The organism is Paenibacillus sp. MMS18-CY102, assembly GCF_009789195.1.
GTDB lineage: Bacteria > Bacillota > Bacilli > Paenibacillales > Paenibacillaceae > Paenibacillus_T.
Window position 1 is genome coordinate 57,672 of record NZ_WSTC01000019.1, and the last position, 54,339, is coordinate 112,010.

Sequence of the window (54,339 nt, forward strand, 5' to 3'; positions counted from 1 at the left end):
TCCTCGGGGTGAATCGCATACAAGCAGGCTGGCTTAGCTGCTGCAAAGCGTAGGGTGACTCCTTCATCCGAATCCGACAACTAACCTCGTAGGCGAGACACACAAGGAGGTACTTATATTTTGAATTTCCGTATGGCTATGCCAATGAAAAAATGGGCGCGAACGGCGGTTGCTGCAATAGCTGGCATCACGATCGCGTGGTCGGCAGCGTCTGCTGACGCTGCGACAACGCACATCGCATCCAAGACGACAACGTTCTGGACGTTGTCCCAGTATTACAGCTTGACTGTTCAACAGATTGCTAATGCAAATCCTAAGGTAGATGCAAACAACATTGCAGTCGGCTCAAGGCTCGCCATTCCTACGCCGGACACGGCGAAGGACAATACGGCGGCGATGAAGATGGCATCTGCGAATGACCAACAGCTGATCGCTGGCGGCAAAGCGTATGACGTGGCCAAAACGGTACAAGCTACCGCTACTGCATATACGGCAGCTGCCTCGGAGAATGGCAAATGGGGTGCGCTCGATTACTTCGGCAATTCCCTTAAAGTCGGGACAGTTGCGGTTGACCCTAACCATATCGCTCTGGGCACCAAGCTCTATATCGTCGGTTACGACTATGACGGCTTGCCTGTCGGCGGAATGCTCGCAAGCGCATCGGATATGGGCAGCAGCATCAAGGGCAACCGTATCGATATTTTCGTGCCAGGCACTACGGTGCAAGCGAAAAGTTTTGGCATGCAATATGTCAAAGTCTATGTCCTAAAATCGTAAAAGAACCGGATGAATCGCCCTCTGCCGCGTAACAGCATGCAGAGAGCGTTCATCCGGTTTTTTTCTTAAGGCAGGCTATTATTAATAGCGCTTTCGGCTGGCGGACGTCCCGAGCAGCTCAGGAACGGTAACAAGGTCGTAGCCTTTGGAGCGGAGCAGCTTTATGATTCGCGGAAGGGCTTCAACGGAGCCAGATAGGTCCTGCGTTGGACCGCCGCCTGCATGTTGAAGAATGATCGAACCAGGCTGCAGCGTACGCCTTATGTTTACCATAACCATTGCGCTGCTTAAGCTCCGCCAATCGACAGAATCAACATCCCAATTCACAATAACAAAGCCGTTTCGCTGCGCCCATTGTAGCTGTCTGGGACGGATTTCGCCGTAAGGCGGACGTACGTAGCGCGGGCTGTATCCGACTAGCGCTTGGAGCACATCATCGGTTCGTGTGATTTGCCGGTTAAGCCGCTCCTGTGACAGTTGGGAGAAGACGGCATGCGTGTAGGAATGGTTGCCGATCGCATGGCCTTCACGATCCATCCGTTTCACAAGTGCAGGATAGCGCGCTGCTAGCGAGCCGACGACGAAAAACGTCCCCTGAACGCGATATTTGGCAAGTACATCAAGTACTTTGCCTGTATAGCGGGGATCAGGAACGTCGTCAAAGGTTAAAGCGGCCTTGCGTGTGCTCCTAGGGCCATGCGTAATGAACACGCCGGGATATCGCCTCTCTAGCGCGACCCAGCTGATAACAGGAGCACGGCGTTTCCTCGTACGCCTCGCTTGTGCAGATGCTTGCTCTGATTCGGCTTCGCCGTTGGATAGCAGCGGCCATTGATCCAACTGCGTGCGTGGCTGGCTCGCATGGACAGGCTCACCCTGGAGGGGCTTGGCTATAGCCGGGTTAATGCCAGGCAGCACTAACATCATCGTCAACCCTATGAGTGTTATTCGAGCCATTCGAGGGATTAGCTTGCGCATCGTGTAGGAATTCCCCCTTCGTGGGAACGCGCACACGGATCATAATCAAGGTGCAGTCGCATTCCGTCACCCTTGGTGTTCCCATGAAGGGGGAGGTTCATTCGTGCAGCGTTCCGGTAGGGGGGATTCCTCGCATGCGAGCGCGAAACGCTTCAGCCGTACAGCCGACGGTTTCTTTGAACATTCTGCTGAAATGGGCGGGATGGACGAAACCTGCCGCATGCGCTACCTCAGAGACTGGGCGGGACGCATCGAGCTGCAGCAGCAGCTTGGCTTGATTAATGCGGCGGTTGTACACATATTTGAAAATGGTCGTGCCCGTCACGTCTTTAAATAGTTGCGACAAATAAGGCTTGGTTAAATGCAGCGCGTCGGCGATTTGTTTCAATGTCATTGCTGCTGTGAAGTGTTCTTCGACGAAAGTGATGGCACGCTGAACATGTCGCTCCCGTTCGGAAGCGGGCTCCAACTGCCGCCGCTGCGGCTTGTCGAACCATTCATTAATGGCATAGAGCAGTTCAGCGAACCGAAGGGCGGTCCGCTGGGCGGCGAAGGGCGATCCGCCTTGCTGCACCGCATGCATATCCGAGAGCAGTTTCTCGGCATCTGCCCGTTCTGCGCCGTCCAGCGAAAGCCGGGCATTGCCGAATCGCTCGAAGGGCTCGAGCAGCTTAGCCGTATCATTAGGCAACTGCCGCTGCAGAACGGACGGCTCAAAGTGAATGATTGAGCGTACATAAGGCACTTCAGGCGAAGGGTTCGGGCAATGCAGAGTCATGCCATGCAACAGCAAAATATCGCCGGGGGCAAGCGTCCATAGGCGGTCGCCGACGATATAGGTACATTGTCCGCCATGAAAGAAGTACAGCTCATAGAAAGGATGGGAGTGAAACTGCGCGCCCTCGTAATGCCCGGTGTTGCGATAGGTGAAATCTAAGCCGTTAAGCAAAGCGCTCGACCGGCTCTGACACTTGGATTTGCAGCGCATCGCGCTGGGCAATTAAGCATAGCTCCGCTGCTTTGAACGCATGCTCCTGCGTCATCGCATGTTCGGTTCCATCTAGGCAATCACGGATCAGCTCGCCGAAGAACGGGAAGCCGATCTGGCCGCGAACATCGAATTGGTATTCGCCCTCATGGTTGACGAGAATGACATGGTCGCCTTCCCCTCCGCGGGCAACATCCGTATATTTGCGCAGCTCGATATAGCCGTCTGTGCCGAGAATGACTGTGCGCCCATCGCCCCAAGTGCCAAGGCCGTCTGGCGTAAGCCAGTCGACGCGGAAGTAGCAGGTTGAGCCATTGTCGCCGACAAGCGTCGCATCACCGAAATCTTCAAATTCCGGAAACGCGCTGTTGCGGAAATTGCCCACTTTGCTTGCCGTCACGATTGCATCCCGGCATCCGGCGTAGTAGAGGAATTGCTCGATCTGGTGGCTGCCGATATCGCACAGGATGCCGCCATAGTTGGCTATGCGGTAGAACCAATCCGGCCGGTTGCTGCCATGGCGATGCGGGCCTGTGCCTAGCACTTGAACGACACGGCCAATTGCACCGTCTTGGATGAGGCGCCCAGCATGAACAGCGCTTTCGACATGAAGCCGCTCGCTGTAATACACCATATATTTGCGCCCTGTGCGGCTTGCCGCTTCCTTCGCTGCGGCAAGCTGATCAAGCGTCGTAAACGGCGTCTTATCGGTAAAATAATGCTTGCCATGCTCCATGGCCGTGATGCCGAGCGCGGCGCGTTCAGAAGGCACGGCTGCTGCCGTGATGAGTTGGATGTCTGGATCCAACAAAATTTGCTCCGGCGACGAAGCGGCTTGCGCCTGCGGGAAGACGGCGAGAAACGCTTCGACCTTCGCTGGATCAGGGTCGTACACCCATTTGAGCGTTGCGCCAGCTTCAATTAGCCCGTTGCACTGTCCATAAATATGGCCGTGGTCAAGCGCCATCGCTGCAATTTGGAATTCGCCAGGCGCGCATACGAGGGCTGGCTTCGCTGATTTGGGCGCATAGTTCATGCCGTCTTTATTGCCAAACGTTGCATGTTGTCCATCGTTAGCCATTGTTTGTTCGCGCCTCCTCTTAATGTGTGCCTTTCAAGTCGACGGGAGCAGCGGATGCCTGCTCGGTTACGCCTGGCTTGAAAGAGGAGCTAGCTGCCCGTTTGCGCAATTCGGCCTCGTAGTGGGCTTCGTCGAACGGCAGCTCAACCCAATCGTTGCGCCAAGTGGAAAGATGCATCGCATTGGAAATTAACAGCCCATTAATGCCTTCCTCGCCTGGTGCGACCAGCGGCGTGCCGTTATTGATAGCATCTGCAAAATTTTGAATGATGCCGTTATGCTGCGGGTTCTCCCCCTCGATTGGCACATCGGTCTTCGTATAGGCTGGCTGGCCGAACGGCTCGGTATTCCGCAGGTTGAAGGCTGGTTCCGGTTCCTCTAGACGCCAGAAGGTGAGGGTGTCGTTCTCGATGACAACCTTGCCTTTATCCCCGGACACTTCAAAACGGTTCGTGCCCGCCGCTTCTCCGGTCGTCGTAATGAACACGCCCGTGCCGCCGTTCGGATACTCCACATAGGCCGTTACTTGATCCTCAGTTTCGATGTTCCGACGGCTTCCGAATCCACAGAAAGCACGCATGCGAGCTGGCATCATGCCGATCGTCCATTGCCATAGGTCCAATTGGTGCGGGCATTGGTTGATGAGGACGCCGCCGCCTTCCCCTGCCCAAGTAGCGCGCCATGAAGCGGAATCATAATAAGCCTGCGAACGGTACCAGTCTGTAATAATCCAGTTCGTTCGGCGCACCTCGCCAAGCTCTCCTGCGGCGATCATATCGCGGAGTTTCAAATAGACTGGGTTTGTCCGCTGGTTGTACATCATGCTGAATACGAGATTGGATTGTACAGCGGCTTCATTCACTTCACGCACTTTTGCAGTGAAGACGCCTGCTGGCTTCTCGACGAGCACATGCTTGCCGGCTTCAAGCGCCCGCAGCGCTTGTTCGGGATGGTCATAATGGGGCGTAGCCACGATAACGGCATCGACTAGGCCGGAGGACAGCATTTCTTCAGAGGTGTCAAAGAAAGGGACGTTCGGCAGCGCTTCGTGTGCCCAGTCGCGTTTGCTTGCCATGCCGTCGCATACCGCCCCCAGCGTAGCCCCTTGAATATGCCCCGCTAACAATTCCTTTGCATGCGCAGCGCCCATGTTGCCAACGCCAATGACGCCAATTCGAACATTGCTCATTTTACGCTTCCTCCCACCATGTTTTCATTTGGTTTACAAACAAACGCAGCATTGCGGCGCTATCGTATGTTTTGCTAAAATCTTCGACGCCGAACGCGCCTGTATAGCCAACGGCTTTCAGGTCCGCCAGCACTTGCTTCCAAGGGACGATGCCTTCGGAGATCGCTTTCCATTCACAGGACCAGCTAGCTTGGTAGAGCCCTTCTGTAAGCTGGGCGTTCGCTTCTTTGGGCTGCTGTTGCACCCAAGCTGCATTTTTGACATGGACATGTGCGAGATAAGGACCGAGAATTTCCATCCCCATCTTATAGTTCTCGAAACCTTCGTGCACGAGATTGCCGGGATCATACAGGATGCCAATTGCATCAGGATCGCAGCCGTCGACAAGCTGGCGGGCTAACGAAGCGCTTGGCGTTATCGTTTTATGATGGGTTTCTACCAGCCCTTTGACACCATATTTTTTCGCAAGTTTCTCGGCTTCCTTCACATAGGCGCGCGCTTCTTGCATAAGCTCGCCGAATGGGCGGGTGCCATCATAGCTGGGAACGCCGATGCGGATGGATGATGCGCCGAGCTCAGCAGCAATTGCCATGATCCGTTCAGTCTCTTCCAGGTCGCCACACTTTAAGTAGGGGACGACGGCTAACGACTTTAAACCATGTGCTTCCGTTGCTGTGCGAAGCTGGCGAAGCTCTTCGGCCGATATTGTTGGTTCCAGCGTGCAACGATTGTTGCCCCAGAATGATGGCGCTTCATGCTTCACTTCCTCTGCGACATGCGTGCAGCGCCATTCAATTGCATCAATGCCTGCATCGCGGGCTGTGGCAAGCAACTGCTCAGGCGACAAGTCCGGTGTAGCAACTGTGAATATGGAGAATATCATAGGTCATCTTCCTCTCTAATTGACTCGGATTATGGTGATTGTGTATGGAGAAGTAGCGTGATATTTTGAAAAATACGTTGGGTTGATTGTATCATAAAGCTTTGTGGCAATGGATGCGGTTTCATAACTACATTAACTACAGTTAAGTGGTGAACGTAAATCCTTGCTCACGATTAAGGTAATGTACGTAATGGCAGTCAATTAGCTTGAGGCTTAATCAATAGATGTGTTAAGATAAGTTCATGATATAGAACTATAGTTTTGTATATAGAACTTTTAGATTTGTATATAGAACTTTTAGATTTGGACGGGAGGGGCAGGGCATAGCAGAGACAGATAATTATCAAGTCCCGGCTGTCCGGCGAGCATATGATGTGCTTGATTTGCTTGCAGTTGAGCCTGGGCGCCATCGGCTGATTGAAATTGCTAAACGGCTGGAAGTGAATAAAAGCTCTATGTTTGCGCTGCTGCATACATTGGAATCGCTGCGGCTAGTAGAGAAAAACGGCGATGGCCGGTATGCATTAGGCTCGGCCATCGGAGCGCTTGGCAGCGCTTTTGTTCGGCAATATGATTACATAGCTGCTTTCCGCCGGGAGGCACACGCTGCTGCGGCTGCCTATGGCGCGACGTTTCAGTTAGCCCGATTAGAGGGGCGTGAAGTTGTATATCTCGCGATTGAAGAAGCATTGGCGCCGATAAGGCTCGCGGCTTCCCCAGGCATTAGGCTTCCCGCGCATGCCACTGCGCTTGGCAAGGTTCTGCTCGCTTCGCTTGATGGGGCCGCGCTCGATTTGTTGCTGCAAGAGGAACAGCTTGGCGCTTCATCGACGCCGTACACGATAACGTCCCGCGAGCGGTTACTGGAGCAATTGGAGACCGTGCGGGCCGAAGGCATAGCGGAGGATTCACAGGAGGCAGTGCTAGGCATTTGCTGTGCAGCTGCCCCTGTTCGGGATCCGAGCGGCCGGGTGGTTGCTGCGATCAGTTGCTCGATGAGCGTGTTTGAATGGGCGAACCGCCGCGAAGAAATTCGCCAGGCGGTCATTGCGACAGCTGCCCGCATATCGGGGTAAGAGGGCGATAGAGTGCAAGGCACAGGCAAGAGATATTCAAGAGACAGGCAGCCCCATTCGATTCAGGCCACGATGCCACAAGGAGGATTAGTTCTATGTTGTTCGAAGCAAAGGATAAAATCGTATTGATAGGCGATTCCATTACGGATTGTGGCCGAGCGCGCCCGATCGGCGAAGCTGGCAATGGCGACGCAGGGAACGGTTATGTGGAGCTAGCAGACGCATTCTTGCAATCAGCTTATCCTGAGTTGCAGCTGCGTTTGGTTAACGTAGGCACAAGCGGCAACACGGTACGTGACTTGAAGCACCGTTGGGAGACGGATGTTATCGAGCAACATCCCGATTGGTTGACGATTATGATCGGCACGAATGATGTGTGGAGGCAGTTTGACCGTCCGGCAATTCCAGAATGGCATGTCTACATTGATGAATACGAACGGACGCTTGAAGAGCTAGTGGAGCGGACGAAACCGCATGTGAAAGGGATCGTACTGATGACGCCGTTCTTCGTCGAAGCATGCCGTGAGGATCGGATGCGAACTGTAATGGATCAATATGGAGCTGTTGTACGTAGCGTTGCAGAGCGCCAAGGAACGTTGTTCGTGGATACGCAGGCTGCTTTCGATGGCGTGCTGGAGAAGGTATATTCGGCGCAGCTTACTTGGGACCGCGTTCATCCGAACAAAGCGGGGCATCTCGTACTTGCGCGGGCGCTGCTTGATGCAGTAGGGTATGACTACGCCAAACGAGCTTAACAATAGAAAGTAAAATAACGGGGTTGTCCCAAAAGCCGTGACGGCTGGGGGACAACCCTGTTATTTTGCGTGGCGGCGGTTGGAGAAGTGAGTGAGTGAAGTGAGTGAAGTGAGTGAGTGAGTGAGTGAGTGAGTGAGTGAGTGAGTGAGTGAGTGAGTGAGTGAGTGAAATGAGTGAAGTGAGTGCTACAGTGGTGTGCGTCGTAGTTAAGTTGGCGTTGGTTCATACAGCTACAGCCTGCTCATTGCAGTTTGTGCAATGGAATTAATGCGAGCGCGGGAGTGAAGGAGGTGGCATTGCATATTGTGCAATGGGAAAGGTGGTTTCAGTGTTTTGGGCACATCTAGTCTCTTCCGGATCGTATCTCATTGGATGAACTGCAATGGGAGCCTTCGGGTGAGGCAGTTCATGCTGTTATCATTGTATGAAGTGCAATGGAGGGGAATGAGATTAAACCTAATAAAAAAGCTGCCCTAAAGTCTAATGGTGATGACTTCTGGGGCAGCTTTTGCATTACATTTTGAACACTTGAACCGTTTTTTGCAGTTGCATAACGCTGTTCATCATCCGGTCAGCTTCGTCTACGACGGCTTGTACGGAACCGATCTGCTCGTTCATGGAAGCGGACATTTGCTCCGTGCCAGCTGCAGATTGCTGTGTAATGGCCGAGATGTTTTGAATAGCGGAGGAAATGCGCTGTGCGCTCTCGAGCATAACGTCGCTTTCTTCTGAGAAGCGGGCGATCTGTTCAGCAATAAACTCGATGCTTGTGACCATCTCGCCGAAGATGCGCTCGGATGCTTCGATCGTTTCAGCCTGTACGCTTACGGCTTGTTCATTAATAACAATGTTCTCAATCGCTTGCTTAATGCCACGCTCAATGCCGCGAACAAGGGTGAACACTTCTTTCGTCGAAGTCGATGACTCTTCCGCAAGCTTGCGCACCTCTTGGGCAACGACGGCGAAGCCTTTGCCATGCTCGCCTGCCCGAGCGGCCTCAATTGAAGCGTTCAACGATAGGAGATTTGTTTGCTCTGCGAGCTCTGAGATCGTATGCGTAATCTTCGTAATGCCAGCCGCATCGCGTGCGAGCTCACGTACCGTTTCCGATACTTTGGATGTCGCATCGGAGTTGCTGCGCATGCTCGTTTTTTGGTTGCCGACTGCTTGTACGCCTTGCTGCACGAGTTGAAGGGTAAGGGTGGAACGTTCGTTCATGCCTTTCACGGAGCTAGCATACGAGCCGACTTTATCTTCGATATCTTTGATGGAGTCCGTCATGTCTGCCACTTCGGACGAGATTTCATTCGCGCCGATTGCCAGTTCATTGGAGGAAGCAGCAACTTGTTCCATGGCGATTTTCATCGCTTGGTTTTTATCAAAAATGCCTCGGCTTGCTTCCGTTACGTGACGGGAAATTTTGGACGTTTCTGTGATGATGTCGCGCAGCTTGTCGATCATGCTGTTGAAGGAGTGGCCAAGTTCCCCGAGAGCAGCGGAGGAGGAGTCGACCTTCTGTGAGAAATCCCCTTTTGCAAGGCTTGAAGCTGCCATGCGAAGCTCATAGGTCGCTTCAGAGAGTGCTTTTTCGGTGAAATTAATGATTGGAAGAGCAAGAAGTGCGAGTACAACCGCGACGATAATCGCGATAAGTGCAGAACCGCCAGCGGCGGAAGTCATTACAACTAAAGCAAGCGAAAAAAGGAGAACAATGGAATAACATCCGACGAAAAGCTTATTGCGGACCGATAAAGCAGAGAACCACTGCATATGTAAGCGCTCCTTTTAATAGAATAGACATATTATAGCACTGGTGTCGATTTAGGTCTATGGGTGCAGAAGATTGTATCCGATTAATTTGATTATATTTAGTTGTTTAGCATTTTTCGACAATTTTGATTAATTATTTCAAAATAATTGTTGTTAGAAAATAATGTGTGTCATATAATGGGCAATAAGGACTATGAGTGGTTAATTGGTCCTTTATTTTTAATAAATGCTGATTTGGGGGGAGACGATTGTTCAAACAGGATGGATTGCCACTAGCAAGGCAGGTAGACTACGTTTTCAGGCAATTGGAGGGAGAATTAAAGAACGCAGCAGCAGGAACGGTCCATATTCATGTACGCAATAATGCAGTAGGCAAGTTTGGAATGAAGCATCATCCGATTGAGAGCCGCAATGGTGAGTTGCGCAAAGGAGAGGACGGGCTCTCGGAACAGCAAGTGCAGTCCTTCCGCAAGATGGCGATTGAAGCGCTGAAGCTAAAGCGGGACTGGACGCATGGCGAGATTTCTTACGACTTCTCCGTGCGGCCGGGAACAGGAGGTTGGGCTGCTAGCGTGATGTATGAGTCCAACTATAATATGGCCAACCACACAGGGGCATTGTTCCATTATTCAGGGAAACAGCCAAGCTACCGCAGCAAAGAAGAGCAATAATACTAGAAGAGGGGCAGCTCCAAGCGTAGGAATGAACTACGTTTGGGACTGCCCCTTTGCATGTGGCGAAACGTCAATTAACGAGCGGATTGCCCGGAAAGCTGTTGCTCAGCGATTTGGACGAGCCGGCGGGTAATGTTGCCCCCAATGGAACCGACTTCAAATGTCGTCATGTTGCCGTAGTAGCCGTCTTGCGGAAGTTGGATGCCGAGCTCTTGCGCGATCTCGAATTTCAATTGTTCGAGTGCCATTCTTGCTTGGGGTACCACGAGCGTGTTGCTGCTGCGGGATTGTGCCATGCTGCTCATCTCCTTCAGGTTTTGCGTATGCTTTCGATCCGACAGGATCGGAGTGCAGCAAAAGCCGCGCCGGAAGCATAAGCTTAGGTTTTGCGTATGCTTTCGATCCGACAGGATCGGAGTGCAGCATTAGCTGCAATGAATGCATCCGCTATGCTACCTTATTATGGTCGAAAAGGGTTTGTTTATCCGGCAGATGCGAAAGAAGCGTTAAGTAATTATTGGAAAAAATAAAATGGATTCTAGGCTTATAAATCAAAGTCATAGTTTGGATAAGCATAGGTGTCAGCAGGCGTGGGGATAGGTGTGATTGAGGCTGCCTCCAACATGAGAATTGTGTTGTTTTGGAAGGATGTTGTTGTTACGGTGCCAGTGAAATTTACCCATGAATCGTTTGGATAAGCTGCTGCATTGGACGAATGGACCATAATGCCGTAGGGCAGTGCATCGGCGGAGCAGCAGTTCATAACGAATCGGCTAACGGCAAATTGCTCGTTACTCATCCCTTGGTCACGGTAAACGAAGCCAGTGAGCGTAACTTGCTTGCCGATAAAGTTAGATTGAAATAAATCCAGCGTCGTTAAGGTTTCGATAAATAAGGAGTCGTCTACGGTGATGCTGGGTTGTTGATAAAGCTTTTTGCCGAAGCTGGCATAAGCTTTTGTATAGTCATCAGTTGCGAAGAGCTGGTCTAGAGAAGGCTTCTCTTGCTGTGCAGGGGCGGGAGGCGATGCAGGTGGAGCTGCGGATTGGAGCCCGGTAAAGCTCATTCCTTTTTTGGCTGCCAGCGTACTGTTTAACGGTTCATGCGGCATAAGAAAGCCTAGCAATAGCGGCAAAAGGAACAGCGAATAGATGAGCGTATTGCGAAGCGGCGAGGGGGAGGGGCCATGGCCATGGTCACAGCCGCAATCCTCCTGATGGCTGTCCCGCCAAATTCGAAAGGCAGAGTAAGCTTGGTAGGCGGCAGCGGCATAGAGGCCTAGCGCTGACAGCTTGACTGCTTGTTCCGTGCGCGGGGCGACGAACAAGGAGAGCTCGCCTGTTTTGTTCAAAAACACGATCAGAAAAGCATACCCGCCTAGTAGGGCCGCCCGAAACAAATAATGGGCCATTAACGAACGAACGGAATGGTTTGTTGGCATGGGAAAGCTCCTTTTATAAATCGTGTACAACAATTAACGGAGAAGCAGGCCGGTTAGCCAAGTTGAAGCCAACACCAGAATGGCTGTCAGCGATATGATGGCGATAACGACCCGTATACGGAAAACGGAAAGCAGCATGAGCGTATTTTTTAAGTCGATCATTGGGCCGAAAACGAGAAAAGCGAGCAGGGGCCCTGTCGAGAAGATTCCATTAAACGAAGCAGCGATAAAGGCGTCAGAGGTGGAGCAAAGCGACAGGATATAGGCAAATAGCATCATAAACCCATGCGACAAGCCGGGAATGGATGCAATGGAAGCGATCGATTCGCGATCTAATCCGGTCTGGATGATGGCTGTGAGCAGCGCGCCGAACAGCAAATATTTGCCCATGTCGAAAAATTCTTCCGAGGCATGCCCTAGCGTTGAACCTAGCCGGCCCCCTAACCCTTTGGGCGCTTCATGCTCATGCGTATGGCTGTGGGCGTGATGATGCGTTGATTGTGGATGGAAATGTGTGCAGCCTGCGCCATGATGATGTTCATGCGTATGATGGGGGCTATGGCCGTGGCTGTGATGCTCATGAGGATGGGCGTGAAGGTGCTCGTGTTTATGCTCGTGGTGGGAGTGGTTCACGGGTGCATCTTTAAGTGGATTAGTCTTCATGTACCGGTAAAGGATGAGGCCAATGGTGAAAGCGACCAGAAACCCTAAAAGCATACGAGCGTATACAATGTCCGGCTGTCCGCGAAATGCGGTATATGTAGAGGCAAAAACGACAGGATTTACAATGGGTCCAGCAAGAATATAGACGATCCCGACATAAGGGGGCATACCTTTGCGTATGAGCCGCCTTACAACTGGGATCATGCCGCATTCGCAGAGTGGAAACAACAGCCCCAGCAAGCCGCCGAATATAGAGCCCAGCACCGCATGCTTGGGCGCGATGGCGCGTATGAGGTTTTCTGAGACGAACACTTGCAAAATCGCGGATACGATAACGCCGAGGAGCATGAAGGGCAACGCTTCCAGAATGACGCCAAGGAACAGCATCGTGAAGGAATTAAGCTCAGCTTGGCCGATGCGGGGGAGCGAGCCCCTGCGATTAACGGCTATGAGCGCAATCATGGCTGCACATCCCAAAGTGAGCAAAGGCGGCGACCAACGAAGCAAAAAGCGCATGATTAGGTCCTCCTAAAGCGTTTGACGATTAGCGATCCATTGGATCGTGAAGTCAAACGCAGCATCGTAAGGATAAGCTTAGCGTTTGTTGTAATGCAATCCATTGGATTGCACAAACAAACGCAGCATCGTAAGGATAGGCTTAGCGTTTGACGATTAGCGATCCATTGGATCGTAAAGTCAAACGCAGCATCGTAAGGATAAGCTTAGCGTTTGTTGTAATGCAATCCATTGGATTGCACAAACAAACGCAGCATCGAAAGCAAAGGCTTCACGTTTGTCCAAACTTGCTTAATAGTAACAATTACGATTGTTATCGCTAATTATATTGTATGCTGTGGAAGGAAGGAATAGGACAACTTTACCCTTCTTGACAATCTGATGACGGCGAGTATAATCGTTGTAAACGCGATGAACGGAACAAGTAAACGCACGTATTTGCGATCAGAGAGCCGATGGTTGGTGCGAATCGGTGCAAGGCGTGCGGCGAATGGATCCTGGAGCGGGCAGCGAAACATGAGTGAGGAACGGCATCTGAAGTTGACGAATCCGCACTTGTCTATGCTGGCTCGGTTGTTCCCCGTTACGGAACTTAAGGCATGAATTGGCATGGCCGCGCTCTGATCTTGCATCGGAATGCGTCGAGCCTCAGTTTGTGCGAATAAGGGTGGCACCACGGTCCCTCGTCCCTTGCGGCGGGGGCCTTTTTGCGTTCTTTTTGAACGGCATAGGCGGCAGTAAATTTTAAGGAGTGATTGATTATGAAACGCGTATTATCAGGCATTCAACCAAGCGGGCAGTTGACCCTTGGCAACTACATCGGAGCGATGCAGAACTTCGTGAAGCTGCAAGAGACGGAAGAATGTTTCTTCATGGCAGTAGACCTTCATGCGATTACGGTTCCACAAGAGCCGGCAGCACTGCGGGAGCAGACGGAATCGGTTACGTCCCTCTTTATTGCAGCGGGCATCGATCCTGCGAAATCGAGCACGTTCGTACAGTCGCATGTGCGCGCTCATGCGGAGCTGGGCTGGTTGTTTACGACGCTAGCTTATATGGGCGAGCTAGAGCGGATGACGCAGTTTAAGGACAAGTCGGCAGGCAAAGAATCGATAGGCGCTGGCTTGTTTGTTTATCCGTCCCTCATGGCGGCAGACATCTTGTTGTACAATGCAGATTTGGTGCCGGTAGGGGACGACCAGAAGCAGCATTTGGAGCTGACGCGTGATTTGGCGCATCGCTTCAACAGCCGTTTCGGTGATTTCTTCAAAGTGCCTGAGCCTTATATTCCAAAAGTAGGCGCACGCATCATGTCCTTGGACGACGCCAGCAAGAAGATGAGCAAAAGCAACCCGAACCCAGGCTCATTCATCGCATTGCTCGATTCGCCGGATGTCATCCGCAAGAAGCTGAGCCGCGCAACGACGGATTCTGGCCGCGAAGTAAAGTATGACCCTGCGAACAAGCCAGAAGTCAGCAATCTAATGACGATCCTCTCCCACTGTGGGGGCCTTTCGCTCGATGCGATCGAAGCCCAGTATGACGGACAAGGCTATGGCGCGTTCAAGAAAGATCTGGCAGAAGCGGTCGTATCGGTTATCGAGCCGCTGCAAGCCCGCTATAACGAGATTCGCAGCACTGGCGAAATCCACGATATATTGAAGCAAGGCGCAGAGCGTGCATCGGAAGTAGCAGACGAAACGCTAGCGAAAACGAAGGAGCTTATGGGTTTCTTGGCGCCGAAGCGTTAACGTTAAGCCACGCCAGCATATTAAGCAATAGCGCATAAGTAGCCCATGTGCTTCTAAACAGCAAAAGGCCGCCAGCGGAAGCAATTCCGCTGGCGGCCTTTTTTTATTTCACGAGCGAGGCAGCTGCTTCCGCACGCCTGCGCAGGCGCGCTTTCACAATGAAGCCGAAGCCTACATTGCAAGTTGTAATCAGCGCCCCGAGTATGGCAAGCCAGCCATTATGGCTGATTAGAATAGCCGTCATGCCCATCAGCACGATCGAAGAAACGGCGAACCATAACGATAACATTTTGGACATGGTGAACACTCTCCTGACAAGAAAAAAGAAAATTTGAAAGTTACGTATTGAAGTAGCATAGATCTCGAATTGCCGAGACATAATATGTTTGCAAGCTTGCAACCCATCACATCGTGCAAAGGAGAATTACTATGGCAAGCCAATCCCGCAGCAGCAATCAACTGGTGGTACCTCAAGCAAGCCAAGCTATCAATCAACTGAAAATGGAGGCTGCTCAACAGCTGGGCGTACAAATTCCAGCTGATGGCTATTATGGCAATGTCTCCACTCGCGACGCTGGTTCGCTTGGCGGTTACATCACGAAGAAGCTGGTTCAAATCGCCGAGCAACAATTGTCCGGCGGCCAATATCGCTAACGATTTAACTATACACAGACGGGAAAGCTCAAGGGAAACCTTGAGCTTTTTTCGTCGTAATATTTTCATTGTGCAGAAAAAAAAGCCCCGCGTCAATACGTCAGTACGTATTCATGCGGAGCCGTTTAGCTAGCCGTTCATCGCTCAGCCAGCCCACATAGGAGCCGACGGTTTTGTAGTTTTTGTCCATCATGAGAACCGCGACGAACGGATATTGTTTCCGATGCCTATAACGCACGTCGCTCCAGCGCACCTCGTAGCCCCAATCATGCTCCTTGACCTCCGCGCAAGCGAATGAAGTTAAGTACAGGAACGATTGAATGGAAGGGTCGTTTTTGGAACGGTCAACTGCCGGATGGTTAGAGCATGTAGCCCGATCAAGCCAGCGAAGCTGCTTGTTGCGAAGATCGCCGATTACAAAGCTGCCGTCATGCTTACGTTTTACGACGTTCCAGTCATGCAGGGAAATTGTAGGGATGAGCCAGTAACGGTCGCCGTCGCTATGCTCGTTGTCAATCTTCTCAACCAGTGCCCTTTTGCGAAAATGGACGGTTGTTCGCCATACGTAATAAATCGCAAGCAGGCTGTATAGCAAAGGAAATAGCACAGCGGGATTCGCTAATCCGAAAGCCCATATCGAGATGGCGATCACATGGGTCGTGAAGATGACCGGATCGAAGATATGGATGATGTTCCACGATATCCACTTGCTGGAGAAGGGCCTGACAGCTTGCGTGCCATAAGCATTGAACAGGTCGGTCATGACATGCACGCACACGGCAAGCAGCACCCAGCCAATGATATGCAGCCAAGGCAACGAGCCTCGATAAAAGAGCTGAAGCACGATCGTAATGAGCGCGGTCCATCCGATGATGGCTGGAATGGAGTGTGATGCGCCGCGATGGTGCCGGATGTAGGAAGCATTGCCCTTAAACCGAAGCAGCGTATCGAAATCAGGTGCTTGTGAGCCTACTACGGTGCCAATCAGGACAGCGGTATGCAGCGTCGTGTCTCCTGCAATGACCGGATCGACGGAGGCTAGCCCTGCAAGGCCCAAGCCCATAACCAAATGCGTTCCGGAGTCCAATCGGGATTCCCCTTTCGTAAGCGTGATATACTATCCGATAGCATGGCATTAGTGTCGGTCGCATCGCGCATTATCATACCCGGAAGATGAAGTCGAAAAGGAGAGATGTCGTATGTATATTTGTTTTGCAGAGTATCGGATTATTCCCGAGCATCGGCAAGCTTATCTCAGTTATTCAAAACAGCTTGCCCAACAAGGCGAGCTGGTGCCAACAATATATGAAGGAACAGATCAGCCCAATGTGTTCGTCGAGCTGTGGACAGCCCCGTCGGAGGCCGAAGCAGAGGCGATTAATCAAGCGCGCCGAAGCGGGCAATCCCCTTGGCATCGCATTAAGGAATGGGTCGAGGGGGGAGAGGCGAAAGTCCATGTATGGACTTTCCGCCCCGTAATCGAACCGCATTCCTGAATGATTATTAAGCTTAGCGCGGGGTAGCCGCAGTTGGTGCTACAGGCGTTTGGTTCGTTATTGTGCCGCCGTTGAACGGGTACTCGTAATTAATCGGGCCGTCGAACGTCACATAGTCCAAGTTAAGCATCAGAAGCAAATAACGCATGCCTGTCGTGGGGTCGCTAATAATAATATGGTCGCGCCCAGCAGCTTCGATGATGCCGCGGAATATTTTGGCATTCCATTCGCGGTTATTCTCGTACGTCATGTAGAACGTTCCAAGCTTGCCGCGGTTCAAACGGAGAATGTTCTCGACGTACGATTCCTCTGCAACAGGAGCCGCTACGACAGTCGTGCCTTGAGGCGTAACGACAGAGCCGTTTGGAACCATTGGAGGGACTTGCATCATCATCGTTGGCATGCCAGCTGCCGCCGCTGTGAAAGGCGTTGGTACTGGGGCGCCAGCGCCTGCTCCAGGAAACGGCGTTGCGAAGCCATACGAATAGCCATAGCCTCCTTGGGAAGCTGGGCTTACTGCTGCTGGATTTTTGTAGCCATAACCGTTAGACATTGTGTTATTCCTCGCTTTTCATTAAGTAATAGTTCCCTCGCCGTAACGAAAAGAACTTAGTAAACGCTAGGGCAATCTGCGCTAGTTGGCGCGAAGAAGCAGTGCTTCTTGAATCTTCCCGTATTGCGCTGGTCATACCACGTGCTAGGGCAATTGCCCGCCGGACGGAAAAACCATAGCGCATTGGAAGCTGGATGCTGCCGCTCGCCGTTGATGATCCGTTTGGCAAGGGCGATTTCGCTTTCACGCGCGCTTTGATAAAAGTAGCTTTTCGTCGTTGCCTCAAAGCCCCCTGGCTTTTGGTAAACCATATCAGGGATTGAGCGAATGTTTTTGAAATCCAGACAGTTCCCGCGTACGCGGTTAACGCCGACATTGCCTACCATCATCATGCCAAGGTTGCCTTCGCCCTCTGCTTCAGCGCGCATGAGGCGCGCGAGCATTTTAATTTGTTCGCTGTTCGCTTTGATGACTGCCATGCTGCTACTCGCTCACTCCTTCTGGGCTTTCAACTACACACCCATCCTATGCCGGTGTTTCCGAATGGGTTCCTGCCTGGGTTCAAACGAAAAAAGCGAGCGTTCGACAAATCGCCATGGGAAGTTGTCAAATTGATGAACAGCTGGGGCGAACGTTGTCAATGCTAGCATTTTTCTGTATGATTAGAACGATTCGATAAGCTAAGCCGTCTATAACGGCCGCTTGCTGCAACGGAACGGGAGGCTTTCTTCGTGTTGAAGGATTGGATTGATTTAACAAAGCCAAGGCTGCTGCGGCTTAATGTGTTCGCTGCCTTCGGCGGCTTCTGGGTCGCTTCCAAGTGGAGCTTCGACTGGATGAACATGCTGTACATGCTGATCGGCACGACACTCGTCATGGCCTGTGCCACGGTCATTAATAATTATTGGGATCGTGAATTGGATAAAAAGATGGTGCGCACACAGGATCGCGCGTTGCCCAATGGCCGAGTGAAGCCGGGTGCGGTGCTTGCGTATGGCATTATTCTTGGTCTAGTCGGCCTTGCTGTTTTATTCCTATTGGTCGACCCCATCTGCGGGTATTTGGGTCTTGTCGGCATGTTCGCCTACATTGTAGTCTATACAATGTGGTTGAAGAGAACGTCGACGTGGAGCACCTCGATCGGCGGCATATCCGGTGCAATGCCTCCGGTTATCGGCTACTGTGCAGTTACGCATACGGTTGATGCCGGTGCATGGATTTTGTTTGCGTGGCTGTTCTTATGGCAACCGGCGCATTTCTGGTCGCTGGCGATTCGCCGCGTAGAAGAGTACCGTGCGGCAGGCTATCCGTTGCTGCCAGTAGTGAAAGGCATTCATCGCACGAAGCTGCAGATGATCCCTTACATTGCATTGTTGATTCCGACAGGCATTTTGCTGTATGCGTATGATTATGTAGGTGTCGTATTCCTGATTCTGTCCACGCTGCTTAGCGTAGCTTGGCTCGTGCAGACGTTGATGGGCTTGCGTGCGCCAGACTTGGACAAGTGGGCAAAAACGAATTTTTTAATCTCGGTCAATTACTTGATGATCATCTTCATCGTCATGATGGCCGATACGGTACACGTATGATAGTTCAGGGGAAATAGGGGAGAGCGGATCATGCAGTTTTTGTTGAAACATTCTTTCAAGTTTGCTGTCGGGGCGCTTGTTGTATTGATGGGCATTTATTTATATTTGACGTATGGCGGAAGCTCTAGCGATACGCCGAAGCTGCCGGTTCAGCAGGCCGCACCTGATTTCACGATGGCTGATGCCATTAGCGGCGATCAAGTGAAGTTCTCGGATGCAAGCGATAAAGTGCGCCTTATCTACTTCTATTGGGCGAACTGTCCGGATGTATGCCCGCCTACAACGCAACTGATGTCAGAGGTTCAAGAGCAATTGAAAGCAGACGGCAAATTCGGAACTGATGTGGAGCTGTTCTCAGTCACATTCGATCCGGTTCGGGATACGCCTGATGCGATCAAGAAGTATGCAGGCAAGTTTGACGCTGATTTCAGCGGGTGGAAGTTCCTTCGGGGAGAAGAGGAATCGACCGCCAAGCTGATCAAAGATTTTGGGTTGACTGTTATCAAGGATCCGAAGACGGGCGAGTTTACGCATTATGACAGCCTCATTCTTGTCGACCGCGACGGCAATGTCCGCAAGTACATTGATGGCAGCCATAACGAAACGATGTCGGCGGACCAGATTATGAAATACGTAAAAGCCGTTTTATAATCGCTTATTAGCATGGCCATTTTTATAACGATATTATGGAATAACGTCGTCCCGCTGTCGGTCATGATTGCCATTGGCATCATGCTGCAGCGGGTTTTCTCTCTTGATATACGTACGTTATCCAAGCTGAACTTTTACTTGTTTGCGCCAGCCGTTATGTTTAAGCTGCTTTATACGACAAATATTGCCGGGGAAATGTTCGGGAATGTGCTCTTGTTTTTCGTTCTGTTCATGGGGCTGCAATACGGTCTGATTGAATTGGCTATTCGCCTGCGAGGCCTGCCGGAAGAACGGCGCGGCGCCATGCGCAATAGCGTGCTGTTTTATAATAGCGCGAACTACGGCATACCACTGAATCAGTTAGCTTTTCATGCGAATCCAGTCACCTTGGCCGTCCAAGTGATCATTATGACGATGCAGTCGCTTTTGCCTAACACATATGGGATCTATAGCGTCAATGCACGCAAGAGCGATTGGCGCTCAATTGCCCGGGTAATTGCCGTGCAGCCTGTCATCTATGTCATACCGATTGCTTTCCTCTTGCATGCATACAGCGTTCCGATTCCAGGGCCGATCATGACACCGATTGACCATTTGGCAGATGCATTCATCGGGACTGCACTCGTTACGCTGGGCGTTCAATTGGGATCGATGGAGTGGAAGCTGGATAGTCGCATGCTCGGGGATGTAGCGTTGTCGAATGCGCTTCGGCTCGCAGGCGGGCCGCTGCTTGCAGGCTTCGTTATTTGGGGGCTTGCGGAGCTAGGAGCGGGAATGGAAAGCTTGACAGCTAAGGCGCTAATCGTATCCTCGGCAGTGCCGACATCGCTTAGCAGCGTGCTGCTTGCAGTGGAGTTCGATAATGAGCAGGAATTTGCCTCACAGGCTGTATTTACATCCACCGTGCTAAGCATGTTTAGTGTAGCGATAGTCATATGGACCCTCGGCGTTTAATCCGGCGCGAGGGCCTTTTTTTATGGGCAAAATCAGGAGAAGTCCTCTTTGGCAAAAGGGTTGGCACTTGCTTCCGGGTACACAATATAGGCGTCGAGCCCGGCTTTTTCCAATTGCTCGACTAAGTAGGACTCAGGCGTGCTCTCGACGCCCGGATAGCCGCGGCGCGTATACATATGCTCGGCATCGGGAAACAAATCCCGGAGCAGGCCGCGGATCCGTTTGCCAGAAGAATCATTGTCCGTAAATACATATACCTGCCGGTCGCCAACCTGCTTGCGCAACGTTTCCAACTGGCTGCTGCCAGGTGTTCCATATGTACAATAGACGGGAACATCGCTTTGAAGCACGCGGCGCAGCCGGCTTCGGTCATTCTTGCCTTCGACGATTATCGCGATATCAAGCATCAGCATCACCTCATTTGTATTGTAACCGATTGAAGGGGCTGCGGATACGCCAAGCGCGCCAAGCCAAAACCAGCCCGCTGCATAGGCAGCGGGCTGGTTGAAGGGGCTAATATTTGATTAGCAGAAACAGCCGGAGAACACGATTACGAGGAGGATGAACAGTACGAGAATCACGCCAGTCGATGTCCACAGACCACCGACGTGTCCGCCGTGTCCGCAGCCTTTGCTTGCTGGATCAACATAGTTCATTTATATTGTCACCCCTTTTCCGTTCATGAGGGTCACGAGCACTGCCGTGATGGCTGTCATCCCGTGACACAATGTATAGTATGTAAGCGGAGGGGGAGTGCCCTGTGCATTCACCCAGATTTAAGAAAAATGGGTGCGAGCGGTGATGGTTCGTGAGCCGTGGAACGGCAAAATCGCTGCGGCGGCCATGAGAACAAGGAAGGCGAGATAATACGGCGAGACGACGTCACGCAGCATTCCGGCAGCCATCGGGCCGACGAATGCGCCAACGGAATAAGCGATCGAGAGCAGGGAGAAGGTGCGCCCATAACGTTCTCCGCCGCTAAGGTCGATAAGCAGGGTAGGCAGCGCCGGAAGAATAATGCCCTTGGCCATCCCTAGCATGAATAGCATGGTTGCCATTGGCAAAGGTACGCCAACCGCAATAGCAAAGTAGAGAATCGCGAGCATGACGGCTCCCCACAAGGTACGCAAATATGGCGATAGCCGGTTTAAGAAAAACATGCTTAATGTAACAAGCGCCCCAAAGCTAACGATGGAGAAGAGGATGCCGGTCTCCATAATGGAGTGCCCGCCATGGACGCCGGCCATTAACGGCAGCTCGAACGAAAGAATGCCTTGCGCGCAGCTGGTTGCGATGGGAAGCACATAAACAGACCACGGGAGCGGCTGGCCACTTGGCGCTAATGCCGGCTTTGGCGAAGTTGCAGTAGATGTGGGGGCTGCATGGTTATGATGATGGGCACCGGAATGAGGGATAACCTCGTCCAACGAATCGAACGTACGCGGTTTGTTTTTGGCATCATGGATAAAGAAGATTGCGCAGGTTGCCGTCGTAATGAGCAGCCAGCCTAAGCATTCGAATGCTCTAGTGAAGCCAATCTGCGCGACGAGAAGCGCTCCGGCAGCAGGAGAGAAGACCGAGGCGAACGTGTGAATGAGCCCGTTGCCTGCCATTAGCTTGCCTTGCTGGATGCGGTCAGTTGCAATTCGAGCGAGTAGCGACATGCAGGCAGGCGATAGAAAGGCAAGCACGAATCCGCTGACCGACCGGAGCGCGAGCAGCTGCCATGGGTTCGTGACATGGGCTTGCAGCAGCAAAATAACGCCAGCGCACATGAGGCTAACGATAATGAACAGGCGGCTTCCGAATCGGTCAACACCGAAGCCGGCAATGAGATTGCCGGGCAAGTGTGTAATGGAATAGATGCCCATCATAAGCCCGATAAAAGACGGAGCGGCGCCGAGGGAGACGGCGAACGGCGTGAGAATCGGATATTGCGCATGCAGGTCGAAAAAGGCAATGAACAGGAATAAATAAAGCCACACGGCAGTTTTCACGGTAGCCCTCCTTCGGGTAAGTAAGCTGTATATTAACTTGTACGCTCGACTCGGACGGGTTATGCCGCCTGTCCGCTGGCGATAACGTTTACCCCGTGCATATCCTCGGCTATAATGGGAATAGAGTTTTTGATATGTGGGCAGTGGCAAGGTATAATAAGGGGGATGCGCGGATCATGGATTTTATTTATGACGAGCAGACGTGGACGACGTTTTTCCAAGATAATTGGCTCGTACTCGTACTCGCATTAGTTGCATTGTTTATCGTCATTGGCATCGTGAGGACCATTGTCAAATGGGCACTGGTGGCAGCAATTGTCGTTGGCGTCATTGCTTACAGCGGCTACACGCTTGAGGACGTGAAGTCCATCGGCACGAAAGTGACGGACAGCGTGAAGCAGGAAGCCATTCAAGCAATGGCTGGCGAAGCGAATGCAGCAACTTACACAAGCAACGGTGATGGCACTTTTACAGTGAAGACGAATAACTTGGAACTGACAGGCAAGCCGAATGCGAACGAAGTGGAAGTGAAATTCCGCGGCGCGAAGATCGGCACATGGAAAATCGATGACGCGATTCGTACGTTGATCGATACAGCAAAAAGCAACGGATAAAGCTCAGCGCCATCCATCCGTCGCTGGCGAGGGGAGCGGATGGAATGGCAGATTGGATACATGGCATAACGACGTTTGAACCGGTGGCGCTAGCGGTGCTGGCGCTGCTGCTCGGTTCGCTCGTACAAGGGCTGGCCAAAGGCGCATCGGGCTCCGCGAAGCGCCTTTTCTTTTTTGTGTGGGATGGCTTGCTCATGCTTGCATGCCTCGCCTTAGCGGCCAAAGCAGCTGCGATGCTGTCGTCTAGAGCGGCGCAATGGCTGGAAGGCGTTCACCCGCCGGACCGGGAAGTTGGGACTATCGCGCAGATGTGGTATACGTTTGTCACGAGCTTGCGGGATTTTGCCCTCTTCCGTTATGGGGTGCTGCTCCTGCTCTTATATGGGGCGTTCCGATGGCTGGCAAGCTTTCTCGTGTCGCCGGTTGAACGGTTCGTCGTAAGCTTTGGTTCAAAGCCGAGGGAGAAGCGCTCTGTGCTTGATTTCTCGACCTCGGATAATGACCATCGGGAAACGCCAGGCGGAAAGGTAGCGAGCCGCGCCATCGGTGCGGCGATTGGGGCAGTTCACGGCGCTGTACGTTCGTTGCTGCTTATTGCTGCATTGTTTGTATACGTCACGTTGGCGCCTAATGGCCCCTTCACGGAGGCTGTCCGATCTTCTGATGTGTATAGCGAAGCATCATCGGAGCTTCTAGAGCCTGTAGCGGGCCAATTGCTTGCAGATCGCGGGCCAGTGCTAACAGAGGCTGTAGGCGATGAGCTGCAACGGATCATTCAACGCAAATACGAGATCGCGGATTATGCGATTCCGGACAATATCGCAGATGCCGCCCGTACTGTAACGAAGGACGCAAAAACGGATGAAGCCAAGGCACGTGCACTGTACAGCTGGATTGGCACTCGCATTGCGTACGACTGGGACAAAGCCCGCAACTACGAGGATCGTGGGCAATGGAAAGAACAGACGCCTGCCGATACGTTTAAGACAAGGCTAGGCGTCTGTATCGACGTAGCCCGGCTGTATGCTGTGATGGCCCGGTCGGCAGGGCTAGAAGTGCGTGTCATCACCGGCGAAGGCATTACGGGAGACGGCGCTTCAGGTCCACATGCGTGGAATGAAGTGCGCATTCAAGGGGATAACGGCAAGCCCGTATGGGTGCCGCTTGATGCAACGTGGGCAATCTCGGGCGACTGGTTTAATCCACCAGCCTTCGAGCAGACGCATATTCCGGATGTTAAGCACATTTTATAGAGGATGGGCAAGCTAGACCGAAACTTTATTTGCCCTTCTCTCGTCATAGGGACGGCTAAGATATAGAGCGGACTTCATCCGTTAACGGGGATTAGGAGGAGACAGGCGGGCATGCACAACGATCAGCAAAAACGTGAAGCCGCGAATCGGAGGCATTTTTCATTTCGGCTCAATGCATTCTTTTTTATCATTTTCTTATTGTTTAGCGTTCTCATCGTACGGTTATCGATTTTGCAGTTCGTGGAAGGGCCGACTCTGAAGGCGGAGGAGAACAAGATCGGTACCGTACCGATTAAGCTGCCACCGATCCGAGGCAACATTATGGATTCGACCGGTTATCCGATCGCTTATTCTACTTCAACACAATCGTTGTATTACAAGCTTGATCCGGACATTCGGCTTAAGTTAAAGAAGGGCAGTACAGCGAAAGAACAGCAGAAGCAAATCGAGGAACGTATGCGGCCGTTCGCAGAGGAACTGTCGGCGATTTTCGCTAAGGATGGAGATCCCGCGAAGCAGATGACGGCCGACGATGTACTGCGCCAGCTTGATTTGGGCTTCAAGAAGAATTCGATCTCGACGCCTCGCAGGGTCAAGTCAGACCTGACGAACAAAGAAATTGCTTATTTTATGGAAAATCGGGACCAGTTCGCAGGCATCGACATTGTGGAGGAGAGCGTCCGGCATTATGATAAAGGTTCAATCTCTGTCCAACTGGTCGGTTATTTGAAGAAGTTTAACTCCGCAGTTAACTCGCTCGACTTCTACGAGAAGAAGAAGGAAGAAACGACCGATCCGAAGCTTGTGTACCTCGATCAAGAGGATGTCGGCATGGACGGCATCGAGCTGATGTATCAAGATGAGCTGCGGGGCAAAAACGGTCTGAAAGTATTTCCAGTGAATGCACTTAGCAAAATTATCGGGCCGCCGACGATTACGAATCCCCAGAAGGGCGACGACCTATATTTGACGATCAACAAGAATGTGCAACTTCGGACGGAGAACGCGATTACGAATCATCTCGCTTACTTGAAGACGAGTCCGGATATCCTTAAGATTAATCAGAAACCGAAGACTGGCTATGCCGTGGCAATGGAAGTCAATACGGGTAAAGTCGTGGCAATGGCGAGTATGCCAGACTATGATCCGAATATTTGGGCTGGTGGCAGCATCAGTACTGAAGACTACTACAACAGTGAGTTTATGCTTAATAACGGAACGATTCGCGACGTTCCTCCTCCGTATGAAGACCGAAAGGAAGCAGGAAAGCACGCGCCGTCGATGGTCATGCTTGGTTCGACCCAGAAGCCGCTATCGGTTCTGGTCGGCTTGAACGAAGGGCTGTTTACGACATCGACAACTTATAACGATACCGGTTCTTTCTATTTTGGCGGCAAGAACAGCAGAGTTAGGATTGGCAATGCCCAGGGCCATCAATATGGTGCGCTGGATCCTGCTCACGCAATCGGCAAGTCGTCCAACCCGTTTATGGCGGCAATGGTCGGCAACAAACTGTATGAGAAGTATAAAGGGCGGGAAGGCGTCGACGTTTGGGACAAATACATGAAGCAATTCGGTCTCGGCGTTAAGACAGGAAGCGATCTTCCATTCGAGAAAGAAGGCATTATCGAGTATTATCACGAATTGGAAACCGCAAGTGCGCAGTCTGCACTTATCCGTGCATCATTCGGCCAGCAGGCAAAGTATACGGTGCTTCAGCTTGCACAGTATACAGGGATGCTAGCCAATCGTGGCAAACGGATGAAGCCGCAGTTCGTGGAGAAAATCGTTGATTCCGACGGAAAGGTCGTCCAAGGCTTTAAACCAGAAGTGCTCAATACGGTCGATATTCCAAAGCAATACTGGGATGAAGTCGAGTACGGCATGAAGCTTGTAAAAGTAGATGCTGCATTCGCCGGCGTTAATTACACGTTTGCCAGCAAGACGGGTACGTCCCAGCAGTCTGTCGGCGGCAAAACCGTCGATAACGCGGTGTTCATCGCATATGCACCAGCCGATAATCCGGTTTTGGCCGTCGCAGTCGTCGTGCCAGAGGGAGGCTTCGGTGCGAAGGGTGCAGCACCAATTGCACGGCAAATTTTCGACGCGTACGATGATGAGATTGGCTTGAACGGCACGCCGCGCAATCCTACGGCTAAGACGCCAGCTAATGCCGGCCAAGGCAATACTGGAGGAACGGCGACAGGAGCGAACGGCGCCGCGAATACGGCTACGAACGCGAATAAAACGAACACAGCAGGCACAACGCAGCCGTAAGCCGGCTGATTAGAAGGAGCCACTTTCTCAACAGGAGAGAGCGGCTCCTTTTTTTGACCCAAATGTTGCACTGCTGCAAGTTTGTTGCATATGTTTAAATTAAGGACGATAGATTGGATTGGAGGCGCTATCGGATGAAACCACGGGGAAGATGGAACGGTGCAATCAAAAGGCTAATTATGACATTGATGTTCCTTAGCGTAACGCTTGTGTTAGTTGGCGGCTTCGGGGACAACTCGGAATCTATACCAAAATGCAATAAAAACGCACCAAGTAATGGGGACGCGCGAATAGCTGTAACGAATTATAATGAGATCAAGCCGTGTGGCGTGTAAATGTAAAAGAAACATGTATACGCGACAGTGAAACCGTCTCGTTTACGTGTTGCTTTTCAGAATTGCGCAAACGTTTGCTCTAGTGGGTGGACGAAAGTCGGGGGCACATGCCCACCGAAAGCCCGTGTGTGCTCTTCAGTAAATATGCTACAATATCGGAAGCAAAGCGCGGGGCGGCAGGCTGGAGAGCAGCCGAAAAATTCCGCCGATATGGGAGGCATACTGGAATGGGTACATACAAATTAGTAGCGCTCGACATGGACGGCACGGTGTTGAATGAAACGCAAGAAATTAGCGAAACGAACCAACGATGGATTCGCAAAGCGATGGATGCGGGCGTAATCGTCTGCTTCTCGACAGGACGCGGCTTCCGCAGTGCGCTGCCATATGCAGAGCAGCTAGGCCTGATGGACATTCCGATGATTACCGTCAACGGAGGCGAAATTTGGCGCAAGCCGCATGTGCTGCACCAACGGACGCTCCTCGATCCCGGCACGATTCGGCGCTTGCACCAGCTCGCGCTTAAGCATCCCGAGGTCTGGTATTGGGCATACTCGACGAACGATGTGTACAATAAGGAAAAGTGGATCGAGCCTGCTGACTATTACGCGGCGCATCATTGGCTGAAATTCGGTTATTATACCGAAGACGACGCTGCTCGAAATGCAATTCTCTCGGAAGTATCCTCGTGGGGCACGCTTGAGATTACGAACTCATCGCCATGGAACTTAGAGATGAATCCACTGGGCATTAATAAAGCGTCCGCGCTTCGCGAGTTGTGCGCCTTGCTCGGTATCGACATGTCTCAGACAGTCGCCGCAGGAGACAGCCTGAATGATATTGCTGCCATTCGTGAAGCGGGACTCGGCGTCGCGATGGGCAATGCCCAGGATGAAGTGAAAGCGGCGGCTGACGCCATCACGTTCACGAACGAAGAGCATGGTGTAGCTGAGTTGCTGCGCCGGTACGTGCTGAACGATGAGGGGCCATTGTAAATGCTTGAAATCATCGGTTGGGTTGTCGTTATCGCACTGTTCGTTGTAGGGATGGCAGGAGCTGTTTATCCGATTTTGCCAGGGGCGCTGGCTATCTATGCTGCCTATTTTGTCTATGGGCTATGTATTAGCTTCAGCCCATTCGGCTTTTGGTTCTGGTTAATCCAGACGCTGATCGTGGTTGTCCTGTTCGTCGCGGATTACGCCGTTAATGCATGGGGCGTCAAAAAGTTTGGCGGCTCAAGGGCGTCCATCATTGGAAGCACAATCGGTGTAATAATCGGTCCCTTCGTTATCCCTGCGTTCGGCTTAATTCTTGGTCCACTAATCGGAGCTGTGCTGGGTGAGCTGTTTGTAGGCTCAGACTTAAACAAGTCGCTTAAGGTCGGATTCGGTTCGGTCGTCGGCTTGTTTACCAGCACAGTCGTGAAATTTGCGCTTCAGCTGGCCATGATCGTATTGTTTGTCATTTGGCTTATCTAATCAAAGAGGAGCGATAATCGATATGGTTAAGGTTACAATTTGGAATGAATTTTTGCATGAGGTTGAGAACGAGAAGGTACGCGAAGTATATCCTGACGGCATCCATCAAGCATTAGCGAAAGGCATTGGCAGCGATACGGTTCAAGTTCAAACGGCAACGCTCGTACAGCCTGAGCATGGCTTGACGGAAGAAGTACTGGCCAACACCGATGTGTTGATCTGGTGGGGCCATATGGGCCATGACCGTGTAGAGGACGCGATTGTTGACCGCGTTCACCAACGCGTAATGGATGGCATGGGCTTGATCGTGCTTCACTCCGGCCATTTCTCCAAAATTTTCAAAAAACTGATGGGCACAGGCTGCGACCTCAAGTGGCGTGAAGCTGGCGAGAAAGAGCGGATCTGGGTCGTTAACCCGGCGCATCCAATCGCAGCAGGCTTGCCAGAGTACATTACGCTTGAAAATGAAGAAATGTACGGCGAGCACTTCGACATTCCAGCACCGGACGAGCTCGTATTCGTAAGCTGGTTCGAAGGCGGCGAAGTGTTCCGCAGCGGCTGCACATTCTACCGCGGCCAAGGCAAGATCTTCTACTTCCGTCCAGGCCACGAGACGTACCCGACGTATTACAACCCAGAAGTGCTGCAAGTGATCAAGAACGCGGTACAATGGGCCGCGCCATCCGGTGCAGCAACGCCAGTTCGCGGCAACCATCAACCGCTTGAACCAATCGGCGCTAAAGCGTAAAATAAAATAACGGTTACTATGCAGAAGCAGGCGGCACAATCCCCTGGTCTTCCGGCCCTTTGTTGCCGGAGGAACGGGCGGATGTGCCGCCTTTTTGCGCGAAAAGCGATGATGGAGAGGACGAAGCACCCTTTATGCTCAAGAAGGACTCATTAATTAAAGGTACGATTATTCTTGCCGTTGCGGCGCTTGTAGCTCGCGTGCTGGGCATTTTCCAGCGTGTGCCGCTCGACTATGTGATGGGCTCGGCGGGAGGAGCCGCGCTTGGGCTAGCCAATCAATTCTATCTATGGCTGCTGATTATTGCTACAGGCGGCATCCCGAGTGCGATTAGCAGGATGGTATCGGAACGCCATGCCCTGGGCAAAGCAGGAGAAGCGCAGCGCATTTATAAAGCGGCACTGCTATTCGGGGCAGTAGCAGGCGTCATTATGGCAGCCGTGTTATATTTTATTGCGCCTTGGTACAGTACGCATTTATCGCGGTTTCCGCTTGCGGACAAAGCGATTCAAGCCATTGCTCCAGCTCTCCTGTTATTCCCGACGATCGCGATGATGCGCGGCTATTTCCAGGGGCGGCAGATGATGGCTGCAGGCGGGATGTCCCAAATCGTCGAGCAAATTCTTCGCGTCTTGCTCGGTGTTGGGCTTGCTTTTCTAGTGGTGTCATGGGGCTATGGAGACCGTTGGATCGCTGCTGCAGCTTCAGCAGGCAGTGTATTCGGCGGCGTAGGCGCCCTTGCCGTCATGATTTGGTATGGGCGTAAATTGGGCCGGATGGATGCGGCGGAGGTGCGCGCAGGGCGCATGCGGTTCGAGAAGTCCAACTTGCCATTCCGTTCGATTTACAAAGAAATATTCACGATGTCGCTGCCGATTGTCGTTACGGCGATGACGGTGAACCTGCTCTATTTGTTTGATAGTTCATTTCTCGTTCGTTTGAGTGGCGACTTCTATACCGCCCTGCTGGCCGATAAGGTAGCGGATGCTTTCAGCATGAAGGCTGTTTCATTGGCAGGCATTCCGCCGATATTGGCCATTGCGCTTAGTTCGTCGATCATTCCGGTCATCTCTTCTGCGTTCGCGGTACGCAATATGAATGAGGTCACTCGCCAATCCTCGCTTATCATGCGAATCGTTGTGTTTACTGGCGTCCCAGCTGCGCTAATCATGACGGTTGCTGCCGAATCGCTCACAGGCCTTGTTTTCGAGAATGTATACGGCGTCGGGATTGTTGCTTTATTAACAGCGGGAACGATTTTCCAAATTTCCATGATGACGAGCAATTCGATTCTGTACGGTTTCGGCACGCCTAGAATCCCGATGAATAACACGTTAATCGGGCTTGCGGTTAAGCTGGTTGCCAGCGTAGCGCTGGCGCCACTCTTAGGCATTTATGGCATGATCCTTGGCTCTACACTTTGCTACATTGTCATAACGGTACTCAATCTGCGTGCAATTCGACAAGTTGTGCCTGTTCGGACGCTGGGCGGCAAATGGGTTGGGTATATCGCAGCAGTCATCGCCACAGGTGCTGTCGGATTTGGCATCGATTATGGCGTAAGAACGCTGTTGCTCGATGCAATGCCGCACAAGCTTGCTTACTTGTTTAGCTGCTGCGCAGCTGGTGCTGCCGCAGGCATTGTATATGTCGTATTGCTCGTTCTGCTGCGCGTTGTTCAACCGTCAGACCTAAGTTCTTTCCCGGGTCCGCTGCGCAAATTGTTCCGTCCGTTGATGCGTTTGGCACCAGCTTCAGCAAGAGGTTAGGACGCTCGAACCAATTTATTATTTTCGCACCGGAATCTATCTCCACATGGTAGAATGAGAGTGGTAATTAACCATTTATTCATTATTCTTTCAAGTGGAAGGGGTTTTCCGGTTTTGAAATGGACCAAACGAATGAAACGTACGGCGTTGATCATGCTAATTGCAGTAGTAGCTGTAATTGCTGGATGCCAAGCAGTAGCGGGCGTTGATTTTAACAAAGTGATTGTAAATTCCCTGAAGGTAGATTCGGCAGAAAGCAAGTCAACCATCTCCCTCCAGCTGCTTACAAACAAAGAACTCATCGACGAATTGGAGCTGCCAGCACAACAGCAACGGCTGCTTACGCTCGTTTCGAATTTGAAACTGCAAGTCAATGAAGCAAAAGTACAAGATGCGAATCATATGTCGGCCAAAGGCGCGTTGACGCTGGGCGACAGCAGCTCGATCGGTTATGGTTTGGTGATAGATGGCGATTCGGCGATTATTACGCTGGATGGCGCCAAGAAGCCGTTCGTCCTGGATATGACAGGCACTACGGCACTTGAGACGCTGGGCATGGAAGCGCCTGCGGATTCATCAGCTAAGCCAGCTTCCGACGAGACCTTAACGGCGCTTGGCAAGAAGCTGATCGACCAAATCGGCGGATACTTAGTCGGCACAATGCCGAACCCAGAAGGCCTCAGCGTCGTTCCGGCACAAGCAAGCGTGAATGGGGAAACGCTTACGCTCGCGCATGTTAATGTGCAGTTAGATGCAACGCAAGTCTGGGCTTGGGCCAAAGATTACCTGACGAAGCTGCAAGGCGATCGCGAAGGCCTGCGTAAACTCATTGTCGGCGTAACGGACCTGCTGATGGAGGACCCGGCCCTGTTGAAAGCAATCGTAGGCGATGACAGCGAAGAGCCAATCGCGAAGCCAACGGATGAAGAAATTAACGAGATCGCGGATTCGATTATCGAATCGATTCAATCGCTTACTACGGTTATGAAAGATACGGAGAAAGATAAGGACTTCAAGAAGCTTGTGAACAAAGACAGCTACGTCAAAGCGGATCTGTATGTTGATTCCAAGCTCGACGTTCGTAAAACCGATGTTGAGGTGAAGTTCAAGCCAGATGCTTCTATCTTTGAAGATGAAGGCATTCCATTCGAAGGTGTCGTTCTGAATGTCAATCAAGAGATGTGGAACGTGAACGGCACGGTCGTGTCTGACAAAGTGGATGCCCAAACGAAGAAATCGGCACAGCCGATTGAAGCGTTGGCCCAGAAGCAAGGTTATGAAGTGCTTCGCATGTTCGACACGAAGTCCACGGTATATAGCTTGCTGCGCAATGACCTTCATATCGGCAAACAAACGGTTTCGCTATATGTATGGGATGAGAGCAATCCGCCAATCATTACACCTGCAGGCGTTACATTAGTGCCGCTTCGTGAAGTTGCGAATCAATTGGGCGCTTCGCTCACGGCTAGCAACGGAAAGCTAACGTTCTACGATCCAGCCAAGAAAACAAGCATTGTGCTGCGTAAAGGCAACAAGCAAGTGTTGGTGAATGGCAAAAACCAAACCTGGTCATTCCCAGTTACGGCGATTGGCGGCACGACTTATGTAGCTGCACGTGACTTGGCTAAAGCGCTTGGAACGACGATTCAATGGATTGGGGACAGCAACAGCAAATACATCTTCATGATGGAACGTGAAGTGTCCTAAGAGGTTTGCTGTACGCATTACGGGAGGATGATACACGATGATTACACTTACGACAGATGAGGCTTTTCGCGAGGCAGTTGCTGGCGGGCTAACGATCGCGGTATTCAAAACAACCTGGTGTGCGGATTGCCACTTCATCGACCCGTTCATGCCAGACTTGGAGCAGGCTTATGCGGATCGCCTTACATTCGTTCATGTCGACCGGGATGATCTTCCGGATCTGTGCAGTGAGCTGAACATTCTTGGCATTCCAAGCTTCATCGCATTCAAGAATGGCAAGGAAGTCATTCGCTACGTCAATAAGCTGCGCAAAACGCGCGAGGAAATCGAGCAGTTCCTCGATCGGGCAGTAGAGGTAGCGGCGGCATTGCCGCAACAATAGGCTGCGGGGACCGCAGCTTAATAAGCCCAGGCAGGCATCGGAACAATCCGATTGCTTGCCTGGGCTTTCTTATTGCATATTCGCTTATTTTTGCGATGAAATGAGCCGTAAAGGCGCATGCTATCGGATACGAGCAAGCGGAAGTGTCCCATTTTCGACATAGCTTTCAATTAGCCATAGGGCTATAATGAATGTAATTATTTCAAGTCATATTGGCTTACAACTATTTAGAAACTGGGTGATGATTGTGATATCAGGCCGTTATCGTGCGGTAGCTACCGCTTCCTGTATTGTCATGCTTCTCGTCCTGCTCGCGGGTGCACTCGTTACGAATACCGATTCTGGCCGCGGATGTGGGGATGATTGGCCGCTATGCAATGGCCAATTCGTTCCAGCTTACACGCTGGAGTCGCTGATTGAGTATTCACACCGCTTGATTAGCGGAATGGCAGGCATATTGACGTTAGTTACGTTCTTGTACGCATTGATTCATAAACAGCATAAAGAACCTTTATTCTATGCGAGTACAGCGCTTGCCTTAACCGTTGTACAAGCGTTGATGGGCGCTGCAGCGGTCATGTGGCCGCAATCGGATGCTGTCATGGCGATTCACTTCGGCATATCGCTTCTGGCTTTCGCAGCCACGCTGCTGCTCGTCGTGTGGATTCATCGATTCAATAAGGGCCGCGAAATGCTTGGCTCAGCATCGGCTGTGCCGAAGCGATTATACGGGCTGCTAGTGTTTACGGCGATTTACAGCTATTGTGTCGTGTACTTGGGCGCATTCATTCGCCATACTGATTCATCGGGCGGTTGTATCGGCTGGCCGCTGTGTAACGATGAAATCGTTCCGAAGCTTGAAGGCGCTACTTTGCCAGTCTTCATTCACCGCATCGCAGCCGTTATTTTGTTCATTATTGTACTGTATCTGTTCTTGGCGATTCGCCGAATTGGTGCGGGCGGGCAAGCGCTTCGCGTGTCTAGCGCATGGACGCTTGGGCTCGTTATCGCACAGATCGGCAGCGGGGCATGGCTGACGTTAACGCTGACGAACGAAGATTGGTTCGTGTTCACAAGCCTGCTGCACAATTTGATCATATCGGGCTTGTTTACGATGATACTGGATATGGTGATACGCAGCTGGAGCGCAAGGCGGAGTGGTTAACGAATAGCTTAGTCACGCGACAGGAGGATGAATGCTGTGCTACGTATGATGTTTAGGGAACCGCCTCGCATCCCGGAAGGGCAGTTGGCTGAGGCGATCAATCAGATGTGGTCGTTTGCTGAACTCATGCAGCGCCATATTCAATCCGATGGCGATCCGGAGCATAAGCTGCGGAAGTATGAAATATGGACGCGTGGATTAATTGGCTCTATTGATGAGATGGAGCAGAGCTGCTATGCAGCTAACCGATTCGCAGAGAAGCTGACAGGCGTTGCCGTCCACGAGATGGCAGAAGAGGAACAGCTGGATTATCATCGTTATGTCTTTTTTGATAAAAACGGGTTTATTCGCATGTTCGCCTTGCTCGACAAGCTGGGGACACTGCTTAACAATGTGCTTGGGCTTGAGACAGAACGGATGAAGGCGCAGTTCTCCTATTTTACCGTACTCCGGAATATGCGGCTGAATAGAAAGCATCCTGCATTAGGGACGGCGCTTGATGAGATCAAGGAGCGTTACAAGGAGCCGATGAACCGGCTGCGCAAACGGCGCAACGTCGAAATTCATTACATGAATTCCGAGCTACAGGATGATTTGCTCCAGAGCTATAATCAGAGCGGTGAAAAGCATAAGCTAGAGAATATTAGCATGCAGACAGAGGATCTAAGGTTAGGGCTTGAGCTCGTGCTTGAAGCGCTCCAGCTATCCTACCGGTATTGCTGCGAGCAATGGGGCTGCGAATAAATAAATCAAATGGTTTCAAAAAAAAGAGTCTTGTCTCATCAGCGGCTAAAGCCAGCTGTGGGACAAGACTCTTTGCATTATGCGTAGTTCTAATGCTGCGAAGGACGATTAGAATACCTGTACAACCTCTTGTACGCCCTCTACTTCTTCGAGCAGTGCGCGTTCGATGCCAGCTTTCAACGTGATCGTCGAGCTTGGGCAGCTACCGCAAGCGCCTACCAGGCGGAGCTTTACGATGCCTTCCTCCACGTCTACCAGCTCAACGTCACCGCCGTCACGCTGAAGGAACGGGCGCAGTTTATCGAGTACGTCCAATACCTCGTCGTACATCGTCGATTGGTTAGTTTCGCTCATTGCAATCAACTCCTTTCTCCCCTATTATAGTACAAAGCGATTCAAATGAAAATGGACCGGAACGTTCGTAAGGCCAATTTCACTTTATTTTTTTTAGTAAATGGAGGTGTACCATAATGCTGAAACCGATCATTGAGTTTTGTGCGAGCAACATGCATCACGGCACCGATCGGATCATGAAGCGGCTAGAGGAAGACCCCGATTACGAGGTGATCGAGTACGGTTGTTTAGGCAACTGTGGAGAGTGTTACCTGTTTCCGTTCGCGCTCGTGGACGGGGAAATCGTAGCCGCCGAGTCGGCGGACCGGCTCTATGACGAGATCGTAAAGATGACGGGCGAGCAGCGCGCTCATCGCGAGGCGCTGGACAAGCTCATCGATGATTTATAATAAGTGCTAAACGTAAAGCTAACCGTTAACCAATATGATGTTTGGACTTCCACAACACGCCTGTTTTGAGCATACGAGGCACCCGGCCCATTAGAGCGGTTTTGCCCATTAGGCCAAAGCCGGCTTTTTTGCCGAGGGAGCCCAGCATGCCTTTGAGCTTAATCTTGCCAAGCTTCGGCGTCTTGCCTTCCCAGATCGCATGGATAACATCGGCTACCTGCTTGCCTTGTGCGCCTGCAGCTTGGCCGCTTGGGGCATAAGGAAGTGAAGCGCAGTCGCCTACGATGTACACGTTTGTATGTTGAGGCAACTGATGGTATTCATTGATGATAAGCCGTCCTGATGGGTCTTTAGGCAAATCCATTCGCTGAACGAGCTCTACAGGCTGAATGCCTGCTGTCCATACTGTCTCGTCTGTGTAGATCGGGTCTGTGCAATTGCCGTCATAGAGCATGCCCGGCTCAACGCGCGTAAGCGAGACGTTGCCGCGCATCTCAACATCATGCTCACGGAACCAGTCCGCTACATAACCTTGCAGCTTCGCAGGGAACGCCGACAGAATGCTTGGTCCCCGGTCCAGAATACGGATGTTCAAGTCTCCCCGGCTTTCGCGCAGCTCTGCAGCAACTTCCACGCCGCTAAGGCCGCCCCCGACGATCGTCACTTGGCCATTAGGCTTTACGTCATTGAGCAATTGGTACGTTTTGCGTGTAGCAGAGAACGTTTGAATGCTGCATGCGTACTCCTCGGCGCCTATGATGCCATGGAACTTGTCGGTACAGCCTAATGCGATAACAAGATCGTCGTAAGCAATTTCTCCGCCGTCGCCTTCCATAATGACAACTTGGCGAGCCAGATCAACATCTTGAACTTCTCCATAAGTAAGCAGAAGCCGCGGATCGCGAGGGAAAGCTACACGAACCTCAAGGTCGCTTACCGTGCCTGCCGCTAGCGCGTAATATTCCGTTTTTAACCCTTGAAACGGCATCCGGTCGATCAACGTAATAATGGTGTCGCTCGGAACGCCATGTTCAATTAACTGATTGGCAACGGCCTGGCCACCATAGCCGCCGCCCAAAATCACAACTCGTTTCATAATATGCACCCATTCCCATATCCCGTGTTGTACCCATTAGTCTGTCCTGCTGCTTGCTTGCCCATGAATCCAAAATAATAGAAAAACGTGAAACGGCGGTTAGTCGTAGACGCGAATTTCGTTGTACAGCGTGTCGCGTTCGATCGCGATGCGCCCTGCGCCTTTTACAAGCCAGACGAGCTCGTCGCGAGTAATGCCTTCTGGCGTCAATGCGCCTGCGGCATGGCTGATGCGCTCCTTCACCATCGTGCCGTGCACGTCGTTCGCGCCCATGGCGAGCGCTACTTGCGTCAGTTGGAGGCCGATGTTAATGAAGTAAGCTTTGATATGCTGGAAGTTATCCAACATGAGGCGGCTAATCGCAATCGTCTTCAGATCCTCGAATGCCGAATTGCGGCGCTTAATGCTCGCTTTCGGGCTGATCGGCTGCATCGACAGCGGGATAAATACGAGGAACCCGTTCGTCTCGTCCTGCAGCTCGCGAATTTGGATCATATGGTTGATGCGGTCTTCCTTGCTTTCGACGGAGCCGTAGAGCATCGTCGTGTGCGTTTTGAGGCCGAGCTGATGGGCAGCACGATGCACTTGCAGGTACTGGCTAACATCAGCCTTCGTTACCTTCATTTTCTTGCGGTATTGGTCAGACAAAATCTCGGCGCCGCCGCCCGTAAGGGAAGCTAAGCCAGCCTTGATCAGTTCCTGCAGCACTTCCGTGTAAGAGAGGCCGCTAATCCGCGAGAAGAAGTCGATCTCTGCCGCCGTATAAGCTTTCAGCGTGACGTCCGGATAACGTTCCTTCAGCGCTTTGAGCGAATCGACATAATATTGGAACGGAACGTTCGGATTATGTCCGCCTACGATATGGAACTCGCGTACGCCTGGGTGGAAATGCTGGTCCACATATTCGATCATTTGCTGGCCGGACAGTGTGTAGGAGCCCTCTTGCCCTTCATCCTTACGGAAGTTACAGAAAGCGCAGTGCGCCTCGCACACATTCGTAAAGTAAAGGCTCATGTTCTCGATGAAATACACTTTGCGGCCATTTTTGCGCATATTGACCTCGTTCGCAAGTTGGCCAATTGTCAGCAGGTCATCGGAATTATACAAAAATACGCCATCCTCAAGCGTTAGACGCTCTCCGTTGTGTACTTTTTCCTTAATTTCCTGCATCCGCTTCAAATCGTTTGGTAGCGCAATGTTCATTGCCGTTTCCCTCGCTTTCCATTGCTTAAGTCTATGCTCGTCGGCAGGCGGCCGGCTGCTCAGCAGCAAGGAAACCACGCGATAAAGGCATTCCAACGGAATGCCTGCCGATGCTGTGCCGTATGCCTTATTGTATGTTGGCGACGCCGCAGCAAATCAGGCTTGGCCAAAGTTTGTGAAAAAAAGAACTTGGTCATCCCAAAAAAACAACTCTATTCATTATAAACCTGTCGGGAAGGAGCGGCAACCACAAAAGTAAGCAAGGTGCAAGATGGCAAGGAAGGGAATGCTGGCTATGGCATTCTTGTCCGGCAAAGGGCGTTCGGCCCCTTGAGGGGACGGGATAAAGGGAGTATACTAAGGGCAAATGAATCGCATGTTTGAACTTGAAGGAGGGTTTGCCGTGATTAAAGTAAGCGATACGGCTGTCGATAAAATCAAAGAAATGCTTGAAGCAGAGGAAACGCCGAATATGTTCCTGCGCGTAGGCGTTAAGGAAGGCGGCTGCAGTGGCTTCTCCTACGGTATGGGCTTCGACGATGAGCGCCATGAAGGCGACCAAGAGCTTGACGCGAACGGGCTTAAAGTAGTTGTTGACGGCGATAGCGTGAAGTACCTTAACGGGCTTGAAATCGATTGGAAAGACGCAGCAATGGGCGGCGGCTTCACGATCAACAATCCTAACGCAACTGCTACATGCGGCTGCGGTTCGAGCTTCCGTACAGCGACAGAAGCGGGGAATCCTGCGGCTGAGCCTTGCTAAGGGAATTGGAATAAGCATATGGAAAGCCTTTGGAGGCATGACGGTGACGTTATGCAATCCAAAGGCTTTTTGTTTACTGGAGTATGAGCGCATGATCGGCCTCAAACTTCATGAGGAACTTGATGAATTTGATACTGTTGATGCGAATCAGAAGGTAGAGGAACTTGCGGACTTGGTTGAAGTCATTTATGCCTATCTAATTTATAAAGGCGTGAGCATCGAGGAGTTCGAGCGGATACGTTTGAATAAGCTAGATCGTCGTGGAGGGTTTCAAAAACGGTTCATGCTTGGGGCAGTTACATAGTTAATTAATCGTTGTCATCAGATGTTGCTAAAGATATACTGAATATCAAACAACTAGAATAATTAGACGGATTATACATTTGAGTGATCATAGAGAGGGCGTGTGATGGTGGAAGAAGCAAACAAGAATTTAGAACTAATCAGCAAATTTTTCGAATGTTATGGAAGCGGGGATTTGGAAACGATGAAACGCGAGATTTTGGCTGAGGATGTCACTTGGATTATTCCTGGCCATCATCCGCTGGCTGGCGTGAAGAAGGGAGCGGATGAGATCGTTAATTATTTTGCGACGATTGCGAAAGCGAACTTCAAAGCTGAAGTGGTTTCACTTTCTGCCAGCGAGCATCATGTTGTGGATGTGCACCGCGGCTGGGGCGAGTACGGCGAGCATAAAGTGGATATGAACTGGGTGCTGGTGTACACGATTGAGAATGGCCGGATTAAATCCGCCCAGAATTTTGCAGCAGACCAGCATGTTGCAGACCAATTCTTCTGGAACGTTTGGGGAGAAGAGCTGAAGCCTGTTCCGGATCGGCTGAGGGATTAATTAATTGAATCTTTAACCTGCCGGGCAAGTGGAAGTGCACGCGGCAGGTTTTTATATTTGTATTTATTTATATAGGTAAGGTGAAATAATGGTTCAGACAAGGTTAGGGGTAACGGCATGCATCGTTATGTTGGTATTGGCGGCATGCCACAATGGTTCGAACGATGTCGGCTATTCAAAACAAGCTATACACCAAATTGATCCCATCGTTGAATTTCAACGGGAAGTTATTCCTATTGTGGAGGATGTTTTGGCAAAGCAGTTCCCAGTTGATAATGCTAAGAATGACGCATTTTTGGAGCAAGGAACCTTGTATTTTGATAACAAGGATATAAGAAATTTGAAAGTCGTATTGTTGATCGATCAACCAGATACGCAAGAAATGAAAGCATTTCGAAAGGAACTTGAACAAAAGCTTGAAGATAAGGTGATATTCAAGAAAGCGAAGCATAATCCTAAATTTTTAAGCGAATTGGCTAAGGAAATTGCTATTGATGTTACTGTACTCGTCGGGAAAGGGAAGTTGTCAACGGTTTACTATAATATAAGTGATGAATGCATCGATATCGAAGCGAAATTAACGGATGCCCAGATCGAGCATTTGATTGGCAAGTACGGATCTGATTATTTACGAATAACAAATAAAGAGCCAGCACCTGGCATTTTATTGGATGAGTTCTAATTTCCATTTACTTGCTGCTTTTCTCCTGATCTGTTATCATTTTGATTACAGTATTGAAGGAGGCGGTTATTTATGGAAACGATCCAAGTATTAGCAATCTCGGGAAGCCTTCGGCAGAAGTCATCGAACTCGGCTTTAATGCAGGCTATTATTGATCGGGCACCGGAAAATATGAGCTTCAACGTCTACAGCGGGATAGGAGAGCTGCCGCATTTTAACCCGGATATTGATCTGGATGAAGGCCCTGAATCTGTCCAAAATTTGCGCCTGCAGCTCAAACAAGCAGACGCTGTGCTCATTTGCTCTCCCGAATATGGCAATGGCGTACCTGGTTCATTAAAGAATGCACTTGATTGGATCGTCTCTTCAGGGGAGTTTGTCAATAAGCGGACGGCGGTAATTACGGCTTCCCCTACGCCAATGGGCGGGGACAAGGCATTCGCTTCGTTGTTGCTAACGCTGCGCATGATTAATGCGATCATTGTAGAAGAGGCTTCCATTATGATTCCGCAGATTTCGCTTAAGCTTAATCAACAGGGTGAAATCACAAGCGAGGAGCTGCAACAGCAGATTGCAACGGCATTAGAGGCACTTGCACAAGCGGCAGGGGAGTAGTGGTGAGGGAAGAACACCGTATATAAGAACACCTATAAGCAACAACACAAATAAAGAGGCCCTCGCGGGCCTCCTGACGGTGGTTTGATTGACTGGTTTCATCAAATTAAACACTACGCATTTGTTAGCTTTCATGGGCACGCTTGTTAGCGTGTGTGACTAGAGTAAATACTCTGCGGCACAACCCCTCGCTTCCTTGGCTTCGTGACAATTAAATGCTTCCCGTGTTCCCTGTACCCTTTAGTGAGTCCAATGGAGCCACACCTCTCATTCGCACCGTCCTTAGTATGATGCTCCGTTTACAATATCTTTATACATGGCACTTCCATAATTTTTGAACGGCCTGCTTATTTTATTATCCAACGGATCATCGCTTCTATTTTTGTAGCAATAGGGGTGGCCGTATTGTTGTTGCCATATTGGCTCAGATAAGGGATAGCGTACGGTTTCCATGCACATTGGCATACAAAAAAGGAAGCCTTTTTTAAGGGCTTCCTTTTGACGGTGGTTGATTGATTGAGTCTTCGAATGGAACACATCGCGTTTGTTAGCTTAACTTGGGCAACGCTTTTTCAAGCGTATGTGAATCAGAGATACTCTGCGACACAACCCCTCGCTTCCTTAGCTTCGTGACTTTTCTTCAGTCTCCTGCAGCCCTTGCACCGATTGGCTCAATGGAACTACACCTCTCTTCGCACCGTCCTTAGTATGATGCTCAGGTGCCCCTCATGTTATGCATCCCAGTTCTAAAATCCTAAAAATCGTCTATATTTACCATTTGGGAAGCGCGATCTGCAATTATGCGCTATAATAGAATTTTGTAATGAACGAAATTCAGGAGTTGATTGGTTTTGAACAAGCTAGGAAGAAATGAACCTTGTCCATGTGGAAGCAAACTGAAATATAAACGCTGTTGTATGGAGAAGGATCAGGCGGAAGCACGGGAGCAAGCGGCGAAGGCAAATCAAGCTGCTAATGCCAACGCGCCAGTTACAGTTGAAGGCATGAACAAATGGATTGCTGAGCTGTCATGGAAACGTCCAGAGGAGCGTGAAGCAGCAGAGCTTCTCGTTGCGCGGATGGATGGCGATTATGAGCCGAGTATTATCGTACGGGCTGTGTGGGTATGGCATTGCTATGCAGATGAGTCCTCTATTTCAGCGGCGATCAAACCGGAGTCCTATTGCGCAGCTGTTGAATACTTAATGAGTGAAGCACATGACCTGCCAGCTACGCAAAAAGCGATTGCAGCGAAGTATGGCGTTTCCCCAACAACGTTATCCAAGCGGAATAAGGAATTGACCGAATTTTTCAGCGAACGCGCAGCTAAGGCGGACAAGCCGGCGGATGAGCGTGTGCCGGTTATGGTGTAATAAGGCTCATATTTTATCCAAAAGAGGACAGGCGGCTTGCTTTAGGCAACCGCCTGTTTGCTTGTTTTAAAAGGCAAATAGCACGTAGCGTTCACAAAGTAGAGCCACCCGCTGATTGACGATGCATTTGTACAACCCCTATACTTACTAATAGTAACTGAGCACCGAATGATGAGGCAGGGCCATGGACATGATGAGAACGGGTGGCGATGATGAATGGAACTACAATCTGATGTGTGCATTGTTGGGGCAGGCCCAGGCGGAGCGCTGCTAGCAACGCTACTGGCTGAGGCAGGCATTACGGTCATATTGCTCGAGCGGCATGCAAGCGTGTTTAAGGAGTTTCGCGGCGAGCATTTGAACGAGGATGGCGAGCGGATTTTGCGCAAACATGGCGTATATGAGGCGGTGTCCAAGCTAGGGCTGCTGCTCATGAAGCGCATTGAATATATGGAGCATGGCAAGCTTATTCGAACGGTTAAGCCAGAAGAGGGCCATGCGCATGTGGGCATTCATGTGCCGCAGAAGCATTTGTTGCAGGCGCTATTTAATCGGCTGGATAGGAATCCGAATGCACAGCTGCTTACTGGGGCTGCCGTTAACCAGCTGCAATACGACGAACAGGGAGCAGTAATCGGCGTAAGCGGAAAACGGGGGGATGAGTCGTTTATCGTGCACAGCCGTATCGTTGTTGGGGCAGACGGGCGGTATTCAACGGTACGCAAACTGGCGAATATCCCAACGGATGTGTTGAGCCATGGCTATGACCTACTGTGGGCACGCATGCCAGCTCCAGCTGGATGGGAACCTGTCATTCGGATGACGCTGGCAGAGGGTGCTCAATTGGCGTTATTTACGCAACAAGGCGGTTATATACAGATTGGCTGGAGCATTCCAGAAGGTGCCTTTGCCGCAATGAAATCAGGGCCAATAGACGGGTTAGTCCATTCACTTGTACAAGCTTATCCGGACCTTGAATCAACAGCTCGAACCTATCTGCAATCGTGGCGTGACATGGTGCTGCTTAAAGTGCATAGCAGCCGAGCGGATTCGTGGGTAAAGGATGGGCTCGTTATTATGGGCGATGCCGCACATACGATGAGCCCGACAGGGGCATTCGGCTTGAACTGTGCGCTCAACGATGCGGATACGTTAGCAAGCGTGCTTATCGAAGCGTTAGCAGAAGGCGACACTAGCGCAGCCCGTTTAGGCGCGTTTGAGCGTTCGAACCGTATCCCGACTGAAGCGCTGCAGGATCGCCAGATGGAGATGGAACGGACGTTTGCGGGCAACTTCAGCATTTAATGGGCAGTTCTTTCGAATTGAAATCATATCATCCCCTTGCCCTAGCGGCGGGGGATGTTTGCTTTTGGAATGGCGCATGTCTTGCAATCCACTCTATCAACTACTTAAAAAGGCGATTCCCTTCTGGCATTCATCCAAGAGACACCTGTCTTTCGGTCATATGCTATCTTATGACGAATGGGAGAAGGAGTCGATAGATATGGTTGAATCACAGGGAAGGCAGCTGGCAAGCAAGTGGGCCAAAACAGCCGCGTTGCTCGGTCATTCCATGCTGGCAGCACATATCCCGCCAACCAGGATGTATTCGGCGGATAACTTGCGTGCAATGCTTAATACGCATGAAATGGTGGTCATTAAGCCGGTTCGCGGAGCAGGCGGGCACGGCGTTATTAAGGTACAGAAGGAAGGAAGCGGATACTCGCATAGCTATTATTCGAACACAAGCCGGTTTTCCAGCTTTGAAGGGCTGTTCGCTTCACTGGCTTCTGTGAAGAAGAAACGCCCTTATTTGATTCAAAAGGGAATTCGCTTGGCAACGATTGGCGGACGCCCAATCGATTATCGGGTGAAGTACGTGAAGACGGATACGGGATGGGTTTATCGCTCCATGGTCGGCAGGCTGGCGAAGCCTGGTTTATTCGTCACTAATCTGTGCCGTGGCGGCACGATGATGACAGCAGCGCAAGGCATTAGCCGTTCGCTCTCTTCCGGACATGTAGCTTCGAAGAAGCGGGAGATGCGGGCATTGACTGTTGCAGCAACACAAGTGCTTGAATCTAAGTTTCCGGGAATTGGGCAGCTGGGCTTCGATTACGGGATCGACAGAAACGGAAAAATATGGATATTTGAAGTCAATACTCGACCACAATAAATCGGATTCCTGCTTCAACTTTAATCGAAACTACTCATTTTATGATACAAAATGCTAAGTATAACCAGTATGTTCGATTAAACTTTTTTATGGGAAAACGCTATCCATAGGCTGTGTATAAGACTATCCACATGTTCCCCATTGTAATTCCTCATCTTTCCACATATACCCACACACTGTACACATGCTGTACACATAGAGCTGTGGATAATCGGAACGCTTGTTCCGTTCTTAGCCCCATGCTAATATGGGTTAGGAATTAAAAGGAAACTAGTGTGAAGGGAGTGTGGGAGATGGAGTTGCTGTCTGATGACTTGCTAGTGGACACCTATTTTGCGGCTATCCAATTGCATCTTGACCAGGAATTTATTCGCCTGATCAGCGAAGAGATAATGCGCAGACAGATCAACCCAGAAAGCTACCGTTTAGGAGCGTAACTCATAACCAAGCCTCTAATCCATCCCTTCCGTAACAGCTACCTCGAAGGTAATGGCACAATACGGACAATAGGCGACATGACGGCATGACGCCCCATCTTCTTGTTGATTAGCGGCATACTCGACTTCTATCGGTTCATAAGGCGCATAAGGTCCCATCCAGTCACTTGCTTTGCCGTTATCCTCTGCTATAGCGGAACATGTCAGGCAGCGTGCATCAAGCAAACGTAGGCCGTTACAGACTGCGCACAATTGCATAAGGGTATCCTCCTCGGTGGCTGGCATGGCTCATTCCCAAGGTAGGATACCCTATTTTCTATAGCATCATTTTATAATTTCATGTTACTGCTGTGTCCGGGAGAAAGCTTGGCACTTGGGTCCAAATATACCTTTGCGTTGTTGACAGCAGTTGGCGCTTCCCCGAATCCGACAGCGATCAGCTTCAGCTTGCCAGGGTAAGTCGTGATATCCCCCGCTGCGAAAATGCCCGGAATGCTCGTTTCCATTCGAGAGTCGACGACAATCGATCCGCTTTCAATCTCGATTCCCCAGTCTGCAATTGGCCCGAGCGAGGAAATAAACCCGAAATTCACAATAACGGCATCCACGTCAAGTATGTTTCGTTCCTTTGTCTTCACATGCTCAAGCACCACTTGTTCGATGGTTTCTGCACCATGAAGGGCAACGATCTCGTATGGAGTCACAATGTTCACTTTGGACTGATAGAGATTTTCGACGCTATGCTCATGCGCCCTGAACTTATCGCGCCGGTGGACAAGCGTCACACTGCTTGCAATCGGCTCGAGCATGAGCGCCCAATCGACCGCAGAATCCCCTCCGCCGCTAATGAGGACATTTTTTCCTTTGAATTGTTGAAGGTCATTAATGAAGTAGTGCAAATTTTGTTTTTCGTATTGGGCAGCCTCGGGAAGATCCAGCCTGCGCGGCTCGAATGCGCCTACGCCTGCTGTTATGATTACGGCTTTCGCATAATGGACGGTTTTGTCCGTTTGAATCTCGAATAATCGCTCGTCGCGCTTATTGACTTGAATAACCTTTTCTTCGAGGCGGATGTCAGGTGAAAAATGAGCCATTTGCTTCTGGAGCTGGTTCACAAGCTCGCCTGCTGTAATGGAAGGGAAGCCTGCTACATCATAAATGTGTTTCTCAGGGTACAAGGCAGCCAACTGGCCGCCAAGCTGGGGCATGCTTTCAATAACGGTGACCGAGGCTTGGCGCATGCCGCAATAAAACGCTGCAAACATGCCAGCGGGCCCTCCGCCGATAACGGCAATGTCAACAGGTTGAAGCTCGTAATCAGACAAATCGGGAACCTCCTTCGGAAGCTAAACTTTGTCTTGCGCTTACATGGCCTACGGGCGTGATCCTCTTCCATTATAGACGGTTTTTAGGGCGTTCGGGAACCGCCCAATTGGAACTTCTGACGAACATTTTCGTATAAATAACTATTGAACTTTTGGTGAAAACTATGTATCATTCTTCATGAATGTTTTATTCGACAATCCGTGTCGACATGCCATTAGACAGGTGTTTTGAACGGACAAACGGGAGATAGATTTTATTTTTTAGGCTTGGTTTGTGTAATTTTTCACAAAGTAAAATCGGTCTAATCATAAACCATACAATCATATAAAAACAAACGGATAGGAAGGGATTCTACCATGAGTAACATACCGAAAATCGTCATCTTGGGCGCTGGCTATGGCGGCGTGCTGACGGCGCTTCGGCTTCAGAAGCAGTTGAATTATAACGAAGCTGACGTCACGCTCGTGAACAAGCATGATTACCATTACATTACGACTCATCTTCATATGCCTGCGGCAGGCACGGACAATCCAGAGAACGCTCGCGTGAGCATTTCCAAACTTATTGATGAGTTCAAAATCGATTTCGTAAAATCAACGGTTGTGCAAATTCGGCCGCAAGACAAGAAGGTTATTCTTGAGGACGGAACGCTTTCCTACGATTATTTGGTTATCGGTCTCGGCGGCGAGCCGGAGACGTTCGGAATTCCTGGGTTGCTGGAAAACGCAATGAACATCCGCAGCATTAACTCGGTTCGTCTCATTCGCGAGCATATCGAGTACCAGTTTGCACGCTTCAAGCGTGAGCCGCATCGTACGGACTACCTGACATTCGTTGTCGGTGGCGCAGGCTTCACGGGCATCGAGTTCATCGGCGAGCTGGCGGACCGTATCCCAGAGCTGTGCAGAGAGTTCGACGTTGATCCGAATATGGTCAAAATCTACAATGTAGAAGCAGGGCCTTCGGCGCTCCCTGGCTTTGATCCTGAGCTTGTTGAGTACGCAATGAATGTACTGACTAAGAAGGGCGTTACGTTCAAGATCGGCACAGCGATCAAATCGTGCTCCCAAGACGGCGTAGTTGTACAAAAAGGCGAAGAGCCGGCGGAGGAAATCCGCTCGCAGACCGTTATTTGGTCTGGCGGCGTTCGCGGCAACCGCCTCATTGAGGAAGCTGGCTTCGAGACAATGCGCGGCCGCGTGAAAATTGACGACAATCTGCGTGCGCCAGGCAGCGACCATGTCTATATCGTTGGCGACAACTCGCTGATGTTCAACGAAGAAGGGCGCCCATATCCGCCAACTGCCCAGATCGCTATGCAGCAAGGCGTCGTATGCGCGCATAACCTTGTCGCTTCGATCCGCAACCAACCGCTGAAGAAATTCGTGTTCAGCAACAAAGGAACGGTTGCATCGCTCGGTAAAGGCGAAGCAGTCGGGATCGCATTCGGCAAGAAATATAAAGGCCGTTTTGCAGCATTGCTGAAAAAAGTAATCGACATTCGTTACTTGTTCATTATCGGCGGATTGCCGCTCGTATTCCGTAAAGGCAAGTTCCTGTAATGCGTCATTGCAGCGTACAAGTACGCGGGCTGTTGACGAGAGAGGAGCTCGACCGGTACAACGCCTTAATGGAAGTCGGCTCGTACTTAGAGTCGCAGAGCCAGTATGATCTTGCTTATACGGTGCAGAAGGAAGTCGACATTCTCATCATTCCAGCGATCGAGCGGTTGAAGGATAAAGGGCGTGCAAGAGACCGTGCAACTGCTGAATATTTGGAAGAGAAACGGCGCCTGGCGTTAGAGCTGGAGCTTGAACAATTGGAAAACGAAGATTAATAACGCAAACGTTTGACTAACATATACGAACCTACACGACTACAACCAACTACCACTCACCACGAGCCTCCGACAGCAGCATGACAACGTTATGTTGCTGTCGGAGGTTTTTTCTATTCGCGACAATTGGAAGGGGTTCCCTCAGGATGAATAGTTTGCAAACGCGTATTGTGCTTGTTTTCTCGATTATTATTACAATTTCGGCAGCTGTGCTCGGCTTCACCATCGTAAACGATGCGCAGCGGCTCGTCGTGCGCTCAATGGGCACACAAGCAGAATCCATTGCTGCCCATGCAGCGGCTGCAATCGATAGCAGCCAATTCGCCCAGCTTTCGGCAGAAGGTGCATCAGATTCGGCTGCGTACTACAAGGCGCTTCGGACGAAGCTCAATGAGATGAAAGCAGCGTATGGCCTGAAATATTTGTACACGATGGGCAGTAAAGAGGTTGATGGAAAAACACAGTACTACTATGTGGTGGACGGGGCGCCGCTCGAACAAACGGAGGATGTATCTGCATTAGGGGAGGTTGAGGAAGAGCAGTATGCTGGGCTTATTCAATCGTTCCAGAAGCAAGAAGTGACAGTAGGAGAGCTATCGAGTGATGATACATACGGTGCAACGGTGACGGCCTATGTTCCGATTCGGAATTCGGAAGGCGCAATGATCGGCGTCGTTGGCGCAGACTTTGATGCGACAGAAGTTTACGCGCTTATGAAGCGCAATAAGACGACAGCATTATCGATCGGAATTGGGGTTCTGATTGTATCCTTGTTGGCTACTTTGTTATTTGCCAAACGGCTCGTTAAGCCGCTTAAGCGGCTAACAGTCGAGATGGCTCGCGTCCAGCAAGGGGACTTAACGGTACGTGTTACGGCGCAGGGCAAGGACGAGACGGGCAGGCTTGCCGGTGCGTTCCAGTCGATGGTCGATGATCTTCGGGGCATGATCATTCGGCTGAGCGATAATGCGATGCAGCTTCACTCCGCTTCCCAAGAGCTGTCAGCAAGCGCGGAGCATACCCAGTATAATGCGGAGCAGATTACGGCGCTTATTCGGACGACGGAGGAAGAGGGCATTCGCCAGACAGCACGCTCGGAAAATGTACTGTCCGCGATTGGAGAGACGGACCAGTCCGTTCAGCGCATTGCCAGTGCGGCGACGGTCGTGGCGATGGCGTCGCATGGAACGGCATCTGAAGCAGCCGCAGGGGGCAGATCTGTCCAGCAGGCGATGGGGCAGATGGAAGCGATCCATCGCAATACGGCATCCATGAAGGATGATGTAGAACAATTGTCGGAGCGCTCGGACCAAATTCGTTCCATTATGGAGATGATCGGCTCGATCGCATCGCAGACGAACCTATTATCCTTGAATGCAGCGATTGAGGCAGCGCGAGCTGGCGAGGAAGGCCGCGGCTTCGCCGTAGTCGCGGAGCAAGTACGCAAGCTGGCGGTTCAGTCGGAGTCTTCGTCGCGCATCGTGTCTGAGCTTATTATGGATATGCTCGTGCGCATCGAACGAATCGTAGATGCCGTACATGGCGGCAGCCGCGAGGTAGAGGAAGGGCTGCAGATCGTTAGGCAGGCAGAAGCATCGTTTGCCTCCATCATGGAGGAGATTAGCAAAGTGTCGACGCAGATGGACGAGCTCTCTGATGTATCGAGCCGGATGGCAGCAGGCTCCAAAGCAGCGAATGAGGCAAGCACGGAGCTGGCTGCCAGCGTGCAGCAGTCCGCAGAGCGCTTCGCGAAGGTTGCGTTGGCAGCGGAGGAGCAATCCGCATCAATGCGGCAAATTTTCGTTTCCTCCGAGGCGCTTGGCGGCATGGCGAATCAGTTGACCGAGATGATTGCGAAGTTCAAGTCGTAAGGCGGACGGAGTCCGCGTAACGCAAAAAGGGTGTCCCAGGAGCGTAAGCTTAGGGACACCCTTTTTCAATTAAAAAGAACCCGTTTGATTGTTGGAAATTGTAACGGACCGAGCGGCCTTTATTCGCCCCCAATTAAGCACATTTGTATGCTAACGGACTGAGCAGCCGCTATTTGGCCAATTTCGTCCTCACAAGGCAGTAAAATGGCTAAATAACGGCTGTGGAGTCCGTTATATTTGCAACGGGCACTTTTGGAGGGCTATAGCGGCTCTGTGGTCCGTTAGCAAATTAAACCGACAACAGCTCGCTAAGCTTTGCTTCTGTCAGCAGGTTGCCGACATAGAATTCGCCGAACTCGCCGAAGCGTGCGCTCACTTCGTCGAAGCGCATTTCATAAACGAGCTTTTTGAATTGAAGCGCATCGTCCGCGAACAGCGTAACGCCCCACTCCCAGTTGTCGAAGCCAACGGAGCCTGTAATGATCTGTTTCACCTTGCCAGCATATTGGCGGCCAATCATGCCGTGGCTGCGCATCATCGACTTCCGTTCATCCATGCTGAGCATGTACCAGTTGTCGTTGCCTTCGCGGCGCTTGTTCATCGGATAGAAGCAAATATGGTTCGCTTTCGGCAATGTAGGCCTCAGGCGAGCAACAACTTCCGGCACTTGAAGCGGGTCAACGCCCGGCTGTCCCATATAGTTGCTCAATTCTACGATGCTTACATACGAGTAAGTAGGCTTTGTGAATTTCGCGAAAGCCGTTTTGTTAAACGCATTCTCAAGCGCATTGAGTTCCTCTAGCGTTTCACGAAGATGCATGAACACCAGGTCTGCTTTTTGCCCGATAATTGTATAAACTGCTGTGCTGCCTTGTTTCATCTCGTTCACATGATCCCACAGCTTAAGGTAGACTTGAAGCTCGTCCGTCGCCTGCGTACGTTCCTCTTCGCTTGCGGCCTTCCAAGCTTGCCAATCAATCGTGCGGAAATCGTGCAAGGCGTACCAGCCTTCTAAGGTTTGTGCTGCTTCACTCATCGTAATTCCTCCGTATCGTTCATTTTCGCAATTGTTACCATTGTAGCGTAACGAACGTTCGAAGAGCAAATGGCGGACTTGTGACATTTGCTTCTAGCAAATTGACTTCCGAACAGCCTTTCATTAAACTGAAAATAGCAAATCTTATCGGATATTGATCTCAGGGATAAAAGGGGCATACGGTCGATGATTCAAGTGATTGTGGCAATGGTGCTGTTCTTTATTATGATGTTCGGCATCGGGTTCATTCTGAATATGCTAATGAAGACAACGTGGTTCCCGATGTACCTGTTCATTATCGTGCTAGTACCGTTAATGATCTGGGGCACATGGGATAAAACGGTTTCATTCGCCGACAACTTTACCGCGTTTACGATTATCGATATACTGCCGGCCATCACGGCATTGATTGGCGCATATGTGAGTGGTTGGACGATTCAAGCGCTGCGCAAGGGCGGCTACAAAATGTTTTAATAGCAAAGCAGTGACAAATTCCCTCGATTGGTTCGGGGGAATTTTCTATTTTTCGACGCCTGCCTTGTGGGCCTGCTTTATGATAGAATGATAGGAAAGTCAGTTACGGGATGGAGTAGATGCAATGCGCATTACACATGTGCTGCAGTTTACCGAACACCACCGGTATTACACGTTTCGCGGTTTTTCGCTAAGCCCGCTCGATATGCGAATGCTTTCGCTTATTTATCAGCCGATGATTGGTGCCTCGGCTATTAGCCTCTATCAATTGCTGTACCATCAGGTGATGGAAGGCAGAACGGGATATTCGGCAGTGGAAGCGCATCGGATGCTGTTTCTAGCGCTAGGGCTTGAGATGAATGAACGGGGCCGCAAGAAGCTGCTGGACGACACGTCACGGCTAGAAGCAGTAGGGATGCTGCAAACTTCACGTTTAGCAATGCCCGACAATGATGATGTCGTATACGAGTATGAGTTGTCAGCGCCTCTTGCGCCGGATGAGTTTTTCCGCAATCAGCATCTTACGCTCTTGTTGCGGGACCAGATTGGAAAATATTCGGTTATCGCTCTGCGGGAGTCGTTTAGTTCGAAGGAGCCGGACGAGCTCGCAGAGGCAAGATGGCATAAGGAAAACATTTCGGTACCATTCTATGAGCTGTTCCGCTTGAATACATCGAATGTGGATGATGAGCTTGAGCAGGCGCTCACAGAGGTTGCACCGGCACGCCAGCCAGCTCCGCCTAAGCCGCTTTCGTCTGAGACGGCAGGCCTTACCGCTGGCGAACTGCTGATGCGTTTCCCGCGCGGAGCTGGCAATCGCAAGTATGTGGAGCGGCTTCGCAGTGACGCAGATGCGATGTCACAAATTAATTACGTCGCTTATAAATACAATATTGGCGCTGCAGATGTATGCCGTTTGTTGGACGAGGACGGAGTCTTTACGGCACAGGGTGAGCTGCTCGTCGATGAGCTTCAGCTGCGGGCGAACCAATTGTATCGCCAAGACAAGAAGCGGGAATCGGACCGCCAGCGCGTAATGGCGAAGTCGGAGGCAGCTGCCCGCGAGTCGAGTGATGCCGAGGACGAGGAAGAGTACGGCGTTCCAGAAGAGCTGTACATGGAAGTGCCGAAGCGCCTGGAAGGGCGTTGTGACATTCACCAATACAATATGCTCATGCGCAATGAGCCTCATACGCGGTTCCTGCAGCGTTATTTCCCAGGTGCGGTGCCGGATATGATCGACCGTACCTTTGAACGGATTGATTTGAATTATAAGCTGCCCGCAGCGGTAATCAATGTCCTTATCCATTATGTGATCGGAACGAATGATTCACAGCGCGTTACCAAAACCTTTATCGAAGCCGTAGCATCCAATATGCTGCTTAAGCAGGTGGACACGTTCGAGAAGGCGGTTCGTTATGTTCGGGAGCAGCAACTGATCGAAGCCGACCGTGGGCGGCAGCCAGTTGGAAGCGCGACGGCGGGCAGTGGGCGCGGAAGAGGAAGGCCGAGCGGTGCTTCGTCCCGTAAGCCGGCAATTCCGATCGTGCAGGAGCAGGAGCAGGCCGGAGGCACGCCATCGGCTGAGAAGCTGGAGGAGCTGCGGCGGTTGGCGCGCAAGCTGGACGGCAAATAATAGAAACAAGCACCGATACAATGACAGGAGGTGAGCCGGCATGGAATCGCTTGGCGATTTGTTGAAACGGACGCCCATCGGAGGCGAAGCGATCCGCCGTTCCGCCGAATTGATGGACGAGCTGCTCGCTGATCCGCTTATCCAGCGGTTCCGGGCGAAGCATCCGGAGCTTGATGAGAATACGATCCGTATCAACTTGAACCGGTTCTACCAATACGTGAAGGAATACCGCAACTGCGAGCAATGCCCGGGGCTTGCTCGTTGCCCGAACGATTTTGAAGGGCATTATACGATGCTTCAGTGTGAAACCAACGGCGGCGCGGTGCAGATGTATGATCGTAAAGTATCGTGCAAGAAGTTCATCGCCCGGCAAAATGAAGAGCAGATTCGAAGCCGAATCCGCAGCTTCTATATTGATGAGAAAGCGCTGAACAACGGCGGTTATTCGGCAGAAGAGATTATGACGAACGACCTGAACCGCATCGAAGCGGTAGGCCAGTTGATGGAATATATCGATCGGACGAAGGAGCAAGGGCTGCAGACGACGGGATTGTACCTTGCGGGCCGATTTGGCACGGGCAAGACGTTTTTGATGTGCTATTTGCTCCATGAGCTGGCGAAGATCGGCCATTCGGGCGTAATCGTCTATATGCCGGACTTTGTCGAGGATCTCAAGGCCATGATGCATGAGCCGGGCAAGCTGAAGGAAACGGTCGACATGATGAAGGAAACTGATCTGCTCATTTTCGATGATATTGGCGCGGAAAATTTGAGCCCATGGGTGCGCGACCATGTCATGGGCGGGATATTGAACTACCGGATGGAGCGCAAGCCAACCTTCTACACATCGAATTATGAGCTTGATGCGTTAGAGCAGCATTTTAGCTTCACTAACAAGGATGGCGATGAGCGCCATAAGGGCGAGCGGATCATGGAACGGATACGCTCGTATGTGGACGTCATTCGAGTGACCGGCGCGAATAAGCGCAAGCGTTAACGTGGAGACAGCGGGATGGATGCAGACAGCAAAATAGGACATAGAAGGCCGAACAGGTGCAGACAGCAAGTCTGGCAGCCTGCTTCGGCTTTTTTTGTTTGGTTAAAGTGTTTAGGCGGAAGGTCGAACCTGCCCTATCGGTGGGTAAACGAGCAAATGGGCGGAATAGGGCAGGAAAACCGAGGCCACTGAAAAACCTTACACTTTTATCTCGCGAAACTGTAAAAAAGACATCTACCTCCTTTTTTTAGAGGCGGATGTCTTTTTTTAGATCCTAAATCGGTTTATTTACCACATTTTTTCAATCTGCCAGTT

At 51.1% G+C, this 54,339-nt stretch carries 59 protein-coding genes, 1 pseudogene and 1 riboswitch (1 of these 61 cut by a window edge); of the genes and pseudogenes, 38 read left to right on the forward strand and 22 right to left on the reverse strand.

Annotated elements, in window-relative coordinates:
- Window positions 1-111: riboswitch (cyclic di-AMP (ydaO/yuaA leader) on the forward strand; it begins 71 nt to the left of the window's first position.
- A gap of 9 nt (window positions 112-120) precedes the next feature.
- Complete coding sequence (locus GON22_RS15545; RefSeq protein WP_237179182.1) at window positions 121-777, forward strand: 3D domain-containing protein; 657 nt, start codon at window positions 121-123, stop codon at window positions 775-777.
- A gap of 81 nt (window positions 778-858) precedes the next feature.
- On the opposite strand, the gene GON22_RS15550 is transcribed toward GON22_RS15545, so the two are convergent.
- The 5 genes from GON22_RS15550 to GON22_RS15570 all read right to left on the reverse strand — a co-directional run bounded on the left by GON22_RS15550 (window position 859) and on the right by GON22_RS15570 (window position 5,896).
- Window positions 859-1,755, reverse strand: coding sequence for a polysaccharide deacetylase family protein (locus GON22_RS15550; RefSeq protein WP_160397017.1), 897 nt, complete (start codon window positions 1,753-1,755; stop codon window positions 859-861).
- A 97-nt stretch (window positions 1,756-1,852) separates the two neighbouring features.
- Window positions 1,853-2,704, reverse strand: coding sequence for a helix-turn-helix transcriptional regulator (locus tag GON22_RS15555; protein ID WP_160397018.1), 852 nt, complete (start codon window positions 2,702-2,704; stop codon window positions 1,853-1,855).
- Entirely contained in the window at window positions 2,697-3,824 is a 1,128-nt protein-coding gene (locus tag GON22_RS15560) for a Gfo/Idh/MocA family protein (protein WP_160397019.1), read from the reverse strand. Before GON22_RS15560 ends, GON22_RS15555 begins: the two co-directional genes overlap by 8 nt.
- A gap of 19 nt (window positions 3,825-3,843) precedes the next feature.
- Window positions 3,844-5,013, reverse strand: coding sequence for a Gfo/Idh/MocA family protein (locus GON22_RS15565; protein ID WP_160397020.1), 1,170 nt, complete (start codon window positions 5,011-5,013; stop codon window positions 3,844-3,846).
- 1 nt (window position 5,014) lies between these two features.
- Window positions 5,015-5,896, reverse strand: coding sequence for a sugar phosphate isomerase/epimerase family protein (locus GON22_RS15570; RefSeq protein ID WP_160397021.1), 882 nt, complete (start codon window positions 5,894-5,896; stop codon window positions 5,015-5,017).
- A 323-nt stretch (window positions 5,897-6,219) separates the two neighbouring features.
- Between GON22_RS15570 and GON22_RS26585 the strand changes: the two genes are divergently transcribed.
- Window positions 6,220-6,972 carry an IclR family transcriptional regulator domain-containing protein gene (locus tag GON22_RS26585; protein ID WP_160397072.1) on the forward strand — a complete coding sequence of 251 codons (753 nt, stop codon included), beginning with the start codon at window positions 6,220-6,222 and terminating at the stop codon, window positions 6,970-6,972.
- Window positions 6,973-7,067: 95 nt separating this feature from the next.
- Window positions 7,068-7,727 carry an SGNH/GDSL hydrolase family protein gene (locus tag GON22_RS15580; RefSeq protein ID WP_160397022.1) on the forward strand — a complete coding sequence of 220 codons (660 nt, stop codon included), beginning with the start codon at window positions 7,068-7,070 and terminating at the stop codon, window positions 7,725-7,727.
- A 514-nt stretch (window positions 7,728-8,241) separates the two neighbouring features.
- On the opposite strand, the gene GON22_RS15585 is transcribed toward GON22_RS15580, so the two are convergent.
- Window positions 8,242-9,498: a methyl-accepting chemotaxis protein gene (locus tag GON22_RS15585; protein WP_160397023.1), complete on the reverse strand. Its 1,257-nt coding sequence runs from the start codon at window positions 9,496-9,498 to the stop codon at window positions 8,242-8,244.
- Window positions 9,499-9,746: 248 nt separating this feature from the next.
- Between GON22_RS15585 and GON22_RS15590 the strand changes: the two genes are divergently transcribed.
- Window positions 9,747-10,169 (forward strand): O-methyltransferase, encoded by a 423-nt coding sequence (locus GON22_RS15590; RefSeq protein ID WP_160397024.1) that lies wholly within the window; start codon window positions 9,747-9,749, stop codon window positions 10,167-10,169.
- Window positions 10,170-10,246: 77 nt separating this feature from the next.
- Here GON22_RS15590 and GON22_RS15595 read toward each other — a convergent pair whose 3' ends face one another.
- From GON22_RS15595 to GON22_RS15605, 3 genes are all read right to left on the reverse strand, one after another.
- A complete protein-coding gene (locus tag GON22_RS15595; protein WP_160397025.1) occupies window positions 10,247-10,468 on the reverse strand; it encodes an alpha/beta-type small acid-soluble spore protein in 222 nt (73 codons plus the stop codon).
- Window positions 10,469-10,716: 248 nt separating this feature from the next.
- Window positions 10,717-11,613, reverse strand: coding sequence for a TIGR03943 family putative permease subunit (locus GON22_RS15600; RefSeq protein WP_160397026.1), 897 nt, complete (start codon window positions 11,611-11,613; stop codon window positions 10,717-10,719).
- A 33-nt stretch (window positions 11,614-11,646) separates the two neighbouring features.
- Window positions 11,647-12,792: a permease gene (locus tag GON22_RS15605; protein WP_160397027.1), complete on the reverse strand. Its 1,146-nt coding sequence runs from the start codon at window positions 12,790-12,792 to the stop codon at window positions 11,647-11,649.
- Between the two features lie 761 nt (window positions 12,793-13,553).
- On the opposite strand from GON22_RS15605, the gene trpS reads away from it, so the two are divergent.
- Window positions 13,554-14,543, forward strand: coding sequence for a tryptophan--tRNA ligase (gene trpS, locus GON22_RS15610; protein ID WP_160397028.1), 990 nt, complete (start codon window positions 13,554-13,556; stop codon window positions 14,541-14,543).
- A 103-nt stretch (window positions 14,544-14,646) separates the two neighbouring features.
- Here trpS and GON22_RS15615 read toward each other — a convergent pair whose 3' ends face one another.
- The gene (locus tag GON22_RS15615; protein WP_160397029.1) at window positions 14,647-14,841 is read right to left on the reverse strand and encodes a hypothetical protein; all 195 of its coding nucleotides are present in this window, start codon (window positions 14,839-14,841) and stop codon (window positions 14,647-14,649) included.
- A 131-nt stretch (window positions 14,842-14,972) separates the two neighbouring features.
- Between GON22_RS15615 and GON22_RS15620 the strand changes: the two genes are divergently transcribed.
- A complete protein-coding gene (locus GON22_RS15620) occupies window positions 14,973-15,197 on the forward strand; it encodes an alpha/beta-type small acid-soluble spore protein (RefSeq protein ID WP_160397030.1) in 225 nt (74 codons plus the stop codon).
- Window positions 15,198-15,297: 100 nt separating this feature from the next.
- Here the strand turns inward: GON22_RS15620 and GON22_RS15625 are convergent, their stop codons facing one another.
- Window positions 15,298-16,284 (reverse strand): metal-dependent hydrolase, encoded by a 987-nt coding sequence (locus tag GON22_RS15625; RefSeq protein WP_160397031.1) that lies wholly within the window; start codon window positions 16,282-16,284, stop codon window positions 15,298-15,300.
- 112 nt (window positions 16,285-16,396) lie between these two features.
- Here GON22_RS15625 and GON22_RS15630 point away from each other — a divergent pair, with 112 nt between their 5' ends.
- A complete protein-coding gene (locus GON22_RS15630) occupies window positions 16,397-16,693 on the forward strand; it encodes a hypothetical protein (RefSeq protein ID WP_160397032.1) in 297 nt (98 codons plus the stop codon).
- Window positions 16,694-16,706: 13 nt separating this feature from the next.
- On the opposite strand, the gene gerQ is transcribed toward GON22_RS15630, so the two are convergent.
- Window positions 16,707-17,246: a spore coat protein GerQ gene (gerQ, locus tag GON22_RS15635; protein WP_160397033.1), complete on the reverse strand. Its 540-nt coding sequence runs from the start codon at window positions 17,244-17,246 to the stop codon at window positions 16,707-16,709.
- Window positions 17,247-17,302: 56 nt separating this feature from the next.
- A complete protein-coding gene (locus tag GON22_RS15640) occupies window positions 17,303-17,725 on the reverse strand; it encodes a cell wall hydrolase (protein WP_160397034.1) in 423 nt (140 codons plus the stop codon).
- A gap of 249 nt (window positions 17,726-17,974) precedes the next feature.
- Between GON22_RS15640 and cyoE the strand changes: the two are divergent.
- The 3 genes and pseudogenes from cyoE to GON22_RS15655 all read left to right on the forward strand — a co-directional run.
- Window positions 17,975-18,835 (forward strand): annotated as a pseudogene (gene cyoE / locus GON22_RS15645) (heme o synthase); the annotation flags it as partial.
- A 30-nt stretch (window positions 18,836-18,865) separates the two neighbouring features.
- Window positions 18,866-19,486 carry an SCO family protein gene (locus tag GON22_RS15650; RefSeq protein WP_160397036.1) on the forward strand — a complete coding sequence of 207 codons (621 nt, stop codon included), beginning with the start codon at window positions 18,866-18,868 and terminating at the stop codon, window positions 19,484-19,486.
- A 12-nt stretch (window positions 19,487-19,498) separates the two neighbouring features.
- Entirely contained in the window at window positions 19,499-20,440 is a 942-nt protein-coding gene (locus GON22_RS15655; RefSeq protein WP_160397037.1) for an AEC family transporter, read from the forward strand.
- 32 nt (window positions 20,441-20,472) lie between these two features.
- On the opposite strand, the gene GON22_RS15660 is transcribed toward GON22_RS15655, so the two are convergent.
- From GON22_RS15660 to GON22_RS15670, 3 genes are all read right to left on the reverse strand, one after another.
- A complete protein-coding gene (locus tag GON22_RS15660; protein WP_160397038.1) occupies window positions 20,473-20,847 on the reverse strand; it encodes a toprim domain-containing protein in 375 nt (124 codons plus the stop codon).
- Window positions 20,848-20,964: 117 nt separating this feature from the next.
- Complete coding sequence (locus GON22_RS15665; protein WP_160397039.1) at window positions 20,965-21,096, reverse strand: sporulation protein YjcZ; 132 nt, start codon at window positions 21,094-21,096, stop codon at window positions 20,965-20,967.
- Window positions 21,097-21,216: 120 nt separating this feature from the next.
- On the reverse strand, window positions 21,217-22,437 hold the full coding sequence (locus tag GON22_RS15670) for an MFS transporter (RefSeq protein WP_160397040.1): 1,221 nt from the start codon (window positions 22,435-22,437) through the stop codon (window positions 21,217-21,219).
- A gap of 176 nt (window positions 22,438-22,613) precedes the next feature.
- On the opposite strand from GON22_RS15670, the gene GON22_RS15675 reads away from it, so the two are divergent.
- The 12 genes from GON22_RS15675 to GON22_RS15730 all read left to right on the forward strand — a co-directional run bounded on the left by GON22_RS15675 (window position 22,614) and on the right by GON22_RS15730 (window position 34,909).
- The gene (locus GON22_RS15675; protein WP_160397041.1) at window positions 22,614-23,051 is read left to right on the forward strand and encodes a hypothetical protein; all 438 of its coding nucleotides are present in this window, start codon (window positions 22,614-22,616) and stop codon (window positions 23,049-23,051) included.
- A 44-nt stretch (window positions 23,052-23,095) separates the two neighbouring features.
- Complete coding sequence (locus GON22_RS15680; RefSeq protein ID WP_160397042.1) at window positions 23,096-24,304, forward strand: transglutaminase domain-containing protein; 1,209 nt, start codon at window positions 23,096-23,098, stop codon at window positions 24,302-24,304.
- 111 nt (window positions 24,305-24,415) lie between these two features.
- On the forward strand, window positions 24,416-26,581 hold the full coding sequence (locus tag GON22_RS15685; protein ID WP_160397043.1) for a peptidoglycan D,D-transpeptidase FtsI family protein: 2,166 nt from the start codon (window positions 24,416-24,418) through the stop codon (window positions 26,579-26,581).
- A 134-nt stretch (window positions 26,582-26,715) separates the two neighbouring features.
- Window positions 26,716-26,916 carry a hypothetical protein gene (locus GON22_RS15690; protein WP_160397044.1) on the forward strand — a complete coding sequence of 67 codons (201 nt, stop codon included), beginning with the start codon at window positions 26,716-26,718 and terminating at the stop codon, window positions 26,914-26,916.
- A gap of 227 nt (window positions 26,917-27,143) precedes the next feature.
- Entirely contained in the window at window positions 27,144-27,911 is a 768-nt protein-coding gene (locus tag GON22_RS15695; protein ID WP_160397045.1) for a Cof-type HAD-IIB family hydrolase, read from the forward strand.
- Window positions 27,912-28,394 (forward strand): DUF456 domain-containing protein, encoded by a 483-nt coding sequence (locus tag GON22_RS15700; RefSeq protein WP_160397046.1) that lies wholly within the window; start codon window positions 27,912-27,914, stop codon window positions 28,392-28,394.
- Window positions 28,395-28,416: 22 nt separating this feature from the next.
- Entirely contained in the window at window positions 28,417-29,142 is a 726-nt protein-coding gene (locus GON22_RS15705; RefSeq protein ID WP_160397047.1) for a ThuA domain-containing protein, read from the forward strand.
- 134 nt (window positions 29,143-29,276) lie between these two features.
- Window positions 29,277-30,911: a putative polysaccharide biosynthesis protein gene (locus GON22_RS15710; RefSeq protein WP_160397048.1), complete on the forward strand. Its 1,635-nt coding sequence runs from the start codon at window positions 29,277-29,279 to the stop codon at window positions 30,909-30,911.
- Between the two features lie 114 nt (window positions 30,912-31,025).
- On the forward strand, window positions 31,026-32,618 hold the full coding sequence (locus GON22_RS15715; protein WP_160397049.1) for a copper amine oxidase N-terminal domain-containing protein: 1,593 nt from the start codon (window positions 31,026-31,028) through the stop codon (window positions 32,616-32,618).
- A 37-nt stretch (window positions 32,619-32,655) separates the two neighbouring features.
- Entirely contained in the window at window positions 32,656-33,000 is a 345-nt protein-coding gene (locus GON22_RS15720) for a thioredoxin family protein (protein WP_160397050.1), read from the forward strand.
- Between the two features lie 241 nt (window positions 33,001-33,241).
- Window positions 33,242-34,165 (forward strand): COX15/CtaA family protein, encoded by a 924-nt coding sequence (locus GON22_RS15725; protein ID WP_237179183.1) that lies wholly within the window; start codon window positions 33,242-33,244, stop codon window positions 34,163-34,165.
- 45 nt (window positions 34,166-34,210) lie between these two features.
- A complete protein-coding gene (locus GON22_RS15730; protein WP_336604322.1) occupies window positions 34,211-34,909 on the forward strand; it encodes a Cthe_2314 family HEPN domain-containing protein in 699 nt (232 codons plus the stop codon).
- A gap of 108 nt (window positions 34,910-35,017) precedes the next feature.
- On the opposite strand, the gene GON22_RS15735 is transcribed toward GON22_RS15730, so the two are convergent.
- A complete protein-coding gene (locus GON22_RS15735; protein ID WP_006040508.1) occupies window positions 35,018-35,263 on the reverse strand; it encodes a NifU family protein in 246 nt (81 codons plus the stop codon).
- A 119-nt stretch (window positions 35,264-35,382) separates the two neighbouring features.
- Here GON22_RS15735 and GON22_RS15740 point away from each other — a divergent pair, with 119 nt between their 5' ends.
- Complete coding sequence (locus GON22_RS15740; protein WP_160397073.1) at window positions 35,383-35,652, forward strand: YuzB family protein; 270 nt, start codon at window positions 35,383-35,385, stop codon at window positions 35,650-35,652.
- 25 nt (window positions 35,653-35,677) lie between these two features.
- Here the strand turns inward: GON22_RS15740 and GON22_RS15745 are convergent, their stop codons facing one another.
- On the reverse strand, window positions 35,678-36,748 hold the full coding sequence (locus GON22_RS15745) for an NAD(P)/FAD-dependent oxidoreductase (protein ID WP_160397053.1): 1,071 nt from the start codon (window positions 36,746-36,748) through the stop codon (window positions 35,678-35,680).
- A 99-nt stretch (window positions 36,749-36,847) separates the two neighbouring features.
- Window positions 36,848-37,951 (reverse strand): aminofutalosine synthase MqnE, encoded by a 1,104-nt coding sequence (gene mqnE / locus GON22_RS15750; RefSeq protein WP_160397054.1) that lies wholly within the window; start codon window positions 37,949-37,951, stop codon window positions 36,848-36,850.
- 403 nt (window positions 37,952-38,354) lie between these two features.
- Here mqnE and erpA point away from each other — a divergent pair, with 403 nt between their 5' ends.
- From erpA to GON22_RS15795, 9 genes are all read left to right on the forward strand, one after another.
- The gene (erpA, locus tag GON22_RS15755; RefSeq protein ID WP_336604319.1) at window positions 38,355-38,714 is read left to right on the forward strand and encodes an iron-sulfur cluster insertion protein ErpA; all 360 of its coding nucleotides are present in this window, start codon (window positions 38,355-38,357) and stop codon (window positions 38,712-38,714) included.
- 43 nt (window positions 38,715-38,757) lie between these two features.
- Window positions 38,758-39,018, forward strand: coding sequence for a nucleoside triphosphate pyrophosphohydrolase (locus GON22_RS15760; RefSeq protein ID WP_160397055.1), 261 nt, complete (start codon window positions 38,758-38,760; stop codon window positions 39,016-39,018).
- A gap of 105 nt (window positions 39,019-39,123) precedes the next feature.
- Window positions 39,124-39,564, forward strand: coding sequence for a nuclear transport factor 2 family protein (locus tag GON22_RS15765; RefSeq protein WP_202113259.1), 441 nt, complete (start codon window positions 39,124-39,126; stop codon window positions 39,562-39,564).
- Between the two features lie 88 nt (window positions 39,565-39,652).
- Window positions 39,653-40,246, forward strand: a complete 594-nt coding sequence (locus GON22_RS15770; RefSeq protein ID WP_160397056.1) for a hypothetical protein — start codon at window positions 39,653-39,655, stop codon at window positions 40,244-40,246.
- Window positions 40,247-40,318: 72 nt separating this feature from the next.
- Window positions 40,319-40,861 (forward strand): NADPH-dependent FMN reductase, encoded by a 543-nt coding sequence (locus GON22_RS15775; protein ID WP_160397057.1) that lies wholly within the window; start codon window positions 40,319-40,321, stop codon window positions 40,859-40,861.
- A gap of 851 nt (window positions 40,862-41,712) precedes the next feature.
- Window positions 41,713-42,234: an SEC-C metal-binding domain-containing protein gene (locus tag GON22_RS15780; RefSeq protein WP_160397058.1), complete on the forward strand. Its 522-nt coding sequence runs from the start codon at window positions 41,713-41,715 to the stop codon at window positions 42,232-42,234.
- A gap of 216 nt (window positions 42,235-42,450) precedes the next feature.
- Window positions 42,451-43,539, forward strand: a complete 1,089-nt coding sequence (locus GON22_RS15785; protein WP_160397059.1) for an FAD-dependent monooxygenase — start codon at window positions 42,451-42,453, stop codon at window positions 43,537-43,539.
- Window positions 43,540-43,738: 199 nt separating this feature from the next.
- A complete protein-coding gene (locus tag GON22_RS15790) occupies window positions 43,739-44,410 on the forward strand; it encodes a YheC/YheD family protein (RefSeq protein ID WP_160397060.1) in 672 nt (223 codons plus the stop codon).
- 275 nt (window positions 44,411-44,685) lie between these two features.
- Entirely contained in the window at window positions 44,686-44,847 is a 162-nt protein-coding gene (locus GON22_RS15795) for a sporulation histidine kinase inhibitor Sda (RefSeq protein WP_336604320.1), read from the forward strand.
- A 15-nt stretch (window positions 44,848-44,862) separates the two neighbouring features.
- Here GON22_RS15795 and GON22_RS15800 read toward each other — a convergent pair whose 3' ends face one another.
- Entirely contained in the window at window positions 44,863-45,105 is a 243-nt protein-coding gene (locus GON22_RS15800; protein WP_160397061.1) for a hypothetical protein, read from the reverse strand.
- A 71-nt stretch (window positions 45,106-45,176) separates the two neighbouring features.
- Window positions 45,177-46,172: an NAD(P)/FAD-dependent oxidoreductase gene (locus GON22_RS15805; RefSeq protein ID WP_160397062.1), complete on the reverse strand. Its 996-nt coding sequence runs from the start codon at window positions 46,170-46,172 to the stop codon at window positions 45,177-45,179.
- A gap of 357 nt (window positions 46,173-46,529) precedes the next feature.
- Between GON22_RS15805 and GON22_RS15810 the strand changes: the two genes are divergently transcribed.
- The 3 genes from GON22_RS15810 to GON22_RS15820 all read left to right on the forward strand — a co-directional run bounded on the left by GON22_RS15810 (window position 46,530) and on the right by GON22_RS15820 (window position 49,881).
- Window positions 46,530-47,735 (forward strand): NAD(P)/FAD-dependent oxidoreductase, encoded by a 1,206-nt coding sequence (locus GON22_RS15810; protein ID WP_160397063.1) that lies wholly within the window; start codon window positions 46,530-46,532, stop codon window positions 47,733-47,735.
- A complete protein-coding gene (locus GON22_RS15815) occupies window positions 47,735-48,010 on the forward strand; it encodes a hypothetical protein (RefSeq protein ID WP_160397064.1) in 276 nt (91 codons plus the stop codon). Before GON22_RS15810 ends, GON22_RS15815 begins: the two co-directional genes overlap by 1 nt.
- Before the next feature lie 146 nt (window positions 48,011-48,156).
- Complete coding sequence (locus GON22_RS15820) at window positions 48,157-49,881, forward strand: methyl-accepting chemotaxis protein (protein ID WP_160397065.1); 1,725 nt, start codon at window positions 48,157-48,159, stop codon at window positions 49,879-49,881.
- 289 nt (window positions 49,882-50,170) lie between these two features.
- On the opposite strand, the gene hemQ is transcribed toward GON22_RS15820, so the two are convergent.
- Complete coding sequence (gene hemQ / locus GON22_RS15825; RefSeq protein WP_160397066.1) at window positions 50,171-50,917, reverse strand: hydrogen peroxide-dependent heme synthase; 747 nt, start codon at window positions 50,915-50,917, stop codon at window positions 50,171-50,173.
- A gap of 186 nt (window positions 50,918-51,103) precedes the next feature.
- Here hemQ and GON22_RS15830 point away from each other — a divergent pair, with 186 nt between their 5' ends.
- From GON22_RS15830 to dnaI, 3 genes are all read left to right on the forward strand, one after another.
- On the forward strand, window positions 51,104-51,391 hold the full coding sequence (locus GON22_RS15830) for a YuiB family protein (protein WP_160397067.1): 288 nt from the start codon (window positions 51,104-51,106) through the stop codon (window positions 51,389-51,391).
- 124 nt (window positions 51,392-51,515) lie between these two features.
- The gene (locus tag GON22_RS15835) at window positions 51,516-53,027 is read left to right on the forward strand and encodes a DnaD domain protein (RefSeq protein WP_160397068.1); all 1,512 of its coding nucleotides are present in this window, start codon (window positions 51,516-51,518) and stop codon (window positions 53,025-53,027) included.
- A 40-nt stretch (window positions 53,028-53,067) separates the two neighbouring features.
- The gene (gene dnaI, locus GON22_RS15840) at window positions 53,068-54,024 is read left to right on the forward strand and encodes a primosomal protein DnaI (protein ID WP_160397069.1); all 957 of its coding nucleotides are present in this window, start codon (window positions 53,068-53,070) and stop codon (window positions 54,022-54,024) included.
- Window positions 54,025-54,339: the final 315 nt, after the last annotated feature.

Excerpts from the sequence above, each read along its gene's own strand:
- GON22_RS15550 (WP_160397017.1), bottom strand. The coding sequence starts at position 1,755 with ATGCGCAAGCTAATCCCTCGAATGGCTCGAATAACACTCATAGGGTTG.
- GON22_RS15560 (WP_160397019.1), bottom strand. The coding sequence starts at position 3,824 with ATGGCTAACGATGGACAACATGCAACGTTTGGCAATAAAGACGGCATG.
- GON22_RS15565 (WP_160397020.1), bottom strand. The coding sequence starts at position 5,013 with ATGAGCAATGTTCGAATTGGCGTCATTGGCGTTGGCAACATGGGCGCT.
- GON22_RS15570 (WP_160397021.1), bottom strand. The coding sequence starts at position 5,896 with ATGATATTCTCCATATTCACAGTTGCTACACCGGACTTGTCGCCTGAG.
- GON22_RS15580 (WP_160397022.1), top strand. The coding sequence starts at position 7,068 with ATGTTGTTCGAAGCAAAGGATAAAATCGTATTGATAGGCGATTCCATT.
- GON22_RS15585 (WP_160397023.1), bottom strand. The coding sequence starts at position 9,498 with ATGCAGTGGTTCTCTGCTTTATCGGTCCGCAATAAGCTTTTCGTCGGA.
- GON22_RS15595 (WP_160397025.1), bottom strand. The coding sequence starts at position 10,468 with ATGGCACAATCCCGCAGCAGCAACACGCTCGTGGTACCCCAAGCAAGA.
- GON22_RS15600 (WP_160397026.1), bottom strand. The coding sequence starts at position 11,613 with ATGCCAACAAACCATTCCGTTCGTTCGTTAATGGCCCATTATTTGTTT.
- GON22_RS15605 (WP_160397027.1), bottom strand. The coding sequence starts at position 12,792 with ATGCGCTTTTTGCTTCGTTGGTCGCCGCCTTTGCTCACTTTGGGATGT.
- trpS (WP_160397028.1), top strand. The coding sequence starts at position 13,554 with ATGAAACGCGTATTATCAGGCATTCAACCAAGCGGGCAGTTGACCCTT.
- GON22_RS15615 (WP_160397029.1), bottom strand. The coding sequence starts at position 14,841 with ATGTCCAAAATGTTATCGTTATGGTTCGCCGTTTCTTCGATCGTGCTG.
- GON22_RS15620 (WP_160397030.1), top strand. The coding sequence starts at position 14,973 with ATGGCAAGCCAATCCCGCAGCAGCAATCAACTGGTGGTACCTCAAGCA.
- GON22_RS15630 (WP_160397032.1), top strand. The coding sequence starts at position 16,397 with ATGTATATTTGTTTTGCAGAGTATCGGATTATTCCCGAGCATCGGCAA.
- gerQ (WP_160397033.1), bottom strand. The coding sequence starts at position 17,246 with ATGTCTAACGGTTATGGCTACAAAAATCCAGCAGCAGTAAGCCCAGCT.
- GON22_RS15640 (WP_160397034.1), bottom strand. The coding sequence starts at position 17,725 with ATGGCAGTCATCAAAGCGAACAGCGAACAAATTAAAATGCTCGCGCGC.
- GON22_RS15650 (WP_160397036.1), top strand. The coding sequence starts at position 18,866 with ATGCAGTTTTTGTTGAAACATTCTTTCAAGTTTGCTGTCGGGGCGCTT.
- GON22_RS15655 (WP_160397037.1), top strand. The coding sequence starts at position 19,499 with ATGGCCATTTTTATAACGATATTATGGAATAACGTCGTCCCGCTGTCG.
- GON22_RS15660 (WP_160397038.1), bottom strand. The coding sequence starts at position 20,847 with ATGCTTGATATCGCGATAATCGTCGAAGGCAAGAATGACCGAAGCCGG.
- GON22_RS15665 (WP_160397039.1), bottom strand. The coding sequence starts at position 21,096 with ATGAACTATGTTGATCCAGCAAGCAAAGGCTGCGGACACGGCGGACAC.
- GON22_RS15675 (WP_160397041.1), top strand. The coding sequence starts at position 22,614 with ATGGATTTTATTTATGACGAGCAGACGTGGACGACGTTTTTCCAAGAT.
- GON22_RS15680 (WP_160397042.1), top strand. The coding sequence starts at position 23,096 with ATGGCAGATTGGATACATGGCATAACGACGTTTGAACCGGTGGCGCTA.
- GON22_RS15685 (WP_160397043.1), top strand. The coding sequence starts at position 24,416 with ATGCACAACGATCAGCAAAAACGTGAAGCCGCGAATCGGAGGCATTTT.
- GON22_RS15690 (WP_160397044.1), top strand. The coding sequence starts at position 26,716 with ATGAAACCACGGGGAAGATGGAACGGTGCAATCAAAAGGCTAATTATG.
- GON22_RS15695 (WP_160397045.1), top strand. The coding sequence starts at position 27,144 with ATGGGTACATACAAATTAGTAGCGCTCGACATGGACGGCACGGTGTTG.
- GON22_RS15700 (WP_160397046.1), top strand. The coding sequence starts at position 27,912 with ATGCTTGAAATCATCGGTTGGGTTGTCGTTATCGCACTGTTCGTTGTA.
- GON22_RS15705 (WP_160397047.1), top strand. The coding sequence starts at position 28,417 with ATGGTTAAGGTTACAATTTGGAATGAATTTTTGCATGAGGTTGAGAAC.
- GON22_RS15710 (WP_160397048.1), top strand. The coding sequence starts at position 29,277 with ATGCTCAAGAAGGACTCATTAATTAAAGGTACGATTATTCTTGCCGTT.
- GON22_RS15720 (WP_160397050.1), top strand. The coding sequence starts at position 32,656 with ATGATTACACTTACGACAGATGAGGCTTTTCGCGAGGCAGTTGCTGGC.
- GON22_RS15725 (WP_237179183.1), top strand. The coding sequence starts at position 33,242 with ATGATTGTGATATCAGGCCGTTATCGTGCGGTAGCTACCGCTTCCTGT.
- GON22_RS15730 (WP_336604322.1), top strand. The coding sequence starts at position 34,211 with ATGATGTTTAGGGAACCGCCTCGCATCCCGGAAGGGCAGTTGGCTGAG.
- GON22_RS15735 (WP_006040508.1), bottom strand. The coding sequence starts at position 35,263 with ATGAGCGAAACTAACCAATCGACGATGTACGACGAGGTATTGGACGTA.
- GON22_RS15745 (WP_160397053.1), bottom strand. The coding sequence starts at position 36,748 with ATGAAACGAGTTGTGATTTTGGGCGGCGGCTATGGTGGCCAGGCCGTT.
- mqnE (WP_160397054.1), bottom strand. The coding sequence starts at position 37,951 with ATGAACATTGCGCTACCAAACGATTTGAAGCGGATGCAGGAAATTAAG.
- GON22_RS15765 (WP_202113259.1), top strand. The coding sequence starts at position 39,124 with ATGGTGGAAGAAGCAAACAAGAATTTAGAACTAATCAGCAAATTTTTC.
- GON22_RS15770 (WP_160397056.1), top strand. The coding sequence starts at position 39,653 with ATGGTTCAGACAAGGTTAGGGGTAACGGCATGCATCGTTATGTTGGTA.
- GON22_RS15775 (WP_160397057.1), top strand. The coding sequence starts at position 40,319 with ATGGAAACGATCCAAGTATTAGCAATCTCGGGAAGCCTTCGGCAGAAG.
- GON22_RS15785 (WP_160397059.1), top strand. The coding sequence starts at position 42,451 with ATGGAACTACAATCTGATGTGTGCATTGTTGGGGCAGGCCCAGGCGGA.
- GON22_RS15790 (WP_160397060.1), top strand. The coding sequence starts at position 43,739 with ATGGTTGAATCACAGGGAAGGCAGCTGGCAAGCAAGTGGGCCAAAACA.
- GON22_RS15800 (WP_160397061.1), bottom strand. The coding sequence starts at position 45,105 with ATGCAATTGTGCGCAGTCTGTAACGGCCTACGTTTGCTTGATGCACGC.
- GON22_RS15810 (WP_160397063.1), top strand. The coding sequence starts at position 46,530 with ATGAGTAACATACCGAAAATCGTCATCTTGGGCGCTGGCTATGGCGGC.
- GON22_RS15815 (WP_160397064.1), top strand. The coding sequence starts at position 47,735 with ATGCGTCATTGCAGCGTACAAGTACGCGGGCTGTTGACGAGAGAGGAG.
- GON22_RS15820 (WP_160397065.1), top strand. The coding sequence starts at position 48,157 with ATGAATAGTTTGCAAACGCGTATTGTGCTTGTTTTCTCGATTATTATT.
- hemQ (WP_160397066.1), bottom strand. The coding sequence starts at position 50,917 with ATGAGTGAAGCAGCACAAACCTTAGAAGGCTGGTACGCCTTGCACGAT.
- GON22_RS15830 (WP_160397067.1), top strand. The coding sequence starts at position 51,104 with ATGATTCAAGTGATTGTGGCAATGGTGCTGTTCTTTATTATGATGTTC.
- GON22_RS15835 (WP_160397068.1), top strand. The coding sequence starts at position 51,516 with ATGCGCATTACACATGTGCTGCAGTTTACCGAACACCACCGGTATTAC.
- dnaI (WP_160397069.1), top strand. The coding sequence starts at position 53,068 with ATGGAATCGCTTGGCGATTTGTTGAAACGGACGCCCATCGGAGGCGAA.